Genomic DNA, 56,140 nt, shown 5'->3' with positions numbered 1-56,140 from the left:
AGCAGGCGGGAGGTGCCGGGGGCGGCCGGGGCGGGCGAATCGGCCGGGCCGAGCACCCCGAGCGCGGCGAACGACACGTCGGGGCCCAGGACCGCCACCGACTCTTCCCGCAGCCGGTCGGCCTCCGCCGCCGGCCAGGCGCCGGTCCCGGCGAAGAGGGCCGGCACCGCCGCTGCGACCTTCTCCAGCATCGCCGTCCGCGGCCCCGACAGCTCGGGGTGCGCCGCCCGGTAGCGCTGTACGTGCTCCAGCCACAGGCCGGCCTTCGCACGGTCCGGGACACGGGCGTACACGGCCCTGCGCTGCGGCATCGGCAGCGCGGTCACTTCTCGGTAGCCGGTGGGGAGCCGTTCGAGCCCGGCGGCCCACTCCTCGGCGGCGGCAGCCGTCATCCGGCGTCCGGGCGAGGCCATGGCCGGAGCGGCCAGGCCGCCGGAGACGAGGAACGCGCCCAGCGCCAGGCCCGGCACGGCCTTGAGCAGTCTGCGCCGGTCACCGTGTACGAGCACGTCGGTCCGGTTCAGGGCCCGCACCACCCGCAGGGACCCGGCCGGCCCGAGCAGACGGCACAGCCGTACCGACAGCGCCGGGCCCGTCCACGCCCGTACCCGGTCCCCCTGCACGGCCAGCAGCGTGGGGACGAACGGCGGGTCGTCGCCCAGCGCCTGCCGCCGCAGGGCGCGTACGGGTGCGTCCCCGAGCCCCGCCATCGTCAGCCGGTCGTCCACCAGGCCGCCGATCTCCCCGGCCACCTCGCTGCACGCGCCACAGCCCGCGTCGAACGCCAATAACCACTCCGTCATGGCCACTCCCCTGCTCGCACCGGCACTGCCGCCCCATGCATACCCGGCTTCCCCGCGCACCAGCCCCGTCGGCACGCACCGGGTTCAGGCACGGAGTTCACGTACCGGGTTCAGGCACGCGGTGCGGTGTCACGGGGCGTCAGGAGCATCCGGATGTCGTCGCGCGCCCAGAGCACGAAGCGTTCGACCGGTGTCACCCGGTGCCCCGGCACGGGCCGGAAGCGGAAGCGTTTGAGCAGCACGGCCAGCACCAGTTCGGCCTCGACCACGGCGAGACCGGCGCCCTCGCAACTGCGCGGCCCGATGCCGAACGGGATGTAGGCCAGCCGCGACCGCCCGGCCACCTCCTGCGGGGTGAACCGCTCGGGGACGAACTTCTCGGGCTCGGGCCAGTGGTCGGGGTTCATGTGCACGGCCCAGAACGGGTAGAAGACCGTCGTACCGGCCGGGAGTTCATGGTCGCCCAGGACGAGCGGTCCGGTCGTCTCCCGCGCGCCGTACGGGCCGGGAGGGTACAGCCGCATCGCTTCCTTCAGGACCATGTCCAGGTAGGTGAGGCGCCGCAGGTCGGCGTACTCGGGCACGGCGCGGTCACCGAGTACGCGGTCCAGTTCGGCGGCGACCCGCTCGGCCGCCTCGGGGTGGCTCCCCAGGAGGTGCAGGGTCCAGGAGACGGCGACTCCGGTGGTGTGGTGGGCGGCGAGCAGCGTCACCATGACGGTGTCGCGGATGCGCGCGGGCCGCTCGCCGGCCTCGACGAGCGCCCCGATGAGGTCGCTGCGGTCCGCGCGGCCCCCGGAGTGGTGCGCCGCGACCACCCGGTCGACCGTCGCGCGCAGGTAGGCGAGGGCCCGGTCCGCCCGCTCGGCGCGTTCCTCCCGTGTGCCCGGCACCGGTACCTGGTAGAGCCGTCCCAGGTACTCGGTGAGCACCTCCTCGAAGGCCGCGACGACGCCGTCCGGGTCCGCGGCCTCGCCTTCCAGCGCGTACGCGCAGATCATCCGCAGCGACAGCGCGGTGAGGTCCTTCTGCAGGGCCACGGGCCCGTGGCCTGCCCGCTCGGCCCAGTGGTCCGCGAGTCCGGCCGCGAGCGCGGCGAACCGTGCGAAGTGCCGCTCGTGGGACGGGCGGCCGGCCAACACCGACAGCAGGACGCGCCGCCAGGGAGTGTGTTCCTCGGCCGGCAGCACCTGCAAGTTGCCCGCCTCGCACAGCGGGGCCAGGAACTCGAACAGCCGTTCCGGCCGTTTGTCGAGGTGGGCCGTGGCTTCCAGCAGTACGGGGTCGGCGACCGACACGGCCGTCTCCGCGCCCGGCAGTTGGAACCGCACGACGGGCCCGTACTCGGCGTGCAGCCGCAGTTGGTAGATGTGCAGTCCGCCCGCCGCGGCGACCGCCCCCACCCCGCCGTCCGGCCGGGGCTCGGGTCCAGGGATCCGCATGCCAACGCCTCCTGACTGACAGCCCGGCCCCGCCGTGCGGAGTGGCCCGCGCGGCGGGAGTGAACCTCCATCATCGTCCGTATCGGCGGTGGGAAGGAGGCGGTGGCCGATCGGAGGCGGTGGTGGCGGCCGATCAGGTGGACGTCCGTTCCGCTGACCGTGTAATGCCTCCACCCGAGTCGGCCCCCGCCATCTCCTTGGCGACAGGGCTCGACGAGACCCGCAAGGCCACGACGTCGGCGCCCGAGTCCTTGGACCTGCCGCACGATCTTGTCGACGCCGTCCGGCACTTTCGCGCCACCGTGCCAGGTGTTCAGGCTCATCCCCTTCAGGGCCCCCGCGGCCTTCCCGGGCCGCGGTGAGGCGCCCCGTTCCGTACCGGGCCGCCCCAGGTCTCCCGTGCGGCTCTCCAGCCGAGGGCCCAGGGGCTCGAACCGGCCACCGGGCCCGGCGAGTGGATCTGTCGCAGGACCGTGACGAGTCGTACCGACATGACATGTTTGAGCCGGGGCAGTGCCGGTGTGCTGCACGGCAGGATCGCTGGTGACAGGCTCCCGCGGGCCGTGGGCCCGTACTGCACACATCCCGCGCCCTGTCAGCGGCACCAATCGAGACAACCCCACAGACCTCTCTGTTGCGGTGGCGGGAACACCTCTACGCTGATGTGCGCAGTCGGTTCGCGCCACTCTCCGTGGGGCGTCGTAAGAGGGAACCCGGTGGGAATCCGGGACTGTCCCGCAGCGGTGAGTGGGAGCGAAAGCCGCCGATACAGCACCGCACCCGGTCGAAGGGTGCGGGAAGCGGTGGCCGGTAGTTGTTGCCGGAAGGCCCGGCCGACATGCCCATGAGTCCGGATACCTGCCACTGCGCGCGTGCGAGCGAGAACGGACGCACGCGCTGTCCACAGTGACCGCGAGGGCTGGGTCGGTGGTACAGGCGGAGCCACGCGCGTCCCGGCGCGGCCGCCCTCTCACTCACCGGTCGAAATCCTCGGACCGGGTGCGGCGGGAGAGGGCGTGTTCGTGACCGAGGAATACCGCAGGCGATGTCTCCGGGGCGGCCGACGGCCGGGTCCGGCACGGCCGTTGTACGGTGCCCGATGCTGACCACACCCGACGGCGGCCCGGCACGGTGGGTCTCCGGCGTCTGCCAGGGGACGCTGGGCGAGCTGTTCCAGGGCCCGCTGCGCCCCGGCGGCGAGGCGGACATCGCGATCGTCTCGTTCCCCGTGGACCGTCACTCCTGGGTGTACTTCTCGCCGGGCGCCGGGCCCGACGACGAACCGTCCGACGCATCGCCCGACCGACCGCTTCTCGGCGCGAAGGCGGCGACGGCCGCGCGGCTCTTCCTGGAGCACTTCGGCCTGACGCTGCCGCCGGGACGCTGGAGCACCCACTCGGACCTGCACGTCGGAGTGGGCATGGCCAGTTCGACGGCGGACATCGTGGCGACCCTGCGCTGCCTGTTCCGGGTCTTCTCACTGCCGTACGACACCGGGGCCGTCCGCCGCGTCCTGTCGGCGATAGAGCGGGCCGACAGCGTGTTCCTCGACGAGTTCGCGCTCTACCTGAGCGGACGGCACCGGGTCGTACGGCGGCTGGGCACCGGCATCGGTTTCCACACCGCTTTCGTCATGGAGCCGGGCACGGTGGACACCGCCGCGGTCACGCCGGTGCTGCGGCGGCACTACCGGCGCTGCGCCAGGGAGTACGAGAGGTGCCTGACCGACCTCCTGAAGGGCTTCGCCTCCGGCGACCCGGCAGCCGTGGCCCGGGCCGCGACCTTCAGCAGCGTGCTGTCCCAGGAGGTACTGCCCAAGCACACCTTCGAAACCGTGCTGGCCCACCGCGAGGAGTTCGGGGCGGACGGCGTCTTCGTCGCCCACACCGGATCGCTCGTCGGTTACCTCTTCAGCTCCCGGCCGGCGCCGTCCCTGAAGGGCGAGCTGTCCGCCTTCTTCCGTTCGCTCGGTCACCAGTGCTCTTTCGCCCAAGGAGGCTACGCGTGACGACACATCCCCACATAGCCGACGCCCTCAAGATCCCCGACCTCGTCCGGCTGACGGACGGCATGGTGCTGCTGCGGTTCGAGTCGATGAAGATCTACTCCGCGCTGGCGGCCGTCCGGCAGCTCCTCGACCGGGGCACCGTCCGTACCGGACAGACCCTGATCGACAGTTCCAGCGGCATCTACGCCTACGCCCTCGCGCTGGCCTGCCACCGCTACGGTCTGCGCTGCCACATCGTGGCCTCGACCACCGTGGACGCCACCACCCTCGCCCAGTTGGAGATACTCGGCGCGACGGTCGAGCAGGTCAGACCGTCGAAGAACCTCAAGCTCGATCAGGAACTGCGGGTCCGGCGGGTACGGGAGATCCTCGCCGAACGGCCCGGCGTCCACTGGATGCGCCAGTACCACGACGACATCCACTACCTGGGCTACCAGGAGGTCGCGGACCTGGTGACCGCGGCCCTGCCGGACCGCACCCTGACGGTCGTCGGCGGCGTCGGGTCGGGCGCCTCGACCGGCGGCCTCGTGAAGCATCTGCGCCGCCGGGATCCCGGCGTCCGGCTGGTCGGGGTGCAGCCGTTCGGCAGCGTCACCTTCGGGAGCCAGGACCACCACGACCCGGAAGCCATCATCGCCGGAATCGGTTCCTCGATCCCCTTCGACAACGTCCGCCACCACCTGTACGACGCGGTGCACTGGATGGACTTCACCCACGCCATGTCCGGCGCCGTCGCGCTGCTGCGCGAGCACGCCGTCTTCGCCGGGCTGTCCACCGGCGCCGCGTACCTGACCGCCACCCACGAGTCCCGCCGCCACCCCGACCGGCTCCACCTGGTGATCGGTGCCGACACCGGCCACCGCTACGTGGAACGGGTCTACGCCCGCCACCGGGAGGCCGTGGACCTGGCCGCACTGAAGCCGACGGAGGTCGGCAGCCCCGAGGAGATGTCCATGCCCTGGTCGACGATGGCGTGGAACCGCGCCCCCTGGCCGTCCCGCCGTGAGGAGACCCGCGCATGACCGTGGTCTGCCTGGAATCGCTCACCTTCGGGCTGGGCCACCTGACGCGCGCCGCCGCCCGGCTGGGCGAGCCGCTGCGGCTGCTGACCCGCGACCCCGCGTACTACGCGTACGAGTTGGAGCGGCTGCCCGCGGGCGCCCTCGACGTGGTGGAGACCGACACCTTCGACACGGAACTGGTGGCGGAACAGCTCGCCCGTACTCCGGACCTGCGGGGGCTGATCAGCTCGACCGACACCTGGATGCTGGTCGGCGCCGAACTCACCGCCCGCTTCGGGCTGCCCGGCCTCGGCCCGGAGGTGCTGCGGCTGACCCGGGACAAGGCCGCCGTACGGGACCGGCTGTTCGAGGCCGGGCTGACCCGCGCCCGCGCGGCGGAGGCGGACAGCGGCGACCCGGCAGCGGCCGCGCTGCTGGTGAAGGCGGTGGGCCTGCCCGCGATCCTCAAGGACACCGCGGGCACCGGAAGCCAGAACGTCTGGCTGGTACGGGACGAGCGGGAGCTGGACGCGGCGCTGGCCGAGGCCGCCGGGCGGCAGCTCAAAGGCCGCCTGTTCGCCGAACCGTACTTCTCCGGGCCGGTGTACAGCGCGGAGACCCTCACCTGGGCGGGACGGACCCGGCTGCTGGGCGTCTCCAGCCGTCTGATGTCGCCCGAGCCGCACTTCCGGGAGGAGATCACCGCCTTCCCCGTGGCCTTCCCGCAACCGCGCCGGGACGCTCTGGAGCAGTGGCTGGACGGTGTGCTGGCCGCCGTCGGCTACACCGACCGGTTCGCCCACGTGGAGTTCGCCCTGACCACGGCCGGTCCGGAAGTGGTCGAGATCAACCCGCGGATCGGCGGCGCGCTCGTCGGTGAGGGGCTGTGCCGGGCCCTCGGCGTCAACGTGTACGAGGCGATGGTGGAAGCGGCCCTCGGCAGCCGTCCCGGACTCATGGACGCGGAGCTGCCCGGCGGCCCCGCCTCGGCCTTCGTCCTCGGATACCCCGAGAAGCCAGGGGTGTTCACCGGTGTCGACGGACTCGACCGGCTGCCGGACATGCCGGGTTCCCCCGCCTGGTACCCGGTCAAGCGGACCGGCGACCCCGTCGAGCACCTGGGCGACAGCCGGGGTTACGCGGGCATCGTCTACGCGGAGGGCGAGACGGCCGAACTGGCCACGCACCGCGCCGTCGCGGCGGCCAACGCCGTACGGGTGCGGACGGAGCCGTTCCATGCGGGGGACGCGACGGGACCGGGGAACGCGGCAGACGCGACCGGCACGGCGGACATGGCAGCGAACCAGGCGAGCCAGGTCGGCCAGGTGGGCCAGGACTCCAGTGACTGAACGCACAGGCGACGGTCCGGGGTTCCGCACCGCGCTGTCCACCCTCACCGGGCCGCTGCGCTTCCTGCTGCTCAGCTCCTTCCTCATCCCGCTCGGCAGTTTCATGGTCCTGCCGTTCATGTCGGTCTTCCTGCACGAGCGGCTGGGGATGGGGCTCGGGGCGGTCGGTGTGGTGCTGGCCGCCGCGTCCCTCGTGCAGTTCTCGGGAGGAGTTCTCGGCGGGGCGCTCGCCGACCGGGTGGGGCTGCGGCGCACGATGCTGTGGGCGCTGGTGGTGCGTACGGCGGGCTTCGCGGCGTTCCTGGCGGCGCTGCGGTGGCCGCCGGTGGCGGTGGCGGCGCTGATCCTGACCTGCTGCGGCGCCGCGCTGTACCTGCCCGCCAACAAGGCGTACCTGGTGCACGGTGTGGCCGAGGAGCGCCGGCCCGCGTTCCTGTCCGCGGGCAACGCGGCGCTCAACGCGGGGATGGCCGTGGGCCCGCTCGTCGCGGGGCCGTTCGTGCTGTCGTCCCCCGGCCCGCTGTTCCTCGTCGTGACGGCGCTGTTCGCCGTGGTGGCCGTGGGGCATGCGCGTCTGCCGGCGGTGGGGCCGGAGAAGGACCGGTCCAGCAGCGCACCGGCGTCCGGCCAGGGCCTGCTCACCGGTATCGCCGTCCTCCCCTTCGTCGCCAACGGCCTGGCGTTCTACCTCTACTTCCACTTCCAGCACTACCTCGCCGTGTACGCCGTCGAGCGGGCCTCCAGCGAGTTCTACAGCCTGGTGCTGCTGACCTGCTTCGTCCTGGTCATCGTCGTCCAGCCGCTCGCGTCGGGCGCCATCCGGCGGATGAGGTACCCCGTCGCGCTGGCGATCGGGTTCGCGGGCCTGGCCGCCGGGATGGCGGTCCTGGCAGCCGGTACGCGGACCGCCCTGCTGGCGGGCGGTGTCCTCATCACGCTCGGCGACATCGTGCTCTTCCTCAAGAACGACCTGGAGGCCCTGCGCCGCAGTCCGCGCTCGGACGCCGTGGTCTTCGGACAGCAGCGGCTCGCCGCCGGCCTGGGCGCCTGTGCCAGCGGCGTGCTGGGCGGGCAGCTCTACGGCTTCGGCGAACGCGCCGGGCACGCGGGCTGGTTCTGGCTGTTCGCCGCGGCCCAGTGCGTCCTGCTGCCGCCGCTCCTGCTCGCCCTGCGGCGCGGGCGCGGCACCGCTCCCGCCGACCTCACCCCCACCACCCCCCGCACGGACCTCACCGACCTCACGGAAGGAACACCGGTACCCGATGACGCACACGGGCGGATTCCAGGACGATGACTTCTGGACCGAGTTCTACGACTTCCTGTTCTCCGACGGGCGCCACGCCCAGGCCGAGGAGCTGCTCGACACCTCTCCCCTGCTGGCCTTCCCGGCCGGGGCCCGGGTGCTGGACCTGTGCTGCGGCCCGGGGGTGTTCACCGTTCCGCTCGCGCGCCGGGGATTCGGTGTGACGGGTGTGGACCGCAGCCCGGCGATGCTGGACCGCGCCCGGAAGCGGGCCGCCGACGCCGGAGTCTCCGCCCGGTACGTCCAGTCCGACATGCGGGAGTTCACCGAGCCCGGGGCCTTCGACGTGGTTCTCAACATGTTCACGTCCTTCGGCTATTTCGAGGACCCCGCCGACAACGCCCGTGTGCTGCGCACGATGCACGACTGCCTGGCGCCCGGCGGGACCCTGCTTCTGGACATGGCCGGAAAGGAACTGCTGGCCCGTAAGGTCACCCCGCCGAAGGTGGTGCAGCGCGGTGACGACCTGCTGGTGCAGACCGACACGGTGCTGGACGACTGGGCACGGTTGCGCAGCGACTGGGTGCTCGTGCGGGGCGACCGGGTGACGCGTACGAGCCTGGTCTGGTTCGTCTACAGCGCCGTGGAGTTGCGGCGGATGGCCGGGGAGGCGGGCTTCCAGGAGGTCGAGGTCTTCGGTGGCTTCGACGGCCGCCCGTACGACCAGGACGCCGAACGGCTGGTGCTCCGGGCGGTCCGCGCGGCGTGACCGGGGCGCCGGGCCGCACGGCCGGCCCGTCGCCCGCACACCGTAGACGGCGCGCGGAACCGTACGCGCGCCCTTTGCCCCCGGTCCGACCGACCGTAATATCACCTGGTCATCACCGCGACGGGAGACAGGAAGCCGGTGCGATTCCGGCGCGGTCCCGCCACTGTGACCGGGGAGTGACCCTTCATCAGGCAGATCGGGCCACCGCGCGCGGCGCGGGAAGGCCGGGGGGACGTCGATCCGGGAGTCAGGACACTGGCCTGTCGCGGGCCCGTTCCGAGGAGCGCGGACTCCGCAGGAGGCTCTACGTGTACGACGGCACGACCCGTCCCCCCTTTTCTTCCCCCGCCGCCCGGCGGCGCCGGTTCCGGCGCGTCGCGGCACCTGCGGTGGCCCTGGCCCTGTCCGCCGTCCTGCTGGGCGGCTGCGGCACGGCGCGGGACACCGCGGGTGACGCGGAGCCCGCGGCCACCGCGGCGAAAGGTTTCCCGGTCACCATCGACAACTGCGGCATCCGTACCACCTACCGGAAGCCGCCCTCCCGGGTCCTCACCATCCACCAGCACCCCGCCGAACTGATGCTGGCGCTGGGACTCGAGGACCGCATGATCGGCACCGCCTTCCCCGACTCGGCCGTCCTGCCGGAGCTGCGCAAGGACTACGAGGCGCTGCCGAAACTGGCGAAGAAGGAGCCGTCCTTCGAGACCGTTCTGGAAGCCGATCCGGACCTCGTCTACGGCGGGTACGCCAGCGCCTTCGCCGAGAACGAGGGCCGCTCGCGCAAGGCGTTCGCCGACGCCGGGATCAACACCTACCTCAACCGCGAGTACTGCGGGAAGAAGCAGGTGTCCATGCAGGACGCGTACGACGAGGTCCGCACCGTCGGCAGCATCTTCGGCATCCGGGAACGGGCCGACAAGCTGGCCGCCGACCTCAAGGCGCGGGTGGACCGGGCCACCGGGGCGGTCAAGGGCGCCCCCGCCGTACCGGTCTTCGTGTACGACAGCGGCGACAAGGCGGCCTTCACCGCCGGCGGCAAGAGCCTCGGCACCGAGATCATCCAGCTCGCGGGCGGCCGGAACGTGTTCGCGGACCTGGACAAGGTCTTCGGGGACGCGTCCTGGGAGCAGGTAGTCGACCGGAAGCCCGAGGTCATCGCGATCTACGACTACGCGGGGGCCGGGAGCGTCGAGCAGAAGAAGAAGTTCCTGCTGTCGCAGCCCGCGCTGGCCGACGTGCCCGCGGTCAAGAACAAGCGGTTCGTCGTCCTGCCGCTGACCGCGACCCTGGTGGGGGTGCGGCCGCCGTACGCGGTGGAGGAGCTGGCCCGCGCCCTGCACCCCGAGCGGTTCCGGTGACCGCCGCCGGGACGGCGGTCGTCCGCGAGCACCGGCACGAGACGCCGCCGCGCCGCCGGTCCTTCGCCGTCACCCTCGTCGTTCTCGGGGTGTTGCTGCTGGTCTCCGCCACGGCGGGGATGGCGATCGGGTCGGTGCACGTGCCGCCCGGCGAGGTGTGGGGCATCGTGACCCACGCGCTGGGCGCCGACCTGCCGGACCCGGGGTGGTCCCGGGCGCGCGAGACCATCGTGCTGGACGTACGGGCTCCGCGGGTGGCGCTCGGCGCGGTGACGGGCGCGGGACTCGCGGTGATCGGTACGGCCATGCAGGCACTGGTCCGCAACCCGCTGGCGGAGCCGTATCTGCTGGGTGTCTCCTCGGGGGCGTCCCTGGGCGCCGTCATGGTGATCGTCTTCGGGGTGAGCCTGTTCGGTCCGGTGTCGCTGTCGGCCGCCGCCTTCGCCGGCGCGCTGCTGACCCTGCTGCTCGTCTACACGACGGCGCGTACCGGCGGGCGCATCACCTCGGTACGGCTGGTGCTGTCGGGAGTGGCGATGGCGGCGGTCCTCACGGCGGTGATGGACATCCTGCTGCTGACCTCCGACCGGGGCAACGAGGCCCGGGCGGTCCTCGCCTGGACCCTCGGGGGCCTCGGCGGGGTGCAGTGGGGCACGTTGTGGCTGCCGGGCCTGGCGCTGCTGCTGGGCATCGCCGTCCTGCTCGTCCAGGCACGGTCGCTGAACCTGCTGCTGGCGGGCGAGGAGGCCGCCACCACGATGGGGCTGGACGTGGCCCGGTTCCGGGCCCGGATGTTCGTCCTGCTCTCGCTCGTCACCGGCGTCCTGGTGGCCGCGGCCGGACCGATCGGCTTCGTGGGCCTGATGCTGCCGCACGTGGTGCGCCTGTTCGTGGGCGGTGACCACCGCCGGGTGCTGCCCGCCGCCGCACTGGCCGGCGCGGTGTTCCTGATCTGGGCCGACATCGCGGCGCGTACCGTCGCCGCGCCCATGGAGATCCCCGTCGGTGTGCTGACCGCACTGTGCGGCGGACCGTTCTTCCTGTGGCTGATGCGCCGGGACGCCCGCCGTACCGTGCACCGAGGAGTGGCATGAGCGCGACCGAACTGACCGTCGACGGCCTCACGCTCACCGCCGGGGCACACCGTCTGGTGCGCGACGTGTCCCTGACCGCCCGGCCCGGCGAGGTGGTCGGCCTGGTCGGGCCCAACGGCAGCGGCAAGTCCAGCCTGCTGCGCGCCGTCTACCGGGTGCTGCGGCCCGACGCGGGGCAGGTCCGGGTGGACGGCACGGACGCCTGGTCGCTGCCGGTGCGGCGGCTGGCCCGCACGGTGGCCGCCGTGGTGCAGGAGTCGGCCGCCGACTTCGACCTGACCGTGCGCGAGGTCGTCGCGATGGGCCGCACACCGCACAAGCGGCTGCTGGACGGAGACAGCGCCGAGGACGCCTCACTGGTGGCGTGGGCTCTGGAGTCGGTGGACGCGGCCGGGCTGACGGACCGGTCCTTCGACCGGCTCTCCGGCGGCGAGCGCCAGCGGGTGCTCATCGCCCGTGCCCTGGCCCAGCGGCCCTCCCTGCTGGTCCTCGACGAGCCGACCAACCACCTGGACGTACGGCATCAGTTGACGGTGCTCGGCATCCTGCGCGGGCTGCCCGCCACGGCCCTGGTGGCACTGCACGATCTCAACCTCGCCGCGTACTACTGCGATCGCCTGTACGTCCTGTGCGAGGGGCAGGTCACGGCATCAGGGCCACCCGCCGAGGTGCTGACCGAGGAGCTGCTGGCCGAGGTGTACGGCGTGACGGCCGAGGTCACCGTCAGTCCGCGTACGGGTGCGCCGCAGGTGTCGTTCCTGCCCGGGGAACGCGACCGGCCGGCCGTGGCGGTGCCGGGGCCCTCCGGTTCCTGAGTGGCCGGGGCGGTGCCGGGGCAGTCGGATCGGGCGGTCGCGGGTCACTCGGGTTCCTGAGCGGCCGGGGTGGTCGCGGGTCACTCCGGTTCCTGGCCGGCCGGGGCGGTCGCGGGCGGCTCGTCCGGCCGGGGCCGCCCGCCGTCGTGTCCGGAGAGGACCACGGCCAGCAGCCCGACGATCACGGCGGCGGCAGCGGCCCGGCCCGCGGCCCGGGCCGTCCAGCGCAGCGGCGCGGCCTCCGCCTGCCGACCGGGCGCCCCCAGGCGCTCGGCCCGCCGCGCGGGACGCAGCAGCCGGAGCAGGAGCAGCACCGCGACGGGCAGTTGGAGCAGCCACAGGACGGTACGCGGCCACTCGTCGTACCAGACGTTGGTGCCGTACAGCAGCGTGTGCCAGACGCTCAGCACGTACACGACGATCACGAAGCGGTGCAGTCGGCGCCAGGCGTTCGCGCCGATGCGGTGCCGGACGTAGAAGAGCAGCCCCAGCGGGACGGCGAGATACAGGGCGCCCTGGCCGATGGGGATGGCCAGCTTGCCGGTCCCCGAGTCGTACCAGCCCGGCACGAACGTGTCGGCGAACGCCGACCACAGGCGCGCCACCCAGGCCGTCCCGCCCGCGTCGCGCACCAGTTCTGCACCGAACATCAGGGCGTGCGCGAGCATCAGCGCCATCGTCGTCAGGCTCGTGGTGCGGTGCCAGCGCTCCAGCACGGCCCGGGAAACCGGCAGCCTGCCGGGCCGGGGGCCGGACAGCAGCAACCCTAGGATGACCGTTCCCCACGACCAGAGCAGCCCCGACCAGCCGAACGCCTGGCTGAGCAGATACATCCAGTAGGTGCCGGGGTCGTTCATGAAGGGCATGACCGCGACCGTCGCGGACGCGCCGGACCGCATCCGCAGGTACAGGAAGACGAACACGGCGACGGTGACCACCACCGCGGCACCGGCGTCGGGAAGGGCCGCCTTGAGGTCGGCACGCAGCGGGACGCGGCCGGCGGTGCGTCTGTCCCGCACCGGCGCCGGCGGCGGTGGCGTACTGCCGCGGCCTGTTGTTTCGGGGTGCATGCGGGGCCCTTCGGACAGCTGTCACCAACGCGTTGTACGTGCCGTACAAGTGTGGCTGGAGAGGTGGGCGTTGTTGAGGAACTATCCAGCCAGAGCAGGCGTCATCCGGCCGGAGCAGGCGTCGCCGCCGTCCTCGCCACCCCTGCCGCCGCCGCTGCCGTCCCTGCCGTCCACGGGCCGGGCCACTCCCCCTGTGGAGGTACGGGGAAGCGGCCGGGCCGTCCTCAGGCGCCGCGCGCCGCGCTCACTGCTTGCGGGCCTGGTTGAAGCGCAGCATGTTGCCGGACGGGTCACGGAAGGCGCAGTCGCGGACGCCGTACGGCTGGTCGACCGGCTCCTGGAGCACCTCCCCGCCCGCGGCGCGGATGCGCTCGAAGGTGGCGTCGCAGTCGCCGGTCGTGAAGATGACGGCCCGCAGCAGGCCCTTGGCCAGGAGTTCCGCCATGGCCTCGCGGTCGGCGGGCGAGGCGTTCGGGTCCGCGAGAGGCGGTTCGAGGACGATGTTCACGTCGGGCTGCGACGGTGCGCCGACGGTCACCCAGCGCATCCCCTCGAAGCTGACGTCGTTGCGCACCTCCAGGCCGAGCACATCCCGGTAGAAGGCGAGCGCCTTGTCATGGTCGTCGACGGCGATGAAGCAGGTCGAAAGGCTGATATCCATACGGACAACGCTACGGGCGGGGAGCGGGCCGCGCTTCTCCGTTCCTGACCGGTCGCGTGTAGATCTTGGCGTAACAGGCGGGGATGGCGGCGCCGTCGTCGTGGCGGCGGGCCCGGTACGCGCTCGGGCTCTCGCCCACCAGCTCGGTGAACCGCGAGCTGAACGACCCCAGCGAGGTACAGCCGACCGCGAAGCAGACCTCCGTCACCGACAGGTCGCCCCGCCGCAGCAGCGCCTTGGCCCGCTCGATGCGGCGGGTCATGAGGTAGCTGTACGGCGTCTCACCGAAGGCCGCGCGGAAGCTGCGGGAGAAGTGGCCCGCCGACATGAGCGCGGTGCGCGCCAGTGCCGGGACGTCGAGCGGCTGCGCGTACTCGCGGTCCATCAGGTCACGGGCCCGGCGGAGCCGGACGAGGTCCTCCAAGGTCACGGAGCCATCATCCCACGGTGGGAGGGGGCCCGCCCGGCCGGACGAAGGATGTGCCTCTTGCGCAAAGGTCTCCGCGGCGGCCTCCGGGAGCAGCCCGGAGGGCGCACCTGGTCCCGCCCGGAACAGTGATGCGCACGCCCTCGAAGCGCGGAAGGACACAGACCGCAGAGGCACCGTGACGCGGAGTCCACAAGCCCTACAGAAGAGACATAACACCTGAACACATGTACACTTGTCGAACGAAGCCCCGCGGTTCCCCCGTCCGCGGGGCTTCGTCATGTCCGCGTGCCGTCAGGCGGTGGAAGCCGGGACGGCGTGATGCCAGAGTCCCGTCATGACTCCCGCTGATGACTCCTTCCGTTCGCCCGGTGTCACTTCCGAGACATCCGCCGAACACAACTCCCCCGCATGCGACCGCCATTCCGCCGCACGCGTCCGCGACGCCGCCGCCTTCCCCGGGCAATTCGCCCGGACCCGGCGCTTCTCCCTCGGCGTGCCGCGTCAGTTCGGCGTCTCCCCCGACGGCCGCCGTGTGCTCTTCGTCCGTACGGGCGGGGGCAGCGACTCCGTGGGCCGGCTGTGGGTGTACGAGGGCGGTGCGGAGCGGGTGCTGATCGATCCGGTGGCGCTGGGAGCCGCCCCGGCCACAGAGTCCGAAAAGACCGCAGAGACGGAAGAGGCGCAGCTACCCGAGGCCGAGCGGGCCCGGCGCGAGCGGGCACGGGAGCATTCCACCGGTGTCGTGGGGTATGCGACCGACGCGGCGGCGCGCGTGGTGGCCTGCGCGCTCTCGGGCGCACTGTGGGTGGTGTGTACGGACGAAGGCGCCCCCGTCCGCGTACGGACCGCCGGGCCGGTCGTCGACCCCCGGCCCTCTCCGGACGGGCGGCTGGTGGCGTACGTGACCGATGGATCGCTGCACGTCGTCACCCTGGAGCACGGAAAGGACCGGCAACTGGCGGCCACCGAAGGGCCGGACGTCACCTACGGCCTGCCCGAGTACGTGGCCGCCGAATCGATGGGCCGCTCGCGCGGCTACTGGTGGGCCCCGGACAGCCGTCACCTCCTGGTGGCCAGGGTGGACACGTCCGGCGTGGAACGGCGCTACATCAGCGATCCGGCGCACCCCGAACGGCCGCCGCGCGCGATGGCCTACCCCTCGGCCGGGACGGCCAACGCGGAGGTGTCGCTCCACATCGTGCCGGTGGCCGCCACCGGGGAACGGCGTGTCGAGGTGGCGTGGGACCGGGCCGCGTACGTCTACCTCGTCAGCGCCCGGTGGGACGGCCACGGGCCGCTCATCGGCGTACAGACCCGCGATCAGCGGACGCTGCGCACTCTGGCGGTCGACCCCGGCACCGGCGCGACCCGGACGCTGTACGAACGCACCGACCCCGCCTGGACCGAGATCGTGCCCGGCACCCCGGCCCGTACGGCATCGGGGGCCCTGGTCCTGCCCGAGGACACGCCCGGCACCCGCCACCTGAACGTCGGCCGCACCACCGTGACGCCACCCGGACTACAGGTGCGGGAGGTCGTCGCCGTGGAAGGCGAGCAGGTGTGGTTCACCGCCGACGAGGAGCCGACGGAGGTGCATGTGTGGCGGTGGGCCCCGGCGGACGGCCTGACCCGGTTGAGCAATGGGCCTGGGCTCTTCACGGCCGCCGCCGGGGGCGGCACGGTGGTCCTCAGCGGGCTCACACCGGAGGGACCGGTCGTCGAGGTGCGGGGCTCCGGGCCGGAGGCAGCGGTCGGGGCCGCCCGGGCTGCCGGGACCGCCGGAACCACCAGGGCCGTCAGGACCAGCGGGGCCGTCGGGGCCGTCGGGGCCGTCGGGGCCGTCGGGGCCGTCGGGACCATCGCCTCGCTCGGTGAGGAGCCGGTCGTCACCCCGCGCCCGGAGCACCTCCTCCTGGGGCGGCGGGAGGTGCGCGGTGCGCTGTATCTGCCCTCCTGGCACGAGCCCGGTACGGGCACACTGCCGGTGCTCCTCTCCCCGTACGGAGGCCCGGGCATCCAGCTCGCCGTACGGGCCCGCACCTGGTCCGCCTGTGTGGCGCAGTGGTTCGCCGAGGAGGGCTTCGCCGTACTGGTCGCGGACGGCCGCGGCACCCCCGGCCGGGGCCCGGCCTGGGAGAAGGCCGTCCACGGCGATCAGCTCACCCCCGCCCTGGAGGACCAGACCGACGCGCTGCACGCTGCCGCCGCGCGCTTCGCGGACCTGGATCTGTCACGAGTGGCGATCCGCGGCTGGTCGTTCGGCGGCTTCCTGGCCGCCGCTGCCGTCCTGCACCGTCCCGACGTGTTCCACGCGGCGGTCGCCGGTGCCCCGCCCACGGACCAGCGGCTGTACGACACCCACTGGAAGGAACGTTACCTCGGCCACCCCCAGGAGACACCGGACCACTACACCCGTTCCTCCCTGGTGGGCCACGGCCACCTGCTGCGCCGTCCGCTGCTGCTCGTCCAAGGGCTGGCGGACGACAACGTGGCCCCTGCCCACACCTTGCGCTTCTCCGCCGAACTGCTGTCCGCCGGCCGGCAGCACAGCGTGCTGCCGCTGCCCGGAGCGGGACACGCGCCCGCCGACGCGGCGGTCAACGAGAACCTGCTGCGCTTCGAACGTGATTTCCTCCGCTCGGCACTCGACAGAAGCTGAACGCGCGCGCCCGCCCGCCCGTATGGAACTTCCACAACGCCCAGGGGACGCACGCGCCACGTGACACGCACCGATCACGGCACCCGGCGGCCCCTGGGCCACCGACAGTTGGAGGCACCCCATGACTCGGCAGACATCGACAGGGCGGCGCACGGACGCGCGGACGACACGCCGTACGGTCGTCGCGGCGGCCGGCGCGGCAGGACTGGCCGCCGCGCTCGCGGCCTGTGGGAACGGCTCGGACGGGTACGGCGACAGCGCCTCGTCCGCACCGCCCGACACCTCGGGGAGCGCCGGGGGTGACGGGTCGAAGAACGGCGACACGGAGCCCGGCGGCAAGGATCCGGGGAGCGCGGGCACCGGCGCCGCCGGGGGCGTGCTGGCCAGGACCGCGGACATCCCCGAGGGCGGCGGCAAGGTCTTCAAGGACCGCAAGGTCGTGGTGACCCAGCCCGCCAAGGGCGAGTTCAAGGCGTTCTCGGCGGTCTGCCGGCATCAGGGGTGCCTGGTGAACGAGGTGGCGGACGGCACGATCAACTGTCCCTGCCACGGCAGCACCTACGCCATCGACGACGGCAGCGTACGCAAGGGGCCCGCCACTCAGGGGCTCGTCGCGGCGAAGGTGAGTGTGGAAGGCGACTCGATCAAGCTGGGGTGACCGGGTGGTCCGGGGGCGGTGGTCGGGCTTGGCGGCGGGCCCGGTGGCGGGTCCGGCGGTACGTCCGCAGTGGGTCCGCCGGTCGGCTCGGTGGCGGGCCCGGTGGCCGCGCCCGTCAGGCGGTCACTCGGCCACGGTCCGGGGGCCGGGCGTCCGAGAGCCGGGGGTTCGGGGGCCGGGCGTTCGGGGGCCGGGCGTCCGGCTCCGTGTCCCGCTCCAGCAGGCGAGCAGGTCACCGGTGGTGGTGACGGTGGCGACGAGAGCGAGGGTGTGCCGGACCATCGCCGCGGTGTAGTCGGCCGGCACGCCGGCGATGGCGTCGGCGGGCACCACCGCCGTGTACCCGAGGTTGACCGCGTCGAAGACGGCGTTCGGGATCGCCACGTTCGCCGACACCCCGACGATGACGAGGGTGCGGCACCCGAGATTGCGCAGCAGCGGGTCCACGTCCGTACCGGCGAGTGGCGACAGCCCGTGCAGCCTGCGGACGATCAGGTCGTCCTCGGAGACGGGCACCGGCTCGGCGACCCGTACCGCGGTCGTCCCGACGACCTGCTGTACGGGCAGCCGCTCGGCTGCGGCGAACAGGCGCGCGTTGCGGTTGGCGCCCCGGCCGTCCGGGCGGCGCTCGGCGACGGCGTGCAGCACCTGTACGCCGACGTCGTGCGCGGCCCCGACCAGCCGCGCCACCCGGACGAGGGCCCCGGACGCGCGGGCCGCCTCGGCCAGTTCCGGCAGCGCGCCGTCCGGCCCGACGACGCCGCGCTGGCACTCGACGGTGAGCAGGGCCGTCGTCGCCGGATCGGTCTCTGCCAGGAGGCGGGCACCCGATGCCATCGTCTCGTCCCTTCCCGGGGGGCGGTCTTCGCAAGGCGGTCGTAAGGCGGTCGTCGCAAGCCGAAGCCGTGCCGTCGTACCGCGGCGGCGCGGGGCCGGCACGGCGCCTCGCCGAGCCGCGCGAGCGTAGCCGCCATTGCGCCGGCACGGAAGAGGCCGGATGATTCCTGGCACCTGATTCTGACACCCAGTCAGCCGTACGGCGGAGGTGGACGACGGATGACCGGCACACAGCGGCGTGGACGCCGCATCATGATGACGCCGCACGAACGGGACACCTTCCTGACGGAGCAGCGCACGTGCCGGGTGGCCACCGTGGGCGCGGACGGCACGCCGCACGTCGGTGCCCTCTGGTTCGCCTGGGACGGCACGGCCCTCTGGCTGTACTCGATCACCCGCAGCAAGCGCTGGGCCCAGCTGCGCGAAAATCCGCGGATCGCGGTGGTCGTCGACGACGGGCACGACTACGGGGAGCTGCGCGGGGTGGAGCTGACCGGTAGCGCGGCTTTCGTCGGCGAAGTACCGCGAACGGGTGATGCCTGCGCGGAACTGGACGTGCCGGAGCGGTTGTTCTCCGCCAAGTACTTCGGCGGACTCGGCCTGGAACGGATGCCGCACGACGGCCGGCACGCCTGGCTGCGGCTGGTCCCGGAAGCCGTCGTGTCCTGGGACTTCCGCAAGATGCCGGGGTGAGCGGACCGCGCCGGACGCCCGCCGCGCCCCGGTGCACCCTGGTACGGCGGCCCGGTCGCACTCCCACGCGGCGCCGCCCGATCGCGTTGTCGGTGGTCTCTGACACAGTGGTGTGGTCGGCCCGTTCCAGCAGGTCCGGGGCGGCACCGACGTGCGACGAACAGAACGAGGGAGACCTGGTGAACGTGCTCTTTCCGGCGCTGAGCGACGCGTCGCCGCAGCCCGCGCTGCGCTTCGGCGAGCGGGCGCTCAGTTACCGCCAGTTGGCCGCGGTCGCGGGCCGGCTCGCCGAGCGCCTCGACGGCGAGATCCGGGTGGCCGTCTGGGCCACGCCCACCCTGGAGACCGCGGTCGCGGTGGTGGCCGCGCTGCTCGCCGGGGTGCCCGCGGTGCCCGTCAACCCGAAGATCGGGGAGAGCGAGCTGGCGCACATCGTGTCGGACAGCGGGCCGACGCTCGTCCTGGCCGAGCCGGACGCCGAGCTCCCCGGTGCGCTGGCCGCCCTGCCCCGCCTCGACGTCGTCCCCACCACCGACGACGAGGAGGTTCCGCCCCTCCCGTACGAGCCGGGCGCCGAGTCCGCCGCTCTCGTCGTCTACACCTCCGGCACGACGGGCCCGCCCAAGGGCGTCGTGCTCCCCCGCCGGGCGCTCGCGCACACGCTGGACGCGCTGGCGGAGGTGTGGCAGTGGACCGCCGACGACGTCCTCGTGCACGGTCTGCCGCTGTTCCACGTGCACGGCCTCGTGCTGGGCGTCCTCGGGCCGCTGCGGCGCGGCGGCAGCGTGCACCACCTGGGCCGGTTCAGCACCGAGGGCGTCGTCCGGGAGCTGACCGCTGACGGCACGATGCTGTTCGGCGTACCGACGATGTACCACCGCCTGGCCGTCGAAGCGGGCGAGAACCCCGCGCTCGCCAAGGCCCTGGGCCGGGCCCGCCTCCTGGTGTCCGGCTCGGCGGCACTGCCGCGCGCCGACCACGAGCGGCTCGCCGCGGCCGCCGGGTGCCGGGTCATCGAGCGGTACGGCATGACCGAGACGCTGATGAACACGAGCGTGCGGGCCGACGGCGAGCCCGCGCCCGGCAGCGTCGGCGTACCGCTGCCCGGTGTGTACGTCCGGCTCGTCGACGAGTCCGGCCGGGCCGTCGAGGCGAGCGACGGCGAGACGGTCGGCGAGATCCAGGTCCGCGGCCCCAACCTGTTCGTCGAGTACCTCAACCGCCCGGACGCCACGGCCGCGGCCTTCGACGGCGGCTGGTTCCGTACCGGCGACATGGCCACCCGCGACGCGGCGGGGAACTACCGCATCGTGGGCCGCAAGGCCACCGACCTCATCAAGAGCGGCGGCTACAAGATCGGCGCGGGCGAGATCGAGAACGCCCTGCTGGAGCACCCGGGCGTCGGCGAGGCCGCCGTGACGGGCGAGCCGGACGAGGACCTGGGCGAGCGCATCGTCGCCTGGATCGTGCCGGCGCCGGCGGCCGAGGGCGCCGCCGTACCGTCCGACACCGAGCTGATCGACCACGTGGCCCGGCAGCTTGCACCCCACAAGCGCCCGCGCGTGGTCCGTTTCCTCGAAGCCCTGCCCCGCAACGACATGGGCAAGGTACTGAAACGGGACCTCCGTGCGTAGCGAGGAGCCGGGGAGCGGTTCCGGCGACGCGGGTGGCGCTTCGGTCGGCAGCGGGGACACGCGCGGGCGGCCCGTACCCGCCGGTCCGTCGCCGCGCTGGTCCGCACGCGAGGCGATCGCCGTGGTGACGGCCGACTTCGCGGAGTTTCCCGCACCGGAGGCGGAGCCGCAGCCGGGCTCGGGTTCGGACTCGGGTTCGGGCGCCGGTGGCGCCGCCGGGACGTCGGACGGTCCGGCGGCAGTCGTGCCCTACGACGACGGGCCGCTCGACTGGGACGGTTACGGCTCCGCGCGGCAGCGGGCGCGGGAACGGACCGGTGAGAGCGAGTCCGTGGTCTGCGGCACCGCCCGAGTCGCCGGTGTGGAGACCGTCCTGGTCTCCTTCGAGTTCGGCTTCCTCGGCGGGTCCCTCGGGGAGCGTACGGGTGATCGGCTGGTGGCCGCCTGGGACCGCGCCCGCGAGCTGCGCCTGCCGGTCGTGACGCTGATCGCCACGGGCGGCAGCCGGATGCAGGAGGGTATGCGGGCCCTGACTCAGCTCCAGCGGGTGGCCGGCCGGTCCGCGCTGAACCGGGCGGCGGGCCTCCCCCAGATCGCCGTCCTCCGCGATCCGACGACCGGCGGCGGCTGGGCGACGCTCGGCGCGGGCGCGGACGTCGTGCTCGCGCTGCCGGGCGCGCAGGTCGGCTTCGCGGGCTCACGCGTGCGCCCGGCGGACGCCGACCCGTATGCGTACAGCGCCGAGGGCGAGGTGGCGGCCGGACAGGCCGACGCGGTCGTCCCGCCGGACGAAGTGCGCGCGGCCCTCGGCCGCTGGCTGCGGCTGCTGTCGCCAGGATGCGACGGGGCATCGGCGGCGGGTGCGGCGCCGGACGCGGCGCCGCACCTGACGGCGAACGTGACGCCGGGCGCCACGCCGGACACGACAGCGGACGTGACGGCGGGCACCGCGCCGGACGTGACGGCGGGCACGTCAGCGGACCAGGACGTGGCCGCCGGAGCAGCCCCGGCCGGAGCGGCCCCTACCGGACCAACCCCGACCGAGTCGGTTCCCGCCGGACCGGCCCCCGCCGCCACGGCCCCGGCCCAAGCGGCCCCCGCCGAAACGGCCCCCGCCACCGCAGACCCAGCCGGAGTCGCCCCCTCCGTAGCTTCCCCCACCACAGCGGCCGCCCCGCCCCCGTACGCACTCGGCACCGCCGGGCTCCCCGGGTCCGGATGGGAGGCGGTGCGTTCGGCCCGCGATGTGCGGCGCCCGCGTGCCGTGGCGTATCTGGAGGCGTACTTCGACTGGCGCGAGGAGATCAGCGGCGACCGCTGCGGCGGCACCGACCCGGGCATACGCTGCGGATTCGGCCGACGCGACGGGCGCACGATCGCGTTCGCCGCCCAGTGCGGCACGGCCGTGCGCCCTGCGGGATTCCGTACGGCCGCCCGGCTGATCCGGCTGGCGGACCGGCTCGGCATACCGGTGCTCACCCTCATCGACACCCCGGGCGCGGCCAACGACGCGGCTGCGGAGCGGGCCGGCGCGGGCGCCGCCATCGCGGACGTCTTCACCGCGCTGGCCTCGGTCCGTACGCCCGTCACCTCGCTGCTGATCGGGGAAGGCGGATCCGGCGGGGCGCTGGCGCTGGCCGCACCGGGCCGGCTGTGGGCGACGCCGGACAGCTACTTCTCCGTCATCGCCCCGGAAGCCGCCGCCGCCATCCTCAAGCGCGACGCGGACGCGGTACGCGGCACGGCCGACCAACTCCGGATACGTCCCCAGGACTTGCTTGACCTGGGATTGATCCAGGGTATCGTCCCGCCTCCCCCATCCCGGTGACGCGACGGCGGCCCTTGCATCGCCCTGCCCGCATGGAGGCCCCGGGGCGTCCGACCGCCGGATGCGGACTCGGCGGACGCGGGGGATGTCGTCGGCGTCCTGGAGGTCGGCGACCTCGGCGTGCGCGGCCTCGATCGCCTCGGGGTACGCCTCTTTCTTCTCGTGTTCGGCGAGCGCGCGGTAGATGCTGGCGACGCCGGGTGTCTGGCCCTCGCGCTTGCCGGTGGGGATGATCAGGTCGGGCTGGATCTGCTCGACGGACTCGCCGTTCGCCCGGCGCCGCAGCACGGCGTGCGGCATGTCCTCGGTGATGACGGGTGGCCGACCGCCGTGCGTGCCCTTGCGGGCCGCCGCGTCGAGCCCTTCGAGGGTCGACGCCGCTACCCCGCCTCTACCGGGCCGCTCCCGAACCTTCAGCGCCCTTCGATCTCCTCGCCCGCCGCGCGCAACGCGGCGACCGCGGCACGGATGGACGGCCTCCGGTCGGCGTCGGCACGCCAGATCGCGTAGACGTGCCGCCGCATCGTGTGGCGTACGGGCACCACGCGCACACCATCCGGCACCGGCCCCCGCCCCAGCCGGGGCGCCACCGCGACCCCCAGCCCGGCTCCGATCAGCGCCAGTTGGGTGTGGTGCTCCTCCACCATGTGCGCGATGCGCGGCTCGATCCCCTGGCCGCGCAGGGTGAACATCAGCCAGTCGTGGCAGAACTCGCCCTGCGGCCAGGAGACCCACTCGTCATCGGCCAGCTCCGCCAGTTCGACCGAGTCGCGGTGCGCCAGCGGGTGGTCGGCCGGCATGGCGACATCGGCCGGGTCGTTCAGGATCGGCACCTTCGCCAGGCCTTCGGGCAGCGAGAGCGGCCGATTGTGCCAGTCCAGCACGACACCCAGGTCGATGTCGCCGCGCACCACGCACCGCACCGAGGCTTCCGGCTCCATCTCCCGCAGCAACGGGCGGAGTTGGGGGTGCGCGGTACGGAGCCCGGCCAGCGCGGCGGGAAACAGTCCACGTGCCGCGGTAGGGAAGGCGCCGAGCCGCAGCTCACCGACGGCCTGACCGCGGTGCGCCTCCAGCTCCGCCTGGGCCAGCTCGACCTGCGAGAGGATCCGTACGGCATGGTCGGCCAGCAGCCGGCCGGCGTCGGTCAGCCGCACGCCGCGGCCGTTCTTGGCCAGGAGCTGCTGGCCCGTCTCCCGCTCCAGCTTGGCGAGCTGCTGGGAGACGGCGGAGGTGGTCACATGCAGCCCGTCCGCCGCCGCACTCACCGAGCCGTGCCGGGCCACCGCACTCAGCGTCCGCAAGCGATCAAGGTTCAACATCTAAGCAATGCTAAGCGATACACCCCACGAAAACTCGCTTGTGCTACAAGATCACCGAGCCGCATCGTAGCCCCATGAGCACCGCCGCCGCCCGTTCCGGAGCCCACCCAGCCGAGACGAACCCCACCGCTCCCGGACCCACCGAAACGCCCCCACCCTCACTCCCGCCCCGCTCCACCACCTCAGGTCACTCCGCCGCGCCCCGGGGTGGGGCACGCCGCACCCTCGACTGGCGCCTGCGGTTCGGCATCCTGAGCCTGGTCTGGGGATTCAGCTTCCTGTTCATCAAGGTCGGCACACAGGGGTACGCACCTCTGCACGTCACCTTCGGCCGACTGGCGTTCGGTTCGGCGGTGCTCGTCGCCGTACTGGTCGCCAAGCGGGAGCGGCTGCCCGGCTCCGCGCGGACGTGGGGTCATCTGACGGTCGCCGCCTTCTTCCTCAACGCCCTCCCCTTCTCCCTCTTCGCCTACGCCGAGTTGACCATCCCCTCCACCCTGGCGGGCATCTGCAACGCCAGCTCCCCGCTGTGGGGTATGGCTCTCTCCCTGGTCGCCCTCTCCGAGGACCGGCCCACCCGCCGTCGCGTCGCGGGGCTCGGCCTCGGTTTCCTGGGCGTACTGACCGTGCTCGGTGCCTGGCAGGGGTTCTCCGGAACGGATCCGACGGGCACCGCGATGGCTCTGGGAGCATCGCTGAGCTACCCCATCGGCTGGATCTACGTCCGGCGCACCCTGGCCGGCACCAAGGTCTCCAACGTCGCGCTCTCCGGCACCCAGATGCTCCTCGCCACGGCCCAGGCCGGCCTGGTGGCCGCGCTCTTCACCTCGGCCCCGGCCGCCTACCCTGTCGTCCCCCTCCTCGCCGTCGTCGCGCTCGGCGCCCTGGGCACCGGGGTCGCCTTCCTGCTGCAGTACGGGCTGGTGGCGGAGGTGGGACCCACCACCGCTCAGATGGTCACCTACTTCGTCCCCGTAATCGCCACCGCGGCCGGCGTCGCCCTGCTCGGCGAGCAGCTCAGCTGGAACACTCCCGTCGGCGCGCTGATCATTCTGGCAGGTGCCGCGCTGACCCGGAGCCGCACCCGCCGCACCACTTAGCGAGGGCCCGACCCGGCGGCGTGTTCGGTCATCTCGGCCGTCAGCGCCCACCGTTCGTGGTCGCGCCACGCGCCGTCCACGTACTGGAAGCGCGGGGAGCAGCCCTCCAGCCGGAAGCCCAGCCGCTCGACGAGCCGGGCGGAGGGGGCGTTGCCGGGCTGGATGTTGGCTTCCAGCCGGTGCAGGCCCAGCTCGGTGAAGGCGTACCGGATGACGAGGCGGACCCCCTCGGTCATATAGCCGTGCCCGGTGGTGGACGCGTAGGCGACGTAACCGAGGGCTCCGCTCTGGATGCCGCCCCGCACGATGTTGTTGATGTTGACGCCGCCGACGATCGCACCGCTCTCCCGGAGGCACACCACGAAGCCCTCATGGGCCGGCTGGTCGAACTTGGCGACGTACGCGCGGAACGCCTCCTCCGTGGTGTCCCGCGCGGGGACCCACGGGTGGTGCAGCGCGGCGCTCTCGCGGTCGAGGACCGCGATCTCCGCACGGTCCTGGACGGAGATCCGCCGGACAGCCACCCGCGGACCACAAACAAGGAAGCTCTGATCAGGCATCGTGCGATCGTAACCAGCACCGTTCCCCCTCATACAGCCAGTCGGCCAGTCAGCCGATCGGCGCAGCAACCAGTCGCCCAGTCAGTCAGCCGGCAAGTCAGTCAGCCGGCAAGTCAGTCAGCCGGCCCGCGGGCACCTGCCAGGATGCGGTGTCCCGCCGGCCGGCCCTCGTGGCTCCCCTCGGCCGCGGCACCCACGCTCCCGCGCCCGCTTCAGTCGTAACGGCGCGCCTCCTTCCGTTCGACGGCGGAAGCGACGACGTCCGCCAGGCTCAGCAGTTCCTCCTCCGTGAGGCCCGCGATGGTGACGCGTATGCCGGGCGGTGAGTCCATACGGAAGCGCGCCCCGGGCGCGACGGCCCAGCCCGCGTGCAACAGCCGGGCGACCACGCCGGTTTCGTCGGGCACCGGGATCCATACGTTCATCCCACTGCGCCCCCGCGCCCGGATGCCGCGGGCCGCCAAGGCGTCGATCAACGTGGTCCGGCGTCGGCCGTACGCGTCCGCGACGGCCTTCGGGTCGACCGCTCCCGTACGCCACAGGTGCACCACCGCGTCCTGCAAGAGGTGGCTCACCCAGCCGGGCCCGATCCGCTGGCGCCCGCGCACCCGGTCCACCGTCACGGCATCCCCGGTCAGCACGGCGAGCCGCAGGTCGGGGCCGTACGCCTTGGCCGTGGAGCGGACCAGCGCCCAGTGGTCCGTGGCGCCTGCGAGCGGATGCAGCGGGAGGTCGACGATGTCGTGGCCGTGATCGTCCTCCACCAGCAGCACGTCCCGATGGTCCGCCAGCACCTCGCGCAACTCCCGGGACCGGGCGGCACTGAGCACGGCACCCGTCGGATTCTGCGCCCGGTCCGTGACGACCAGGGCCCTGGCGCCGTCGCGCACCGCCCGGCCGACCTGCTCGGGCAGCGGCCCTTCGTCGTCCACCGCGACCGGAACGGCCCGCAGCCCGAGGCCGGGGATCAGGTCCAGCAGGCTCCCCCAGCCCGGGTCCTCGACCGCGACCGTGTCACCAGGACGCAGATGCACACCGAGCACCCGCTCCATCGCGTCCAGCGCCCCGGAGGTGACGGCGATCGACCCGCCCGGCACCCCGTCCGCCTCGAAGGCGGCGCGGGCCATCCGCTCCAGCTCCGTGCCGACGGCGGGGGCCCCGTACAGCGTGGGGCGCTCCGCACTGCGGGCGGCGGCCGCGGCCAGTGCCTGCCCGAGAGCGGGCAGCAGCGCGGGGTCGGGATTCCCGGCGGCCGCGTCGCGCACACCGGGCGGCACGGGCCCCAGCGCCGCCTCGCGGACCGTACTGACCGGCCGCGGGCGCACCCGGCTGCCGCGGCGGCCCGCGGTCTCGATCACTCCGCGGTCCCGCAGTGTCCGGTACGCGGACGCCACCGTGTTGGGATTGACCTCCAGATAGACAGCCAACTCCCGCATGGGGGGCAGGACTTCACCCGGTTGGAGCTCGCCCGCACCGACGGCTCGCTCGACACTGGCGGCAATTTCCGATGCGCGCCGCCCTTCGATCCGATACTCTCCTAGCACAAAACACATTATGCACTAGTGCAATGGAGTCCGCAATGCCCCAGGCGCCCAAGGAGCTGTCCTTCACCCGGACGGAGCGCACCGTGCCGACCCGTGCCCGCGAGCGCGCCACCTACGACCACGAGACCGTGCACGCCATCCTCGACGCCGGCTACCTGTGCCACCTCGGTTTCGTCCGCGACGGCGCCCCCGTCGTCCTGCCCACGCTCTACGGCCGGGTCGGCCAGCGCCTCTACCTGCACGGCTCGACCGGTTCCCGTCCGCTCCGCATGGCCGGCGAGACAGACGGCCCCGGCCTGCCCGTGTGCGTCACCGTCACCCACGTCGACGGCCTGGTGCTGGCCAAGTCCGCCTTCCACCACTCGATCAACTACCGCAGCGTCGTCGTGCACGGCATCGCCCACCAGGTCACCGAGCACGACGAGAAGACCGCCGCGCTCGACGCACTGGTCGACCAGGTCGTGCCCGGCCGGGCCGCCGACTCCCGGCCGGCCAACGCCAAGGAGCTGGCCGCCACCGCCGTCATCCGCCTCGACCTGGACGAGGTCTCCGCCAAGATCCGCACCGGCGGCCCCAACGACGAGCCCGCCGACCTGCCACTCCCCCACTGGAGCGGCGTTCTGCCGGTCGCCCCCCGGTACGGGGCCCCCGTCCCGGCCGACGACCTCGACCCGGGCATCCCCGAGCCCGCCTACCTCTCGGCCCGCTGAAGGAGGAGCGCATGCTGATCCACCCCTGGGACGCGCCCACCGACGACGCCGAGTGGCAGGACTGGCTGGCCGGCCACGACTTCGGCCAGCTCGCCGTCAACGGACCGCCCGGCTCCCCGCCCCTCGTCCAGCCCCTGCACTTCGCCTACGACCCGGCCCGCCGCGAGGCCGTCACCCACCTGGCCCGCCCCAACCCGATATGGCGGGCGCTGGAGACCGCCCCGGCCGTCCTGCTCAGTGTCGTGGACGACTACGTGTTCATACCGGGGCCGTGGCAGGCCGCCGAGGAGGACCCGCCGGAGCACGGCGTCCCCACCAGCTTCTACGCCGCCGTCCAGCTCACCTGCACGGCGCACGTCGTCGACGACCCGCAGGAGAAGGCCGCGCTGCTGGCTCGGCAGCTGGGGCACTTCCAGCCCGAGGGCGGCTCGGCGCCGGTCACCGCGGACGGCCCGCCGTACGGACGCCAGTTGCCCGGCATCCGGGGGCTACGGCTGGAAGTCACGGACGTACGGGCCAAGTTCAAGTACGCGGGCAAACGGAGCGAGACCGTGCAGCGGCGCATCACGGAGCGCCTGGCCGAACGGGCCGCGCCCCGTGACGCCCAGGCCCGCACCCACCAGCTACGGCGGCTGGCGGCCGACCGCAACTGACAGTCCGGCGGCCCACCACGGCTGACGTCCTGTGCCCGACACCTGGCCGGGTGTCCGGGGGCGGGCGGCGGCGGGCGACCGATGGCGGAGGCCGTGGGCCGGGCCGCCCCGAGCCGGCCCGGCCCATCTGAGCCGATCAGCGCACCATCGCCGTCCCCGCCCTGCCCGTACGGGCCGCCACCGCTCCCCGCGCCTCGGCCGCGGCCAGTCCCGCGACGGCCGCGAGCAGCACGCACGTACCGACGGCCGTGCCCGCCGTCAGTTCCTCACCCAGGAAGAGCACCGCGATCCCCGCCGCGGACACCGGTTCGACCAGCGAGATCACCGACGCCGTGGCCGCCCGCACGGCCGCCAGGCCCGCGAAGTACAGGCCGTAGCCGAGGGCCGTCGGTACGGCGGCGATGTAGCCCATGAGCCAGAGGCTGCGGCCCAGTTCGTGCGCCTGCGGCCACAGTCCTTCGGCCGCGGCGAACGGCAGCAGGCATCCTGCTCCGACGGCGAAGGCGCTGATCGTGGAACCGTACGGATCGGCGGCGTCACCGGCCTGCCCCAGACGGCGGGCCGTCAGCGTCAGCACGGCGCAGCCCGCGGCGGACAGCAGCGCCAGGGCAACCCCGGAGGGCCGTACCGTACCGGAAGCGCCTCCTGCGAGAACCAGTACGGCCAGTCCGGACAGCGCGCCCAGGACCGCCAGGACCCCTCCGGCACCGAGCCGTTCGCCCATGGTCAGCCGCGCGCCGAGCGCGATGAGGACGGGCCCTGCTCCCATGGTCACCACGGTGCCGACGGCCAGTCCCGTGCTCTCCACCGCCGCGAAGTACGCGGCCTGGAAGACCGCCAGCGCGATCCCGGTGGCGGCCGTCCGTACGAGGCGGCGCCGCAGCGGCTCCTTCGGACGCACGACGGAATCGGGCACGCGCACCACCCGGCGGCGCAGGACCGCCCGTACGGCCGACAGCAGGAGAAGGCCACCGACGGTGCGCCAGAAAGTGAGGGCGAGAGGGCCGAGGCCGCTACTGCCGTAGAGGAGGGAGGCGGCCGCGCCCGCTGTGCCCCAGGCGGTCGCGGCGACGGTCACGTACAACAGGCCCCGGCCCACGGGCAGGGCAGGGGAAGAGACACCATGCATGGCTGTGCTTCTCCGGGAGGTCCGGGACGGCGCCGAGCGCCGTGGAATGGTCGCGTGGTCCCGTGTACGGGCAGCGGCGACCGGCCCGGGGCGGGGCACGTCCTTCGGGTCGCGCCGGGCCCGGGGCGGGTTCTCGCTCGGAGACCGCCGCCCGCGCTACGCGGCGGGAGGGGGCAGCACAGTCCTTCGCATGATCGGCACCTTAGGAGGTGCGCCGGCCGGCCGACAAGCCCCGGCCGCCTCCGAAGCCCGAGGTGCCGCCCTCGACGGCCGCATCCGCGTCGGCCCCACCCGGTGCTTCCCCGCCGGATGGGGTCTCGCCCGACGCGATCCGGCATGGTGCGTCCCCACTCGTCGGGGCTCCGCCCGCCCGTACAGGCGCCGCGCCTCCCCCGCCCCTCGCGTCCGTCCGACCCGCCTTCGGGGTCGCCGACTGCGCGACGAACGCACCGGCCAGGACGACCAGTCCACCCACCACCTGCGGCGCGGTGAGGTGCTCGCCGAGCAGCACCCACGCCAGTACGGTCGCGATCACCGCCTCCAGACACGCCACCACCCCCGCCACCTGCGGGGACAGCCTGCGCACCGACAGGACACCGGTGACGTACGCCAGCACGGTGGCCACCAGCACGATCCACACGAGCAGCAGTGCGGCGGGCACCCGGGCCCCGTCCAGATAGGCGCTGCCGCCGAGCACCGGCCAGTCCATCTCCCAGGGGCGCGCGACCACGGTCAGCACGGCCGCGCCGATCAGCAGCCCGTACGCGATCACGCCCAGCGGGTCCGCCGCGTCCGCGCCGTCGCTCCCGTGATCGGAGAGTACGAAGTAACCGACCTGGCAGCAGGCGGCGCCGAGCGCCAGCGCGAGTCCGACCGGGTCGAGACGGAGACCGGACCACACCTCCACCACACAGGCCAGCCCGCCGACCGCCAGGACGACACCGACCGCCGCGGCCCGCGTGACCGGCTTCCGCTGGACGAAGCGCACCCAGCCGAGCACCAGCGCGGGTGCGAGGTACTCGATGAGCAGCGCGACCCCCACCGGGATGCGCGAGAGCGCCGCGAAGTAGCACGCCTGGACACCGGCGACGGCGAGCAGACCGAAGCCCAGGAGGAGGGCGGGGCGGCGCAGCGCCAGCCGCCGGTGGCGCCAGGCGACGGGCAGCATGACGAGGGCGGCGCCCGCGACCCGCAGCCAGGTGACGTGCAGGGGGTCGAGGCCGGCCGTGATCAGGGGTTTGGCGGCCACACCCGAACCGCCGAAGGCGAACGCGGAGATCAGCGCCAGAGTGAGCCCGGCGCCCCGGCTCCGGCCGGTCGGGCCGCCGCGGTCCGGACGTTCCGCGCCCCGGGCCCCCCTCGGCCCTCCCGGAGTCCGCGAAGCCCCCGGCTCCCCTGCCTTCCCCGGCTTTCCCGGGTTCCCGCCGGCCCCCAGGGCCGCTCCACTCCCCGTAGACGCGCGCATCGGCACATCATGACAGGAGCCGTCAGCAGCGTCACCCCCGTTACGCCTGTCATTCCTGGCCGGAGCGCTCCCCGTCCAGCCGGGCAGCCAGCCGTTCCGTGTCGACCGAGGCCCGGCGCAGCACCTCGACCGCACGCGACTCCGGGTCGTCCACGAGGGCCGCGAGCAGGTCGAGGCAGGCGGCATGGGTCGCGTACCGGGCGTGCGCGCGGTCGAGTGCGCCGTCCAGGGCGGCGGCCGCGGCGGGCGACCAGCCCGGTACGGCTCCGTCGGTCACCATCGGCACCGCGCCGGAATCCTCGACGGTGCCGTGCCACTGGAGGCCGTACCCGATGCTGCGCTGGACGAGATAGCCGAGCAGCCGGGCGACCTGCGCCCCGCCGTCGAACGTCGCCCGCACCGACGGGTCCGACTCCAGAAGTCCGTGCAGCAGGTGGGCCGTGTCCACCTGCCGGTCACCGTCCCGCGTGGCACGCCTGCGGGCAGCGGAGACCACCGACGCGAGCTCCACGGTGAGCCGCGTTTCGAGGTCCTCGCGGGGCGAGCTCCCTCCACTGTTGTACGCAGTACGGTTTTGCACAGTCCCCACCCCACCAGCCGCTGGCGCCCGGAACATCCCCGGCGGGAAGCATTTGCGCATCCGCCCACGGTTGGGCACGCCTTTCCGGAATCTCATCCTTGCGAAGGAGAGACGACGCGCTATCCCCGAGACCGAGTGGGACGCACACCACCACCGCAAACCGCCGGGCGAACACCGGTCCTACCCCACTCCGGCCCCCGCACCCGCCCCCCGTAACCCCGCCCGGACGCAAAAGGGGCCGTGCCCCGGTCCCCCGGTCACGGCCCCTGCCGAACTCACCCGTCATCGTCGCGCCTCAACTCCACGCGTGCGACGGCGAGCGCCTCACTCGTCCTCGGCGAGGATCAGGTACAGCTCCTTGCGGGCCTTGTTGACCACCGAGATGGCCTTCTCCCGCTGCTCGGGTGTGCCGGTGGCCCACACCTGCCGGAACGCCTCGACCAGGCCGCCACCCGCCTTGCGGATCTCGTTCATGGCTTCCCAGTCGACGCCTCGGCCGGCCTCCTCCCAGGGAGCGTCGGCGACGTTCTCCACCTCCGCGCGTCCGGCCTCGGTCAGCGAGAAGAGCTTCTTGCCGCCCTCGCTCGCGCTGCTGATCAGCCCCTCGTCCTCCAGGAGCTGGAGGGTGGGGTACACCGAGCCGGGGCTCGGCTTCCAGGCTCCGCCACTGCGCTCGGCGATCTCCTGGATCATCTCGTAACCGTGCATCGGCCGGTCCTTCAGCAGGGCCAGGATCGAGGCGCGTACGTCACCGCGCCGCGCCCGGCCACGCGGCCCGCCGCGGCCCCGACCACCGAACGACGGCCCACCGAAAGGCGGCCCGAACGGCCCGAACGCAGCTCGCCGCTCCTCGAACCGCCCCTCGTAGTCTCCGCGGCCACCGCGTCGACCGTGTCCGTGGTGCTCGTGTCCATGGGAACGCATAAGGCGCTCCTTCCTTCTCGTGGTTGCATCTTTGACCAATCGCGACATCACTTTGATCGTTCGCGATGCTTCAACGATATATCGGAACTGTTCGGATGGCAACGCCCGAGCTCAGCGAGTCTCTGACCTGCGTCAGTGGGTGTTGATCGATTGTCGGCGAAGGGCGATCAATTGACCTCTGTGCCAATTAGGGATGACTGCCTGCGGGGTTTGTGACAGTGGAGGACGACCGCAGACGGCGACGATCATTCTGCTCGACGGGTCTGTAGTGTGCGGCGATGACACGAAGCGAACGGCTCGCGGAGCAGTTGGACTGGTACTGGCGCAAGAACCTGCGGCCACGGCTGGACGGTCTTACCGACGAGGAGTACTTCTGGGAGCCGGTGCGCGGCTGCTGGAGCATCCGCCCACGTGGCACGTCGGCCGTGCCGATGTCGGAAGGCTCGGGGGAATGGACGACGGACTCCGCGTCCCCTGCCCCGGTGCCAGCGCCGGTGACCACGATTGCCTGGCGGCTGGCGCACATCATCGTCTCGTGCCTGGGCTATCGGGTCGGCTGGTACTTCGGCGGTCAGGACGTCGTCTCCCAGACATTCACCTACGCGGGGACCGCCGACGAGGCGCTGAAACAGCTCGATGAGATGTATGGGAGATGGAACACGGGGGTCCGCAAGCTCTCGGACGCCGACCTGGACGATCCGCCCACGGTGGGTCCCGAGCGGTTTCCCATGGAGAACAGGGTCCTGCACGTCAACAGGGAGCTGATCCATCACGGCGCCGGGATTTCCCTGTTGCGCGACCTCTACCGCCGGCAGGACAAAGCCGTACCGCACCGGACCACACCGACAGGTGCCCCCACCACGTCCCCCGCGTGCCTGTATACCGAATGATCAACCTGTGGTGGCACCAACTAGCGTTGATCATCCTTCGGTGGCAATCGATCAGCGATCACTGGCACAGGTCAGTCTCGTACAAGCCGTCACCCGACCGAAAGGTTCGACGGCGACCCGAGGCGTTCAGACTTGCTTGTCAGCGAACCTGGTCGCTCTTCGGCCCGGTGCCGTTGTTCCTGGTCGGAGTTCCGTCCGGGGCGAAGGAGTGGTGGAAGGTGAAGGCGTGCGGCGCGGGGTCGTGGTCGTGGAGGTACTCCAGCCTGGAAACCCCGTCCTGCCAGGTGGGTACCGCGCCTTCGGAGACCCACCAGAACACGTGATTCGGGTGTCCTGTCCTCTCGAACCAGTCGTAGCGCCTGTTCAGCGCCGCACGGTGCAGACCGGTGTAGATGGCGTCGAAGGCGGAGCGCAGGTCGGTCCAGAGCGAGAGGGTCGCGGACAGGGCGGTGGTTTCCACCGTACGGCCCTTGCCGTACCAGGTCGGTACGGCGAACTCTCCCCACGCGCCCCAGTCCGCCCCGAAGAGCATGCCCCGGTCACTGCCCGCCGGCTCGGCACGCGCGAGGTATCCGGGGTGCTGACTGATCTTCTGGTAGACGGCCGCACCCAGGTCGTAGAACTCGTGCGTGAGAGGTGCGGGATCGGCGAGAGGGGACTTCAGGACGCCGAAGGTGTACAGAGCAAGATGGGGCATGCTTCTCTCCCTGGTGGAGGGCGGCCGGCGTGGACCCGGATCGGTGGCTTACGCATCGGGCGGGGATGCGTACAGGCGTGCCGACTCGTCCCGTCACGGGTGGCTCAGCCTGGAGGAACTCTGGTGCGACCGTGGGCGATCGCCGAGGACCAGGTGAAGGTAGCTGCCTCCGCGGGCTCTGTCGAAGTTGCGTTTTCCCTGCTCAAGTGGCCTTCGCGCGGGGCCTTGCGGGGGGAATTGCTCGACCACGGCCCTCGGGCCGGCGTCAGCCCTCCCGTGACGCTCGTGACCTGCTGTCCTTACGCAGGAGCCGGTGAACCAGAAGGAACATGAGAGAGAAGTAGGCCGTGCCGGCGCCTGTCCATGTCAGGGTCCAGGCGTTCGGCTGCTCTTCTGTCAGGGCCAGTGCAAAAGCGGTCAGTTCCAGCAGGAAGAAGGCGACGAAGGCCCAACGTGACCGGCGGAGATGCCTGGCCGTCCGCTCGGAAAGGGGACAGCGCGTACGCCACTGCATCCGTCTCCGCGTCCGCATCCGTACGACCTCCCGGATTGCCGCAGGTGTCACAGCACCGTGACCGGCCCCGCGCGTCCCCGGTCCCCGTCAGGCACCGGGAAGCGCCGCTCCGCCGGCGACCCACGGGTCAGGGCTTCGCCGCCAAGTAACCCGCGAGAGCGCTACGGCTGCGCTGGAGGTCGCCGATGCGTTCGTCGGTGTCCGCGAGTACCCGGTTCAGGATGGCCCGAACGTCCACGCACATCTCGATCTCCGGCTGCTCGCCCCGGGCGCACGGCAGCACAGCGCGGATCACCTCGGTGGTCAGTCCCGCGTCCAGAAGAGCGCGGACCTGACGCACGGTGAGCTCCGTGCCGTCGCCGTAGCAGCGGTAGCCGTTCGGGCCGCGCTCTGTGGTCAGCAGGCCCTGCGCCTCGTAATACCGCAGCAGCCGCGTGCTGACCCCGGTCCGCCGGGACAATTCCCCGATCAGCATGTGCCCCGCCCCACTGCCCCGCCCCTTCGCGATTGACCTTCTCACTGGTGTGAAGCCTTAACCTCCCCCACGGAACGAACATTCCGCGCCCGCCGTCCATGATCCGGACTACGGGCCGCTGCCGCCGTCCCTGTTCCCGTACGAGGTGGAGTGAAGCCATGCCCTCTTTTGTTGTTCAACGTGGCGGCCGGGCGGCGACGGCCGGGGACTTGACGCCGCTCGCCTTCGCGGGCTACGCCCACTTCACCGCCATGCAGGTGCGCGGGGGCCGGGTCCGGGGCCTCAACCTCCACCTGGAGCGGCTGCGGACCGCCTCGGAGAAGATGTTCGGCCGGGCGATTGCCGACGACCGGATACGGGGTTTTCTGAGGGCGGCGCTGGAGGCGGGGCCGGCCGACCTGTCGCTGACGGCCACCGTGTACTCGCCGGCGGGCGAATTCACCGTGGCGGGGGCCGAGGTGGAGCCCGAGGTGCTGGTCCGTACGGGCCCGGCCGCGACCGGGCCGCAAGGGCCGTTGTCGCTGGCCGTGGTCGAGCACGAGAGGACCCTCCCGGCCGTGAAGCACGTGGGCGAGGTGGGCAAGACGTACTTCCTCCGGGAGGCCGTGGGGCAGGGTTTCGACGACGCCGCCTTCGTCGATCGCCGCGGCCGGCTCAGCGAGGCGTCCATCTGGAACCTCGCCTTCTGGGACGGCTCTGCGGTGGTGTGGCCCGAGGCCGGGATGCTGGGCGGCACCACGATGGGCATCGTCCGGCGGCAGTTGGACGGGCTCGGTGTCCCCCAGCGGGTCCAGGAGGTCACTGTCGCCGACCTGCCCGCGCTGGCCGGCGGGGTGGTCATGAACTCGTGGACGCCGGGCGTGGCCGTACACCGGATCGGCCCGGTTCCCTTGCCGGACGCCCCCGGCTTCCTGGCGCTTCTGCGCCGCGCGTACGAGGCCGAGCCGCTCGTCGCGCCTTGAACCGGGGAGAAGACACGCAAGGGAGGGGGACGGGGGCGAGTGATCGCGTTCCGGTCACCAGGGCCCTGGGCTCCTCCCTACTGGCTCCCTCCACCTCACCTACGTATGCGTCCACTTGTACCGCTGGGGTGGCAGCGCGGGCGAAAATCGGTCCACTTACATCCGATTGGCCTTGGTCGCGCGAGAGGTGGACTTCTAAGCTCCAGGCCATGAGGATTCGTATCGTTGACGCCTTCACCGACCGCCCCTTCGGCGGCAACCCCGCCGGCGTCGTCCTGTTCGACGCCGGCGGCTTTCCCGACGACGCCTGGCTCCAGCGGGTCGCCGCCGAGGTCAACCTCTCCGAGACCGCCTTCGCCCACCCGCTGCCCGCGGGCGGTGCCGCCGACTGGGCGCTGCGCTGGCTCACCCCGGCCGCCGAGGTGAACATGTGCGGTCACGCCACCTTGGCCACCGCACACGTCCTGCACACCACCGGGACCGCCACCGGCACGGTCCGCTTCACCACCCGCAGCGGGGTGCTGACCACGACGGCCGACGACAGCGGCGCGGTCACCATGGACTTCCCGACGGCCCCGCTGAGGGCGGTCGAGGTGCCGCCGGCCGTCGCCGCGTCGCTGGGTGTGGAGATCCGCGGTGCGTACGACACCGGCGAGAATCTCGGCGACCTCCTCGTCGAACTGGCCGACGAGAAGGCCGTACGGGCCCTGGAGCCGGACCTGCGGACCCTCGCCTCGCCCGGCGGCCGCGGAGTGATCGCCACCGCGGCGGCCGAAGCTTCCGACAGCGGTTACGACTTCGTCAGCCGCTGCTTCTTCCCGGCCGTGGGCATCGACGAGGACCCGGTGACGGGCAGCGCGCACACCGCGCTGGCGCCGTTCTGGTCGGCCAGGCTGGGCCGCGACGAACTCACCGGCCTCCAGGGCCCCGCCCGCCGCACCGGTCTCGTACGGACCGCACTGCGCGACGACCGTACGCTGCTCACCGGCTCGGCCGTCACCGTCATCGACGGCGAACTGCTCACCGCGCCCTGAACCGGGTCACGGGCGGGCCCGGCCGTACATCCGGACATCCGGGCGGGTCCCGCCCCCACCATCCCTCCCACCTCGCCCGTCACACCGTAGGCAGCCACCCCACCTTGCCCGCCAGCAGCGCGTATCCGAGGAACGCCACGATGTCGATCAACGCGTGCGCGGCGACCAGCGGGCCGACGCGCCCCCAGCGCCGGTACAGCAGGACGAAGATCACGCCCATGACCATGTTCCCGACGAACCCGCCGATGCCCTGGTAGAGGTGGTACGAGCCGCGCAGCAGCGCACTCGCCACCAACGCGGCCACCGGGGTCCACCGCAGCTGCCCCAGCCGCCGCAGCAGATAGCCGACGACGATGACCTCCTCGACGACGGCGTTCTGCACCGCCGACGCGATCAGCACCGGGAACTTCCACCACACGTCGGGCAGCCCCTCCGGCACCACCGTCAGGTTGAAGCCGGCCGCCCGCGCACCGAGGTACAGCAGCAGACCGCTGCCTCCGATGACCGCCGCCACGCCGACGCCGCGGCTCATGTCGAATCCGGGCCTGCGCCCGTCGAGGCCCACCGCCCGGAGGCCGCCGACCCGCTCCCTGATCAGCAGATGCGCCACCAGCGCGACGGGGACGAGCGCGGTGGCGATACCGAACAGCTGCCAGGCGAGGTCGAGCCACGGGCGTCCCGGCGCGTGCGAGGAGTTCAGCATCGCGGCCTGGTCCTTGAGGCCGCCGGGTCTGGTCAGCGCCCCGATGAAGCTGATGAGCGCGGAGACGCCGCTGGCGCCGAGCGAGAGCGCCAGGACCAGCACCGTCTCGCCGCGCAGGATCCGTAGCGAGAGCCCGCCGCCCAGTCCCCTGTCCGGACGCCCGCTCAGTTCCCCGTCTTGTCCCCCGCCCGGCCCGCCGTCCCCGCCGTCGTCCCGCCCATCGCCCGGGCCCGGCCGCTTCCGGCCAGGGGATTCCGCACCGGTCACGGGACTCGCGTCCGACTGCACAGCTGCCTCCAGATCCGTACCGCGTAAGACGTCACGACGAAGACGTCACACCCAGAACGTCATAGCTTGCCCGACGCCGGCCCCGGCAAGCCGCCCGGCCCGCCCGGAGCACGTCGGCAGCGGCCCCCTGCCTCCACAGCACGAGTAGGGCGTCGGGCCCGCCGGAAAGGCACACGGCCCTCGCGGACCGCAGCACGATTCCGGGCAGGTCCGACGCCATGATGGTCGCCGCGGGTCACCGCCCTGGCAACGTCGAGGCCGAATGCCCCCGCCCGCTCACCCCCGCCCCGCCGCCACCGGCGCGGCGGTCCACTCGACGGGCCAGGCGTGCACCGGCTCCCCCGAATGCATCAGTTCGCTGTAGCGCTGGGTCATCGCCGCCAGCGCCGCGCCCCGGTCGAGGCCGCGGCCCAGCGCGTGGTGGTACGCGGCGGCCTGCCAGGACGCTCCGTTGACGCGGCGCCGGCAGCGCGCTTCGATCACGCCGAGGTAGTGGTCGCGGTCGACGGGCTCGACGCCCCAGGCGTCCAGGCCGGCCGCGGCCATGGGCAGCAGTTCCTGGCGTACCAGGCGGACGGCGGAGACTTCGCCGAGGCCGCCGGAACGGCCGGGGCGGGGCCACTTCAGTACGGCGTCGATGCCGCGGCGGCACGCGGTGTCGAAGTTCTCGGCGGCCGCGGCGAACGGCATACGGCCCCACACCGGCCGCGGCTCCTCGGCCAGCGTCCGCACCAGTCCGTAATAGAAGGCCGTGTTGGCGATGACGTCGGTGACGGTGGGGCCCGCGGGCAGGACGCGGTTCTCGACCCTGAGGTGCGGGACGCCGTCCGCGACGCCGTACACCGGGCGGTTCCAGCGGTAGACGGTGCCGTTGTGCAGCACCAGTTCCGCCAGGCTCGGGATGCCGCCTTCGTCCAGGACGGCGAGGGGGTCCTCGTCCGCGTGGATGGGCAGCAGGGGCGGGAAGAACCGCAGGTTCTCCTCGAACAGGTCGTACGGGGCGTCGATCCAGCGTTCCCCGAACCAGGTACGCGGACGCACACCCTGGGCCCGCAACTCGGGTGGCCGGACGTCGGTGGCCTGCTGGAAGACCGGCGGGCGCGATTCGCGCCACAGTTCGCGGCCGAAGACGAACGGCGAGTTGGCGCCGACCGCGACCTGGACGGCAGCGATGGCCTGAGCCGCGTTCCAGACGGCGGGGAAGCGGTTCGGGGTGACCTGGAGGTGCAGTTGCACCGAGGTGCACGCGGCCTCGGGCGCGATGGAGGCCGAGGAGGAGACCAGCCGCTCGACGCCCTCCAGGTCGATCTCGAAGTCCTCGCCGCGCGCGGCCCGCATCTGGTCGTTGAGCAGGACGTAACGGTCGATCTCCGAGAGGTTGGAGGCGACCAGGTCCTCGGCGGCCAGGGTCGGCAGAATGCCGATCATCACGATACGGGCGGCCACCTCGGCGGCCTTGCGGTCGGCATAGGCCAGGCCCGTACGCAGTTCCTCGGCGAGCTGGTCGAGGACGCGTCCGGAGAGCCGGTGCGGAAGGATATTTACTTCAAGGTTGCACTGGGCCAGTTCGGTCTGGAAATCGCGGCTCGCGATGCGCTCCAGGACCTGTGAGTTCATCATGCGCGGCATACCGTCGGGACCGGCGAGATTCAATTCGATCTCCAGCCCCATCAGGTTCTTTGGACGGTCGAACCGCTTGTCGTTCAGCAGCCTCTGCAATCCCGTCAGGCACTCGTGCAGCTTTCTCCGATAGCGTTGCCGGTCGGTGAGACCGGTGCCGCCCGCCGCAACCTTCTCCCCCATCGGAGCGTCCCTCCTCATGTCGACGGGCCCGGCCCGGCAGGCCGTCCGGGGCTTTCCGGCAAGCGCCCGGCGGGCCGGGCTCCCCGGCGGGCCGGGCGATCGCGCTACGGTCGATGATGCCCGGCAATCCGATCGATAACGCCTCGGACGTGCGCCGGAACCGGTAGGCTCCGGGAGACGGACGGGCTGGCACATTCCGAGGGCATACCGTCGGGCCCGGAGGCCGTCTCAGGGTGTCGCGGTAAATGCCGTCGACATCCGTTGAATGACCGTCCGGATCCGGCCTACCGTGTTCACGACGGAATAGCAGGCCGCGGCGCCAGGCACCGCACAAAGGCACCGAAAAGGCCGTTCGGAGGGGTCTGGATTCCGCCTTGTCGGCAATCCGCGGAACGGCTAGCCGAAACACTTGGTGAACACACGTCGTATAAACTTCGCTGACGAGGCAGAGAGTTGGCGCCCAGCGTTGCGGTGTTCCACCGGGGCTGCGGCAAAGCGGCTGACCCCGCCGGGCCGACATCCCCGGTCGGCCAAGTACTGGCGCTCTGACCCCGCACGCTGACGACGCCGTCCGCACCATGCCCAGCACCACCGTGTCTCCCAAGTGAGAGGCGACCCACCATGCCGCTGCATGTCCCCCCTGCCCCCGCGCCTGCCCTCCGCAGCGTCCTCGCCGCCCTCGGTTCCCCCACCGCCGTGCGCGAGGCCCGTACCCCCGCCCTCCGTGCCCACCAGGGCCCGCTGAGCCCCGAACTCCCCCTTCCCGTATACGTGTTGGACGATGTCAGCCACCCTGCCGGGCCGCCCCGTACCCGGCTCACCGGCTGGCGTTTCCTGATCCGCAGCGGCGAACGGTCGGTGGCGACCGCGGAAGCCATGCTCACGGCCGACGGCTGGACCTTCTCGCATTTCTGTGAGGGCCCCTACGTCACGTCGACCGAACGGGCACTGCGTCAGGCGGAGTCCGTACCGACCCCGTACCAGCCGCGGCTGCTGTCCGTGCCGGAGCTGTACATGCTCACTTTGTGGCTGCATCACGACGTCTCGGCGGACGGCTCCGAGGGGGTGCCCGCCCCGGGCGACGTCCTCGTCCCCTTGGCGCCGGCCCCGCCGGGCATCGCCGCCCACCGGCCGCACCGGGTGGCGGACCTGCTGCCCCGGCTGACCCTGCGCCTCGCACCGGTGCCCCTGCTGGGGTCGCCGGCCTGAGACCCGGCAGGGGGTCCGCCACGGCGACCGGCCGAGGTCGTACGACACAACCGCGCACCGGAGCACACCGCCTCACAGGAACGCGCCCCGCGCCCTTCACGGACGCGGGGCGCTCCGCTGCGCTCACCCGCGCGGAGTACGCTGCCGCCGAGCTCCCAACGCCCCGTGACGGGGACGCACTTGAAATGAACCGACCGCACGGGTGATGCGTCATTATCTAGTGAGTGCCGCTGCAGCCAAATCCCTGCGGAATCCGGCCCGTGGGGCAACACTGGTATCGACCTACTGAAACGGGGGAGCGGCCATGAGCATCTCGTCGAGCCGCAGGACGAATCAGACCACATCGCAGCGAAAGACATCATCCATGTGCCAGCACCAACCGCCGTGCCCGACCGCAGACTCCGCCGACCGGGAGGCCGCCCATCTCGTGGCGCACCACCCGGAGCAGGGCTGGAGCCTGCTGTGCAACGGTGTCCTCCTGTTCGAGGACACCGGTGAACTGCTGCCGGACGGCCAGGTCATCGCGCCGCACCGGGTTCTGGGCACGCCGCACGTGGCCACCGCCGCCTGATCACCTCAGCGCACGGAACCACGCGAAACCGCACAGCACGGCACAGCACGGACCGACTGCCGGCTGACAAGAGAGCACAACGGACAACAGGGCCCCCGGCGTCGACGCCGAGGGCCCTTCGCATGCCGCGCGCTCACGAACGGTGCGCGCCGACGGCGGATCAGCCGTCGTACTCCTCCATGGGCGGGCAGGAGCACACAAGATTGCGGTCACCGAACGCACCGTCGATGCGGCGCACCGGCGGCCAGTACTTCTCCGCCGCCTCGACGCCGGCCGGGAAGACCGCCTCCTCACGGGTGTACGGATGCGGCCACTCGCCGCCGAGCGCGGCCGCGGTGTGCGGGGCGTTGCGCAGCGGGTTGTCGTCCTTGTCCCACTCCCCCGAGCCGACCTTGTCGATCTCCGCGCGGATCGCGATCATCGCTTCGCAGAAGCGGTCCAGCTCGTGCAGGTCCTCGCTCTCGGTCGGCTCGATCATCAGCGTGCCGGCCACCGGGAAGGACATCGTCGGCGCGTGGAAGCCGTAGTCGATCAGCCGCTTGGCGACGTCGTCGATGCTCACCCCGGTCGCCTTGGTCAGCGGCCGTACGTCGATGATGCACTCGTGCGCGACCAGGCCGCCGGGGCCGGTGTAGAGCACGGGGTAGTGCGGCTCCAGGCGCTTGGCGATGTAGTTGGCGCCGAGCACCGCGACCTGGGTGGCGCGCGTGAGGCCCGCGCCGCCCATCAGACGGACGTACGCCCAGGAAATGGGCAGGATGCCCGCGGAACCCCACGGCGCCGCGGAGATGGGACCCACACCCGTCTCCGGGCCCGCGGTGGGCTGCAGCGGGTGGTTGGGCAGGTACGGCGCCAGGTGGGCGCGCACGCCGACCGGGCCGACGCCGGGGCCGCCGCCGCCGTGCGGGATGCAGAAGGTCTTGTGCAGGTTCAGATGCGAGACGTCGCCGCCGAACTTCCCGGGCTCGGCGAGGCCGACCAGCGCGTTGAGGTTGGCGCCGTCCACGTACACCTGACCGCCCGCGTCGTGCACGGCCGCGCAGATCTGCGTGATGTGCTCCTCGAACACGCCGTGCGTGGACGGGTAGGTCACCATCAGCACCGCGAGCTGGTCCCGGTACTGCTCGATCTTGGCGTGCAGGTCGTCGGTGTCCACCTCGCCGTCCTCGCCGGTCTTGACGACGACGACCTTCATGCCGGCCATCACGGCGCTGGCGGCGTTGGTGCCGTGCGCCGAGGACGGGATCAGGCAGACGGTGCGCTGCTCGTCACCGTTGGCGCGGTTGTACGCCCGTACGGCCAGCAGGCCGGCCAGTTCACCCTGCGAACCGGCGTTCGGCTGGATGGAGACCTTGTCGTACCCGGTGACCGTGGCCAGCCGCTCCTCCAGCTCCGCGATGAGCGTGAGGTAGCCCTGCGCCTGCTCGACCGGCGCGAAGGGGTGCAGCTGCCCGAACTCGGGCCAGGTGACCGGCTCCATCTCGGTCGTCGCGTTCAGCTTCATGGTGCACGAGCCGAGCGGGATCATGCCGCGGTCCAGCGCGTAGTCCTTGTCCGCCAGGCGGCGCAGGTAGCGCAGCATCGCGGTCTCGGAACGGTGCTGGTGGAAGACCGGGTGCGTCAGGTACGCGTCGCCGCGCAGCAGCCCCTGCGGCAGCGCGTCGGCCACGGTCGCGTCGAGCTGCTCGATGTCGGCCTGGACGCCGAAGGCGCTCCACACCGCGTGCACCTGCGCGCGTCCGGTGGTCTCGTCACAGGCGACGCCCACCAGGTCGGCGTCGACCAGCCGCAGGTTGACGCCGGCTTCGCGGGCCGCCGCGACGGCCGCGGCGGCCCGGCCCGGCACCCGTACGGTCAGCGTGTCGAAGTAGCCGTCGTGCACGACCTCCACCCCGCCCGCCCGCAGGCCCTCCGCGAGTATGGACGCGTAGCGGTGGGTACGGCGCGCGATGGCCGCGAGGCCGTCCGGGCCGTGGTAGACGGCGTACATGCCCGCCATCACCGCGAGCAGCACCTGCGCGGTGCAGATGTTGCTGGTGGCCTTCTCCCGGCGGATGTGCTGCTCACGCGTCTGGAGGGCGAGCCGGTACGCCTTGTTGCCGTCGGCGTCCACCGAGACGCCCACCAGCCGGCCCGGCAGGCTGCGGGCGAACTTCTCCCGTACGGCCATGAATCCGGCGTGCGGGCCGCCGAAGCCCATCGGGACGCCGAAACGCTGCGTGGTGCCGACGGCGATGTCGGCGCCCAGCTCGCCCGGCGAGGTCAGCAGCGTCAGCGCCAGCAGGTCGGCGGCGACGGTCACGATCGCGCCCAGCTCGTGCGCCTGCTCGATGACGGCACGCGGATCCCGTACGGCACCGGAGGCGCCCGGGTACTGGAGCAGCACGCCGAAGACGCCACGCTCGGCGGCCTCCGCCGGGATGCCCTCGGACAGGTCGGCCACCACGACCTCGACGCCGGTCGGCTCGGCGCGGGTCTCGATCACGGCGACGGTCTGCGGCAGGCAGTCGGCGTCGACCAGGAAGACGCCCTGCTTGACCTTGCCCACACGACGCGAGAGGGCCATCGCCTCGGCCGCGGCCGTGCCCTCGTCCAGCAGCGAGGCGCCGGAGGTCGGCAGTCCGGTCAGGTCGGCGACCATGGTCTGGAAATTGAGCAGCGCTTCGAGCCGGCCCTGGGAGATCTCCGGCTGGTACGGGGTGTAGGCCGTGTACCAGGCGGGATTCTCCATCACGTTGCGCAGGATCACCGGCGGGGTGAACGTGCCGTGGTAACCGAGGCCGATCATCGGGGCGAGCACCTGGTTGCGGTCCGCGAGCGCCCGCAGCTCGGCGAGGACCTCGGCCTCCGTGCGGCCCTGGGGCAGGCCCAGCGCCTCCGCGCTCTTGATCACGTCCGGTACGGCGGCCGCGGTCAGTTCGTCCAGCGATCCGAACCCGACCTGCGCCAGCATCTTGGCCTGGGCCTCCGGGCCGGGGCCGATGTGCCGCTGCTCGAACGGGGTGCCTCGTTCCAGCTCGGTCAGGGAGCTGCGGGTGGTGGTCATCTGCGGGGGCCTCCTGGTCGTTTCGACCTGCGCGGGGCACCACGGCGCTGGTGCCCGGACGGCCTCCCCCTCTGTCATCTCAACCTGAGAGCTTCACCGGTCCCGCACGCGGAACCGGCTTTCACCGTCGGTGAGGAAGGGTTCCGGCGCTGTGCCCGCCCGTGGCCCGCCCTGCTTTCCAGAGTGACCTCGTCCATGCGGTACGTGAGCCTGAGAGATTCCGGGGAGGAGTTGCTCCTTCGGCGCCTACGCCAAGATCGACGAAGGACTCTCCCGCATGGGGTCGACAGCCGCTCGCCAGCCTACCAGCGCGGCGAACGGACGTTCCTTCGAGTGGCCGGGGCATGAATTGTGCCGTTTGGTAGTTGTCACAAGGCAGTTGCGACCACTTGGAGGGACCGTGCAGACCGATATCGATCCCCGCAGCTTGATCGGCCGCAAGGCGTTCGACAAGAACGGAACCAAGATCGGCACCGTCGACGAGGTGTACCTGGACGATGCGACCGGTGAACCGGAATGGGCGGCCGTACGCACCGGGATCTTCAGCCGGGACGCGTTCGTGCCCCTGGAGCCCAGCGATCTGGTCGACGAGGCGCTGCACGTCCCCTACGACCGCAAGCTGATCAGGGACGCGCCGGACTTCGGAGTGGGCCGCCACCTCTCGCCGGAACAGGAACTACAGCTCTACCACCACTACCGTCTGGACATTCCGGCCCCCGATCCCAAGCCCGGGTCGGACGCCGCGCCGGCCGACACGGAGTTCGGGCGGGTGGCCGGCGCCGAGGACTGAGCACCGGGCGGAGGAGTTCCGTGGGCGCCGGGCTCCTCCGTCATGCCGTCGCCGGGCCCGCCGGGCTCCTCCGTCACGCCCTCGCCGGACCCGCCGCCCTCGCCGGACCCGCCGGCCTCGCCCGATCCGCCGGGCCCGTTCGCGTTCCCGGCCTCGCCCTCGCCACGGCCGCCGGGGCCGCCCGCCCCGCCGGGCAGGCCGTCGCGCCACCCGTCCGGCGGACCGCCCACCAGCGGCAGCGGCTCCCCGGGCCGCAGCGCGGGGTCCTCGACCGGAAACGTGCGCACCCGCCCGGGCCCGGACCACGGCTGTTCGAACCGTACGGTCACCCGGCCCACGCCGCTGCCCTGCACCCAGCCCGCCCCGTGCTCGTCATGGATCACGTCGAGCCCCGGGAGCCAGCGCCGGGGCCGCTCGGGCTCGTCGGCGGCCATCCGCGCGGCCTCGTCGGCCGCCCGGCGCGCCCGCTCGGCCTCCTCCTCGGCCGCCTTCTCCGTCGCCACCTGGGCGAACAGGTCCTCCTGTGTGAAGTCCGCGAGGCCGGTCACCCCCACGCCCAGCAGCCGTACGCCGCCCGTCGTGTCCACCAGGTCCAGCAGCCGGGCCGCGGCCTCCCGCACCACGCCCTGGTCGTCCGTGGGCCCGCGCAGCGTCTCCGACCTGGTCAGCGTCGAGAAGTCGTAGTTACGCACCTTGATCACGACGGTCCGGCCGGACCGCCCGGCCGCCCGCAGCCGCTGCACACACCGGTCAGCCAGCCGCGTCACCTCGGCGCGCACCCGCGTCCGGTCCGTCAGGTCCACCTCGAAGGTGTCCTCGACCGATATCGACTTCGCGTCCCGCTCGGCCACCACGGGCCGCTCGTCGCGGCCCAGCGCCATCGCGTACAGCCCGGCGCCGTGCGCCCTGCCCAGCAGCCGTACGAGCTCCGCCTCGCCCGCCTCCGCCGTCTCGGCGACCGTGTGGATGCCCGCCCGGCGCAGCGTCTCCGCCGTGGCCGGGCCGACGCCGGGCAGCGTACGCACCGTCATCGGGCCGAGCAGCTCCCGCTCCGTGCCGGGCTCGATGACCACGAGGCCGTCCGGCTTGGCCTGCTCCGAGGCGATCTTGGCCAGCATCTTGGCCCCGGCCAGCCCCACCGACCCGGTCAGCCCCGTCCGGCGCCGGATGTCCCGCCGCAGCCGCTCCCCCACCGCCCGCACCGCCGCGGTGTCCGCCGCGACGCCGCCCGCTTCCAGGTCCACGAACGCCTCGTCCAGGCTGAGCGGCTCCACCAGCGGCGACAGCTCGTGCAGCAGCTCCATCACCACGTCGCTGACCTGGCGGTACAGGGTGAAGCGCGGCGTCAGGTACGCCGCGTTCGGACAGCGGCGGCGGGCCTGCGCGGTGGGCATGGCGGAGCGCACCCCGAAAACCCGGGCCTCGTACGAGGCCGTGGAAACCACGCCGCGCGGGCCGATCCCGCCGACCACCACGGGCTTTCCGCGCAGGCTCGGCTTGGCCGCCTGCTCGGCGGCCGCGAAGAACGCATCCATGTCGAGATGCAGGATCGTCGGCGCACGTCTCACACGACTGATGCTCCCCCACACCACTGACAATCGCGCCGACCGGCCTCGCCGGGCGACACGGGAAGGGCTCGGGGACGCACTGGAGGCACTGGAGAAGCCTTCTGGGGTTCGAGTGCGTCGGAGGTGCTCCTGGTGCGGCAGAGACGCGACAGACGGCCGTGACGGACGTACGCGGCGATCCGGCGCCCGGAGCCGATACACCAGGCACCGCGCCGCGCCACGTCATACGGTCCCGGCCCCCACGGGCCGTCCAATCTCCACGGCCAGCCAGGCCACCACGGGGCGTACGACCGTCAAGGGCCAGCCATGGACGGACCGGCCGCCACGTACTGTGCGGCCGGTCCCCTTCGGCTCAGCCCGCCCGGTTGCGCCGCCGCGCCAGTTCGTCGTGCGGGTTGTGCCGGACCAGCGTCTCGCCGGTGTCCACCCGCTCGCCGTGCAGCTGCGACAACGCGCCCTCCACATCGCGCCACACCACGCCCACCGCGATGCCGAAGACGCCCTGCCCGCCCTGGAGCAGGTCGACGACCTCGTCGGGCGAGGTGCATTCGTAGACCGTCGCGCCGTCGCTCATCAGGGTCATCCTCGCCAAGTCGGACAGCCCGCGGGAGCGCAGGTGCCGGACGGCGGTGCGGATGTTCTGCAGGGACACCCCGGTGTCCAGCAGCCGCTTGACGATCTTCAGGACGACGACGTCCCGGAAGTTGTAGAGCCGCTGGGTGCCCGACCCGTAGGCGGGCCGTACGCTCGGCTCGACGAGCCCCGTACGGGCCCAGTAGTCGAGCTGGCGGTAGGTGATCCCCGCGGCCGCGCACGCCGTAGGGCCGCGGTAGCCGATGGTTTCCGCCCCGCGGTCCGCCGGTACCTCGGCAGCCTGTGCCGGGGTGCGGTCAACAGCCCCGGGGTGGAGCGGCAACGCCCCTTCCGCCGCCGTACCGTCGCCGGTGATTGCCACGCCGACCTCCGTCCTCCACGTCCCGGACGGGACCTGCCATATCGACGGTATGCAGTCACTCGGGGTGCGTCAACGATCGCCGCGCTCGCCACGCCGAGTGATAATCACCCTGCGAGTGGTTTCTCGTGCCTCGAGACGGGGAAAGGCTACTCGAATGCGCGGAAGACGGCCCTCCGCGCACCCGGCTCACTGACTGTTGGTGCCGAAGTCCTCGGGCGAGATCTGGTCGAGGAACTCGCGGAACTTCTCCACCTCGTCCTCCTGCTCGTCCGGGATGGCGATGCCCGCGTCGTCGAGGACCCCGTCGGTCCCGTAGATCGGCGTACCGGTGCGCAGCGCCAGCGCTATGGCGTCGGACGGACGGGCGCTGACCTCGACACCACTGGCGAAGACCAGTTCGGCATAGAAGACCCCCTCGCGCAGGTCCGTGATGCGGACCTGGGTCAGTTCCTGGCCCACCGCTTCCAGCACGTCTTTGAAGAGGTCGTGCGTCAGCGGCCTGGCAGGGGCCATCCCCTGCTGGGCGAAGGCGATGGCGGTGGCCTCCCCCGGCCCGATCCAAATGGGCAGGTAACGGTCGCCTCCTACCTCCCGTAGGAGCACGATCGGTTGGTTGGAAGGCATTTCCACCCGGACACCCACGACATCGAGCTCGTTCACACAGCAACCCTAGGACGTGCCCGGGCGGTTTGGGTAGTCGGGCCACCCATTGCTCACGTCGGCCGGACCCGCAGGGCGGACTGGACCAGGGCCGCGTGCAGCCGTACGGACAGCGTGGCCAGCTCTCTGGCGGTGGCCTCGGCGTGCTGCCTGGTCTGCGGATTGCGGTGCCGGCGCAGCGGCGCGACGACCTGCTCGACGAGGTTGGCCTCCCGTTCGGCGGCCGCCTTGACCGCCCGCAGATGGCGGGGTTCCAGACCGAATCGCCCCAGTTCGGCGACGAGCCTGGCGACCGTCACGGCCTCGATGTCGTACCCGCCGTCGGCGTCCGGGACGATGAGTCCGTACGCCTCCCAGTCGGCGAGCTCGGCCTCCTCGACCTCCGCGGTGGCCAGCAGCTCCGCCCGGCCGATGCGGGCGGCCGTGGGCAGGTCACCGGCCGACTCGCCGAGCCCCTCGAACAGCTCCCCCGCGGGCGCGGCGGGAGCCGACAGCGGCACCTGTTCGCCCCGCGCGAGGGCGTCCAGGTGCTCGCGGATCACTTTCAGCGGAAGATAGTGGTCACGCTGCATCCGCAGGACGGCCGCCAGCCGGGCGACGTCGTCCGCGCTGAACTTGCGGTATCCGGACGGGGTGCGCCGCGGCTCGACGAGCCCCTCGGCCTCCAAGAAACGGATCTTGGAAATCGTGACCTCGGGGAACTCGTCGCGCAGCGCGTTGAGCACCGTACCGATGCTCATCAGCTTGCCGTCCGAGGTGGTGCCGGCGGACCCGGCACCACCCGGCGCAGTGCGGTGCATATGCCTTCCCTGGCCGGTCAGAAGCCGACGCCCCGCTGGCTCGCGTAGAAGACCAGCCGGAACTTGCCGATCTGGACCTCGTCGCCGTTGGCGAGCGGCACCGAGTCGATCCGCTCACGGTTGACGTACGTGCCGTTGAGGCTGCCGACGTCGGCGACGGTGAAACCGTCCTGGCCGCGGCGGAACTCCACATGGCGGCGCGAGACCGTCACGTCGTCCAGGAAGATGTCGCTCTGCGGGTGCCGCCCGGCCGTCGTCAGATCGCCGTCCAGCAGGAAGCGGCTGCCCGAGTTCGGGCCGCGGCGCACGACCAGCAGGGCCGAGCCCATGGGCAGCGCCTCGACAGCCGCCTGCGCCTCCGGGGACAGCGACGGCACCGCCGTCTGCCCCGTCGTCTCCGCGTCGTACGCCTCCAGCCCCGAGATGGAGATGGTGGAGGTCGTCTCGGAGGCACGCTCGGCCTGCGCCCCGGGACGCAGCGGCGCTCCGCAGTTGGAGCAGAACCGGCTCGCCTCGGCGTTGCGGTGACCGCACCTCGTACAGACCGGCAAGGCAACCCCTCCACCCGTGTTCGCGGCCGACGGTCCCTGGGAACCTATGCGGCCGGGCACGGAGGGGTCAACAGAATGAGCACCCGGCGCTCCGGGGCCACCGACCTGGTCACGGAAGAGCGGACGCTCTCCGCCGGCGCCGCCCTCCTCGGGCTGGCGCGGGGCACGGTGCTTGGCCGAGCCGCTGCCGCCCTCCTGGCGTGCGCTCTTGCCGAACAGCTTTGCAAACAACTTCACGGGCGATTCCCCTTGAACGAAACAGACCCGCCCGTGGGGCAGGACGAACCCTCGATGCACACACCGGCCGATCCGGACATCTTGTTAACGTCCGTGGCCTTCACACAGTTTCCACCACGCACCACCCGTACGGTGCGCCGACCCCCCGCTACCTCATGCGCGACCCGAAGCGTCCGCATTCGTCGCCGGCTCACCGCGATGACGACCGAGCGTAGTCAGGCCGCTTCGCCTCCCGCAAGGCGTCCACGATGATCTTCTCGTCACGGCTCACCGACACAGTGGCCTGCTCCTTCTCCAAAGTCTGCACCACACCGCCAGGGATGTTCAGCGCCGGTTCGAGGTCCTCGGGCTTGCCGATCACCTTGAAACGGTACGGCTGGGTGACGCGCTTGCCGTCGACCTCCACGCCGCCGCGGACGTCCGACAGGTACGAATCGGCCACGAGCCGTACGTCGTTGATCTGAATGGCCTCGGCGCCGGCCGCCCGCAACTCCTGGACGGTGTCCAGGAGTTTGTCCGCCTCGACGGAGTGCGTCGGATCGTTGATGGTGAGGCTGATGCCCGGCCCCTGGGCCGCCACCGTCCCCGCCAGCACGCCGAGCTGCTGCTCCTTCTCCACGGTCTGCTTCCGGGCCTCCTCGGCCTGGTCCGAGCTGTTCTCCAGCTCGGTCTTCTGGCCCTCCAGCCTGCGCTGTTCATCCGTCAGGCGTTGCGAACGGTTGTCCAATTCATCCAGGATGCGCACCAGGTCCTCCTGCCGCGCGCCCCGTAGTGCGCTGTTGTCACTCGTGGAACGTACCTGAATTGCCAGGCCGAGACCGAGAATGAACAGCAGCAGGGCCACGATCAGTTGGGCGCGGGTCAGCCGCGGCGGCCACAGACCGGCCGCCAGACGCTGCCGTCCGGTCACCTCCGGCCCCGCCGCACCGGCCCCGGCCGTCTGGTCCGTACCAGTCGCCGGCGCCTCGTCAGCAGCGCTCCCAGCGCCGTCCTGCCGGTTCCGGGACGGGCTCTCCGGAGGCATCGGCCGCCGGTCGGCCGGCCGGTCCGCTCCACCGGAGCCCGCTGGCGGCTCCTTCCGCGGCTCCCCGCCCGGCTCCGGCGGCGTGCCGTCCCGCTCGGGGGTGTCGTCCGTAGCCATCGGCATCAGGCCCTGAAGACGTGCCGGCGGATGGCCGCGGCGTTGGAGAAGATGCGGATGCCCAGTACGACGACCACACCGGTGGACAGCTGGGCGCCGACGCCGAGCTTGTCGCCGAGGAAGACGATGAGCGCGGCGACCACCACGTTGGACAGGAACGAGACGACGAAGACCTTGTCGTCGAAGATGCCGTCCAGCATCGCGCGCAGACCGCCGAAGACGGCGTCCAGCGCCGCGACGACAGCGATCGGCAGATAGGGCTCGACCACCGTCGGCACCACGGGTCGGACCACAAGCCCGACCACGACTCCCACGATGAGGCCCAGTACGGCGATCACGATGTGCCCTTCCCTGTGTCGGCGCCACCCGTGGCACCGGCCTTCGGCTGTGCTGTACGTACGATCAAACTGGGTGCGGGCGGCAGCCTGACCTCGTTCTCGGCGGAAATCTTCGTACGAATCCCGTAGTTCTTGCGCAGCACGTCCAAGTACTGGCCGTCCGCACTGTCCTGGAACGCGGTCGCGAGCTTGTGCCCGTCCCCCACCGCCAGCACCGTGTATGGCGGCACCAACGGTTTGTTGTCGACCAGTATGGCGTCTCCCGCGGCCCGGATCGCCGAGAGGGACGTGAGCCGCTGCTCGTTGACGGCGACCGCCTCGGCCCCCGACGCCCAGAGGCCGTTGACGACCCGCTGCAGATCGCGGTCGCGCAGCCGCCCGGTGTCCGAGAAGCCGGTGCTCTCCCGCGGCCCCCCGCCGCTCGACTTGGCCGACTTGGCGTCGTCGACGACGAGTTTCACCCCGGGACCGGTCACCTGCGTCGAGCCGGCCAGCAGCGCCAGCAGCTCGGCGCGGTCACCGCCGTGCTTCTTCAGCGCCTCGCGCTGCATCGCCCCCACGTCGTCGCGGAGCGCGTCGACCCGCTTCTGCACCGCGTCGGCGTCGGCCGTGCCGTGCTCGATACGGTTGATCAGCTCTTCGCGTTCCTTCGCCAGGGTGGGAGCCGATATCCGCGCCTGGGCGGCGCCGACCGTCACCACCACCGCGGCCAGCACCAGGCCCGCCGCCAGCCCCAACTTGGCCCGCAAGGTGCGGGGCAGGCCCCGCACCCCCGCCGCCGCCTTGCGCTCCGCCGCTTCCGCGTACCCGTCGTCCAGGGCGTGGTCCATGACGTTGGTCAGCAGCGACATCGAGGCGTCGGGGCGCGATGCCTGGTGGGGGGTGCTCCGATCGGGGCGCTGCTGCGACATGCCGCACATCGTCGCACGTCGGCGCCGCAGTCACCCAATGGCCCCACCGGCGTGCCGAATCGCGGCACGCCGGTGGGGCCACGGAGCGGTACGGACGTCCGCGCACCCGCCGGGGATCAGCGGCCCGCGCTGTCCACCACCGCCGACCACTCGTCCAGCAGCTGCTGGGCCGAGGCGTCGTCAGGGCCTTCCGCCCACAGATGGGTGACGGCCTCCGCCGGGTCCGGCAGCACCAGCACCCAGCGCCCGTCGGCCTCCACCACCCGAACGCCGTCGGTCGTGTCCACCGACCGGTCGCCGGCCGCCTCCACCACATGGCGCATGACCAGGCCCTTGACCGCCCACGGCGTCGCCAGGTCCCGCTTGAGCACATGCGCCCGCGGAATCCGCGCGTCGATCTGGCTGAGCGTGAGCTGTGTACGGGCGACCAGCCCGATCAGCCGTACGAACGCCGCCGCGCCGTCGAAGACGCTGCTGAACTCCGGAACGATGAAGCCGCCGCGGCCGTCACCGCCGAAGATGGTGTCGTCCGCGCGGCCCACCCGGGTCAGGTCGTCGGGCGAGGTGGTCGTCCACTCCACCTGCGTGCCGTGGTACGCGGCCACCTGCTCGGCGATACGGGTGGTGGTCACCGGCAGGGCCACCCGGCCGCTGCGCCGCTCGGCGGCCACCAGGTCGAGCATGACCAGCAGCGCCCGGTCGTCCTCGATGATCCGGCCGCGCTCGTCCACCAGCGACAGCCGCTCACCGACGGGGTCGAACCGCACGCCGAAGGCCGCCCGCGCGGAGGCCACGATCTCCCCGAGCCGGACCAGCCCGGCGCGTCGGGCGTCGGCGGTCTCCGTCGGCCGGGACTCGTCCAGGCCGGGGTTGATGGTCAGCGAGTCGACGCCGAGCCGCCCCAGGAGGCTGGGCAGCACCAGGCCGGCGCTGCCGTTCGAGGCGTCGACGACCACCTTCAGGCCCGCCTCGCCGATGCCTTCGGTGTCCAGCGACCTGAGCAGCGACCCGGTGTACGAGTCGTAGACGCTGGACGGGAAGTGCAGGTCGCCGATCTCGCCGGGGAAGGCCCTGCGGTACTCCTGGCGCGCGTAGACCCGGTCCAGCTTGCGCTGGCCCGCCAGCGAGAGGTCGGCGCCGCGCTCGTCGAGGAACATGATGTCGACGGAGTCCGGCACGCCCGGTGTCGTACGGACCATGATGCCGCCGGCGCTGCCCCGGGCCGTCTGCTGCCGGGCCACCGGCAGCGGCACGTTCTCCACGTCCCGTACGTCGATGGCGCTGGCCTGGAGCGCGGAGATCATCGCGCGCTTCAGCGCACGCGCGCCACGGGAGTGGTCCCGGGCGATGGTGACCGTGGACCCCTTCTTCAGGGTCGTGGCGTACGCGCCGGCGAGCCGTACCGCCACCTCGGGGGTGATCTCGACGTTCAGGATGCCGGAGACGCCGCGGGCGCCGAACAGGTGCGCCTGGCCGCGGGACTCCCAGATCACCGAGGTGTTGACGAAGGCGCCGGCCTCGATGGTCTTGAACGGATAGACCCGGACATTGCCCTGAACAATCGATTCCTCACCGACGAGGCACTCGTCGCCGATGACGGCTCCGTCCTCGATGCGGGCCGCCCGCATGATGTCGGTGTTCTTGCCGATCACACAGCCGCGCAGGTTGCTCTGCTGGCCGATGTACACGTTGTCGTGCACCACGGCCTTGTGCAGGAAGGCGCCGCTCTTGACGACGACGTTCGACCCGACGATGGTGTGCTCGCGCAGCTCCGCGCCGGCTTCGACCTTGGCGTAGTCGCCGATGTACAGCGGGCCGCGCAGTACGGCATCCGGGTGCACCTCGGCGCCCTCGGCGACCCAGACGCCCGGCGAGATCTCGAAGCCGTCGATGTCCACGTCGACCTTGCCCTCAAGGACGTCGGCCTGGGCCTTCACATAGCTCTCGTGGGTGCCCACGTCCTCCCAGTAGCCCTCGGCGACATAGCCGTAGACCGGCTTGCCCTCCTTCATGAGCTGCGGGAAGACATCGCCCGACCAGTCCACCGGGACGTCGGGATCCACATAGTCGAATACTTCGGGCTCCATGACGTAGATGCCCGTGTTCACCGTGTCGGAGAAGACCTGGCCCCAGGTCGGCTTCTCCAGGAACCGTTCGACCTTGCCTTCCTCGTCGACGATCGTGATACCGAATTCCAGAGGATTGGGGACCCTCGTGAGGCAGACGGTGACGAGCGCGCCCTTCTCCTTGTGGAAGCGGATCAGGTCGGTGAGATCGAAGTCGGTGAGCGCGTCTCCGGAGATCACGAGGAAAGCGTCGTCGCGGAGCGCCTCCTCTGCGTTCTTCACGCTGCCGGCCGTCCCGAGCGGTTTTTCCTCGTTGGCGTAGGTGAGCTCCATACCGAGCTCTTCGCCGTCACCGAAGTAGTTCCGGACGAGCGACGCCAGGAATTGCACGGTCACTACGGTCTCGCTGAGCCCATGCCGCTTCAACAGCCGCAGCACATGCTCCATGATCGGCCTGTTGGCCACGGGCAGCAGCGGCTTGGGCATACTCGACGTCATGGGGCGAAGGCGAGTGCCTTCACCACCGGCCATCACAACGGCCTTCATGTCGGAAGCGTCCTCCTCGAAACTGACGACGGTCCTGCCGACTTCGCCCGTCCGGGAGAGTTACCGTTCTCCGCCTTCGGCACCCGGTCGGGCCGGGTGCGAAAACCTACGGCGAGTTCAGTCGGCCTTGGTGTCCGCCTTGATGAGACGGCGGACCTGGACCACATAGAGGATCCCTGCCCACCAGTACAGTGCTGTACCCCATCCGGCGAACGCCCATCCGAAAATTTCAGCGAGCGTGTGGAGCCAGCCTTCTCCGTCGCTGAGCAGCAGCAACGGGAAGGCATACATCAAGTTGAATGTAGCCGCCTTCCCCAGGAAGTTCACCTGGGGCGGTCCGTACTTGTGGCGGGCGAGGGCCGCGACCGCGATCAGCAGCATCAGTTCGCGTGCCAGCAGGGCCGCGGTGACCCACAGCGGAAGGATTCCGCGCCAGGTCAGGCCCACCAGGGTGGAGAGGATGTACAGCCGGTCGGCGGCCGGGTCGAGGATCCGGCCCAGGCTGCTGATCTGGTTCCAGCGGCGGGCCAGCTTGCCGTCGAGGTAGTCACTGACGCCGCTCAGCGCCAGGACCAGCAGCGCCCAGTACTTGGTGTCCGGGCCGCCGAACTCCTTCCACAGGATCAACCACAGGAACACCGGCACGCCGACGAGGCGAGCCATGCTCAGAATGTTCGGGATGGTGAGGACACGATCCGTCTGGACGCGCGTCTCCTGGACCTCCACCCGGGGGCCTCCTGTGGGAACGTACCGACGATGCCCCCTGACCTTACCTGGCCGCTCCGGCCCGGCACACCGCGGGTCCCCTGTCCGGATACCGCACGACAACACCCCACATAACCGGTGGGCGGTGCGCCACAGCCGGCCGGGTACCTTCGGGCCTGCGCCGGCCTGGGCCCGGACGCACAACGCAGAAAGCCCCGCACCATACGGTGCGGGGCTTCCCACTTTCAAAAGGAGTTCGGCGGCGTCCTACTCTCCCACAGGGTCCCCCCTGCAGTACCATCGGCGCTGAAAGGCTTAGCTTCCGGGTTCGAAATGTAACC

General features: G+C 72.1%; 50 protein-coding genes, 1 rRNA gene and 3 riboswitches (1 of these 54 cut by a window edge). Of the genes, 22 read left to right on the top strand and 29 right to left on the bottom strand.

Annotated features, from left to right (window positions below; translation table 11 throughout):
- Both ACZ4QV_RS37430 and ACZ4QV_RS37425 read right to left on the bottom strand, forming a co-directional pair.
- Positions 1 to 803, bottom strand: partial view of a bacteriocin fulvocin C-related protein gene (locus ACZ4QV_RS37430; RefSeq protein WP_361590695.1) — the 5' portion only. 130 nt of this gene lie to the left of the window's left edge; 803 of the gene's 933 nt are visible here — the first part of the coding sequence; the start codon lies at positions 801 to 803; its stop codon lies off the left edge, out of view.
- Positions 804 to 913: 110 nt separating this feature from the next.
- Positions 914 to 2,245: a cytochrome P450 gene (locus tag ACZ4QV_RS37425; RefSeq protein WP_361159311.1), complete on the bottom strand. Its 1,332-nt coding sequence runs from the start codon at positions 2,243 to 2,245 to the stop codon at positions 914 to 916.
- A gap of 655 nt (positions 2,246 to 2,900) precedes the next feature.
- Positions 2,901 to 3,125, top strand: a riboswitch (cobalamin riboswitch).
- A gap of 219 nt (positions 3,126 to 3,344) precedes the next feature.
- Between ACZ4QV_RS37425 and ACZ4QV_RS37420 the strand changes: the two genes are divergently transcribed.
- The 8 genes from ACZ4QV_RS37420 to ACZ4QV_RS37385 all read left to right on the top strand — a co-directional run bounded on the left by ACZ4QV_RS37420 (position 3,345) and on the right by ACZ4QV_RS37385 (position 11,882).
- Positions 3,345 to 4,253: a GHMP family kinase ATP-binding protein gene (locus ACZ4QV_RS37420; protein WP_361159314.1), complete on the top strand. Its 909-nt coding sequence runs from the start codon at positions 3,345 to 3,347 to the stop codon at positions 4,251 to 4,253.
- Complete coding sequence (locus tag ACZ4QV_RS37415; protein ID WP_361159316.1) at positions 4,250 to 5,275, top strand: cysteine synthase family protein; 1,026 nt, start codon at positions 4,250 to 4,252, stop codon at positions 5,273 to 5,275. Before ACZ4QV_RS37420 ends, ACZ4QV_RS37415 begins: the two co-directional genes overlap by 4 nt.
- Entirely contained in the window at positions 5,272 to 6,603 is a 1,332-nt protein-coding gene (locus ACZ4QV_RS37410; protein WP_361619509.1) for an ATP-grasp domain-containing protein, read from the top strand. The genes ACZ4QV_RS37415 and ACZ4QV_RS37410 overlap by 4 nt, the downstream gene beginning before the upstream one ends.
- The gene (locus ACZ4QV_RS37405; RefSeq protein WP_361590687.1) at positions 6,596 to 7,897 is read left to right on the top strand and encodes an MFS transporter; all 1,302 of its coding nucleotides are present in this window, start codon (positions 6,596 to 6,598) and stop codon (positions 7,895 to 7,897) included. Before ACZ4QV_RS37410 ends, ACZ4QV_RS37405 begins: the two co-directional genes overlap by 8 nt.
- Positions 7,866 to 8,615, top strand: a complete 750-nt coding sequence (locus tag ACZ4QV_RS37400; protein ID WP_361159324.1) for a class I SAM-dependent methyltransferase — start codon at positions 7,866 to 7,868, stop codon at positions 8,613 to 8,615. The genes ACZ4QV_RS37405 and ACZ4QV_RS37400 overlap by 32 nt, the downstream gene beginning before the upstream one ends.
- Positions 8,616 to 8,709: 94 nt before the next feature.
- Positions 8,710 to 8,893, top strand: a riboswitch (cobalamin riboswitch).
- Positions 8,894 to 8,923: 30 nt separating this feature from the next.
- Positions 8,924 to 9,973 carry an ABC transporter substrate-binding protein gene (locus ACZ4QV_RS37395; protein ID WP_361159327.1) on the top strand — a complete coding sequence of 350 codons (1,050 nt, stop codon included), beginning with the start codon at positions 8,924 to 8,926 and terminating at the stop codon, positions 9,971 to 9,973.
- Positions 9,970 to 11,067, top strand: coding sequence for a FecCD family ABC transporter permease (locus ACZ4QV_RS37390; RefSeq protein WP_361617775.1), 1,098 nt, complete (start codon positions 9,970 to 9,972; stop codon positions 11,065 to 11,067). Before ACZ4QV_RS37395 ends, ACZ4QV_RS37390 begins: the two co-directional genes overlap by 4 nt.
- Positions 11,064 to 11,882, top strand: coding sequence for an ABC transporter ATP-binding protein (locus ACZ4QV_RS37385; RefSeq protein WP_361617777.1), 819 nt, complete (start codon positions 11,064 to 11,066; stop codon positions 11,880 to 11,882). Before ACZ4QV_RS37390 ends, ACZ4QV_RS37385 begins: the two co-directional genes overlap by 4 nt.
- A gap of 80 nt (positions 11,883 to 11,962) precedes the next feature.
- Here ACZ4QV_RS37385 and ACZ4QV_RS37380 read toward each other — a convergent pair whose 3' ends face one another.
- From ACZ4QV_RS37380 to ACZ4QV_RS37370, 3 genes are all read right to left on the bottom strand, one after another.
- Complete coding sequence (locus ACZ4QV_RS37380) at positions 11,963 to 12,952, bottom strand: ferric reductase-like transmembrane domain-containing protein (protein WP_361617779.1); 990 nt, start codon at positions 12,950 to 12,952, stop codon at positions 11,963 to 11,965.
- 244 nt (positions 12,953 to 13,196) lie between these two features.
- Entirely contained in the window at positions 13,197 to 13,613 is a 417-nt protein-coding gene (locus ACZ4QV_RS37375) for a VOC family protein (RefSeq protein ID WP_361159339.1), read from the bottom strand.
- Positions 13,614 to 13,623: 10 nt separating this feature from the next.
- Positions 13,624 to 14,043, bottom strand: coding sequence for a helix-turn-helix transcriptional regulator (locus tag ACZ4QV_RS37370; protein WP_361617782.1), 420 nt, complete (start codon positions 14,041 to 14,043; stop codon positions 13,624 to 13,626).
- A 334-nt stretch (positions 14,044 to 14,377) separates the two neighbouring features.
- Here ACZ4QV_RS37370 and ACZ4QV_RS37365 point away from each other — a divergent pair, with 334 nt between their 5' ends.
- Together ACZ4QV_RS37365 and ACZ4QV_RS37360 are read left to right on the top strand one after the other, a co-directional pair.
- A complete protein-coding gene (locus ACZ4QV_RS37365; RefSeq protein WP_361617785.1) occupies positions 14,378 to 16,702 on the top strand; it encodes a S9 family peptidase in 2,325 nt (774 codons plus the stop codon).
- Between the two features lie 121 nt (positions 16,703 to 16,823).
- Positions 16,824 to 17,360 (top strand): Rieske (2Fe-2S) protein, encoded by a 537-nt coding sequence (locus ACZ4QV_RS37360; RefSeq protein ID WP_361159346.1) that lies wholly within the window; start codon positions 16,824 to 16,826, stop codon positions 17,358 to 17,360.
- Between the two features lie 123 nt (positions 17,361 to 17,483).
- Here ACZ4QV_RS37360 and ACZ4QV_RS37355 read toward each other — a convergent pair whose 3' ends face one another.
- A complete protein-coding gene (locus tag ACZ4QV_RS37355; protein ID WP_361617788.1) occupies positions 17,484 to 18,197 on the bottom strand; it encodes a cysteine hydrolase family protein in 714 nt (237 codons plus the stop codon).
- Positions 18,198 to 18,416: 219 nt separating this feature from the next.
- Between ACZ4QV_RS37355 and ACZ4QV_RS37350 the strand changes: the two genes are divergently transcribed.
- The 3 genes from ACZ4QV_RS37350 to ACZ4QV_RS37340 all read left to right on the top strand — a co-directional run bounded on the left by ACZ4QV_RS37350 (position 18,417) and on the right by ACZ4QV_RS37340 (position 22,352).
- Positions 18,417 to 18,890, top strand: a complete 474-nt coding sequence (locus ACZ4QV_RS37350; protein WP_361159352.1) for a pyridoxamine 5'-phosphate oxidase family protein — start codon at positions 18,417 to 18,419, stop codon at positions 18,888 to 18,890.
- A 179-nt stretch (positions 18,891 to 19,069) separates the two neighbouring features.
- Complete coding sequence (locus ACZ4QV_RS37345) at positions 19,070 to 20,524, top strand: acyl-CoA synthetase (RefSeq protein ID WP_361159355.1); 1,455 nt, start codon at positions 19,070 to 19,072, stop codon at positions 20,522 to 20,524.
- Between the two features lie 115 nt (positions 20,525 to 20,639).
- Positions 20,640 to 22,352, top strand: coding sequence for a carboxyl transferase domain-containing protein (locus ACZ4QV_RS37340; protein ID WP_467764066.1), 1,713 nt, complete (start codon positions 20,640 to 20,642; stop codon positions 22,350 to 22,352).
- Between the two features lie 413 nt (positions 22,353 to 22,765).
- On the opposite strand, the gene ACZ4QV_RS37335 is transcribed toward ACZ4QV_RS37340, so the two are convergent.
- Positions 22,766 to 23,674, bottom strand: a complete 909-nt coding sequence (locus ACZ4QV_RS37335; protein ID WP_361159358.1) for a LysR family transcriptional regulator — start codon at positions 23,672 to 23,674, stop codon at positions 22,766 to 22,768.
- 74 nt (positions 23,675 to 23,748) lie between these two features.
- On the opposite strand from ACZ4QV_RS37335, the gene ACZ4QV_RS37330 reads away from it, so the two are divergent.
- Positions 23,749 to 24,774, top strand: a complete 1,026-nt coding sequence (locus ACZ4QV_RS37330) for a DMT family transporter (protein WP_361590651.1) — start codon at positions 23,749 to 23,751, stop codon at positions 24,772 to 24,774.
- On the opposite strand, the gene ACZ4QV_RS37325 is transcribed toward ACZ4QV_RS37330, so the two are convergent.
- Entirely contained in the window at positions 24,771 to 25,334 is a 564-nt protein-coding gene (locus tag ACZ4QV_RS37325; RefSeq protein WP_361159364.1) for a GNAT family N-acetyltransferase, read from the bottom strand. The genes ACZ4QV_RS37330 and ACZ4QV_RS37325 overlap by 4 nt on opposite strands.
- A 212-nt stretch (positions 25,335 to 25,546) precedes the next feature.
- On the bottom strand, positions 25,547 to 26,878 hold the full coding sequence (locus ACZ4QV_RS37320) for an aminotransferase class I/II-fold pyridoxal phosphate-dependent enzyme (RefSeq protein WP_361159367.1): 1,332 nt from the start codon (positions 26,876 to 26,878) through the stop codon (positions 25,547 to 25,549).
- A 35-nt stretch (positions 26,879 to 26,913) separates the two neighbouring features.
- Here ACZ4QV_RS37320 and ACZ4QV_RS37315 point away from each other — a divergent pair, with 35 nt between their 5' ends.
- Complete coding sequence (locus ACZ4QV_RS37315; protein WP_467764062.1) at positions 26,914 to 27,588, top strand: pyridoxamine 5'-phosphate oxidase family protein; 675 nt, start codon at positions 26,914 to 26,916, stop codon at positions 27,586 to 27,588.
- 11 nt (positions 27,589 to 27,599) lie between these two features.
- Positions 27,600 to 28,241: an FMN-binding negative transcriptional regulator gene (locus ACZ4QV_RS37310; RefSeq protein ID WP_467764061.1), complete on the top strand. Its 642-nt coding sequence runs from the start codon at positions 27,600 to 27,602 to the stop codon at positions 28,239 to 28,241.
- A gap of 136 nt (positions 28,242 to 28,377) precedes the next feature.
- Here the strand turns inward: ACZ4QV_RS37310 and ACZ4QV_RS37305 are convergent, their stop codons facing one another.
- From ACZ4QV_RS37305 to ACZ4QV_RS37290, 4 genes are all read right to left on the bottom strand, one after another.
- The gene (locus ACZ4QV_RS37305) at positions 28,378 to 29,370 is read right to left on the bottom strand and encodes a DMT family transporter (protein ID WP_361159376.1); all 993 of its coding nucleotides are present in this window, start codon (positions 29,368 to 29,370) and stop codon (positions 28,378 to 28,380) included.
- A gap of 202 nt (positions 29,371 to 29,572) precedes the next feature.
- Positions 29,573 to 30,835: an EamA family transporter gene (locus ACZ4QV_RS37300; RefSeq protein WP_467764060.1), complete on the bottom strand. Its 1,263-nt coding sequence runs from the start codon at positions 30,833 to 30,835 to the stop codon at positions 29,573 to 29,575.
- A 49-nt stretch (positions 30,836 to 30,884) separates the two neighbouring features.
- Positions 30,885 to 31,415: a Clp protease N-terminal domain-containing protein gene (locus tag ACZ4QV_RS37295; protein ID WP_361617811.1), complete on the bottom strand. Its 531-nt coding sequence runs from the start codon at positions 31,413 to 31,415 to the stop codon at positions 30,885 to 30,887.
- Between the two features lie 324 nt (positions 31,416 to 31,739).
- Positions 31,740 to 32,339, bottom strand: coding sequence for a PadR family transcriptional regulator (locus ACZ4QV_RS37290; RefSeq protein ID WP_361159382.1), 600 nt, complete (start codon positions 32,337 to 32,339; stop codon positions 31,740 to 31,742).
- 278 nt (positions 32,340 to 32,617) lie between these two features.
- On the opposite strand from ACZ4QV_RS37290, the gene ACZ4QV_RS37285 reads away from it, so the two are divergent.
- Positions 32,618 to 33,229, top strand: coding sequence for a DinB family protein (locus tag ACZ4QV_RS37285; protein WP_361617814.1), 612 nt, complete (start codon positions 32,618 to 32,620; stop codon positions 33,227 to 33,229).
- 139 nt (positions 33,230 to 33,368) lie between these two features.
- On the opposite strand, the gene ACZ4QV_RS37280 is transcribed toward ACZ4QV_RS37285, so the two are convergent.
- Both ACZ4QV_RS37280 and ACZ4QV_RS37275 read right to left on the bottom strand, forming a co-directional pair.
- Positions 33,369 to 33,926 carry a DUF3291 domain-containing protein gene (locus ACZ4QV_RS37280; RefSeq protein WP_361590625.1) on the bottom strand — a complete coding sequence of 186 codons (558 nt, stop codon included), beginning with the start codon at positions 33,924 to 33,926 and terminating at the stop codon, positions 33,369 to 33,371.
- Positions 33,927 to 34,567: 641 nt separating this feature from the next.
- On the bottom strand, positions 34,568 to 34,915 hold the full coding sequence (locus ACZ4QV_RS37275) for a MerR family transcriptional regulator (RefSeq protein WP_361617816.1): 348 nt from the start codon (positions 34,913 to 34,915) through the stop codon (positions 34,568 to 34,570).
- A 158-nt stretch (positions 34,916 to 35,073) separates the two neighbouring features.
- On the opposite strand from ACZ4QV_RS37275, the gene ACZ4QV_RS37270 reads away from it, so the two are divergent.
- On the top strand, positions 35,074 to 35,877 hold the full coding sequence (locus ACZ4QV_RS37270; protein WP_361617818.1) for an aminotransferase class IV family protein: 804 nt from the start codon (positions 35,074 to 35,076) through the stop codon (positions 35,875 to 35,877).
- A gap of 209 nt (positions 35,878 to 36,086) precedes the next feature.
- Entirely contained in the window at positions 36,087 to 36,911 is an 825-nt protein-coding gene (locus ACZ4QV_RS37265; RefSeq protein WP_361159395.1) for a PhzF family phenazine biosynthesis protein, read from the top strand.
- Positions 36,912 to 36,990: 79 nt separating this feature from the next.
- On the opposite strand, the gene ACZ4QV_RS37260 is transcribed toward ACZ4QV_RS37265, so the two are convergent.
- Together ACZ4QV_RS37260 and ACZ4QV_RS37255 are read right to left on the bottom strand one after the other, a co-directional pair.
- Positions 36,991 to 37,782, bottom strand: coding sequence for a CPBP family intramembrane glutamic endopeptidase (locus ACZ4QV_RS37260; RefSeq protein WP_361159429.1), 792 nt, complete (start codon positions 37,780 to 37,782; stop codon positions 36,991 to 36,993).
- A gap of 396 nt (positions 37,783 to 38,178) precedes the next feature.
- Positions 38,179 to 39,705, bottom strand: coding sequence for a glutamate-cysteine ligase family protein (locus tag ACZ4QV_RS37255; RefSeq protein ID WP_361159397.1), 1,527 nt, complete (start codon positions 39,703 to 39,705; stop codon positions 38,179 to 38,181).
- Positions 39,706 to 40,326: 621 nt separating this feature from the next.
- On the opposite strand from ACZ4QV_RS37255, the gene ACZ4QV_RS37250 reads away from it, so the two are divergent.
- Together ACZ4QV_RS37250 and ACZ4QV_RS37245 are read left to right on the top strand one after the other, a co-directional pair.
- Positions 40,327 to 40,914 (top strand): hypothetical protein, encoded by a 588-nt coding sequence (locus ACZ4QV_RS37250; protein WP_361159400.1) that lies wholly within the window; start codon positions 40,327 to 40,329, stop codon positions 40,912 to 40,914.
- Between the two features lie 364 nt (positions 40,915 to 41,278).
- A complete protein-coding gene (locus tag ACZ4QV_RS37245) occupies positions 41,279 to 41,485 on the top strand; it encodes a DUF5999 family protein (protein ID WP_030019934.1) in 207 nt (68 codons plus the stop codon).
- Between the two features lie 160 nt (positions 41,486 to 41,645).
- Here ACZ4QV_RS37245 and gcvP read toward each other — a convergent pair whose 3' ends face one another.
- Positions 41,646 to 44,531 (bottom strand): aminomethyl-transferring glycine dehydrogenase, encoded by a 2,886-nt coding sequence (gene gcvP / locus ACZ4QV_RS37240; RefSeq protein WP_361617822.1) that lies wholly within the window; start codon positions 44,529 to 44,531, stop codon positions 41,646 to 41,648.
- 188 nt (positions 44,532 to 44,719) lie between these two features.
- Positions 44,720 to 44,817, bottom strand: a riboswitch (glycine riboswitch).
- Positions 44,818 to 44,931: 114 nt separating this feature from the next.
- Between gcvP and ACZ4QV_RS37235 the strand changes: the two genes are divergently transcribed.
- The gene (locus tag ACZ4QV_RS37235; RefSeq protein WP_361159405.1) at positions 44,932 to 45,321 is read left to right on the top strand and encodes a PRC-barrel domain-containing protein; all 390 of its coding nucleotides are present in this window, start codon (positions 44,932 to 44,934) and stop codon (positions 45,319 to 45,321) included.
- Here the strand turns inward: ACZ4QV_RS37235 and ACZ4QV_RS37230 are convergent.
- The 11 genes from ACZ4QV_RS37230 to rrf all read right to left on the bottom strand — a co-directional run.
- Positions 45,225 to 46,889, bottom strand: coding sequence for a DNA polymerase IV (locus ACZ4QV_RS37230; protein WP_361617824.1), 1,665 nt, complete (start codon positions 46,887 to 46,889; stop codon positions 45,225 to 45,227). The two genes, ACZ4QV_RS37235 and ACZ4QV_RS37230, sit on opposite strands and share 97 nt — an antisense overlap.
- Before the next feature lie 352 nt (positions 46,890 to 47,241).
- A complete protein-coding gene (locus ACZ4QV_RS37225; RefSeq protein WP_030019930.1) occupies positions 47,242 to 47,844 on the bottom strand; it encodes a MerR family transcriptional regulator in 603 nt (200 codons plus the stop codon).
- A 186-nt stretch (positions 47,845 to 48,030) separates the two neighbouring features.
- Positions 48,031 to 48,504, bottom strand: a complete 474-nt coding sequence (locus ACZ4QV_RS37220; protein ID WP_003984965.1) for a bifunctional nuclease family protein — start codon at positions 48,502 to 48,504, stop codon at positions 48,031 to 48,033.
- A gap of 53 nt (positions 48,505 to 48,557) precedes the next feature.
- The gene (ftsR, locus tag ACZ4QV_RS37215; protein ID WP_361637456.1) at positions 48,558 to 49,304 is read right to left on the bottom strand and encodes a transcriptional regulator FtsR; all 747 of its coding nucleotides are present in this window, start codon (positions 49,302 to 49,304) and stop codon (positions 48,558 to 48,560) included.
- A 17-nt stretch (positions 49,305 to 49,321) separates the two neighbouring features.
- A complete protein-coding gene (locus tag ACZ4QV_RS37210; protein ID WP_206505925.1) occupies positions 49,322 to 50,134 on the bottom strand; it encodes an FHA domain-containing protein in 813 nt (270 codons plus the stop codon).
- A 148-nt stretch (positions 50,135 to 50,282) separates the two neighbouring features.
- Entirely contained in the window at positions 50,283 to 51,239 is a 957-nt protein-coding gene (locus tag ACZ4QV_RS37205) for a DUF881 domain-containing protein (RefSeq protein WP_361159411.1), read from the bottom strand.
- Positions 51,239 to 51,571 (bottom strand): small basic family protein, encoded by a 333-nt coding sequence (locus ACZ4QV_RS37200; protein WP_003984969.1) that lies wholly within the window; start codon positions 51,569 to 51,571, stop codon positions 51,239 to 51,241. Before ACZ4QV_RS37200 ends, ACZ4QV_RS37205 begins: the two co-directional genes overlap by 1 nt.
- On the bottom strand, positions 51,568 to 52,482 hold the full coding sequence (locus ACZ4QV_RS37195; protein WP_361159415.1) for a DUF881 domain-containing protein: 915 nt from the start codon (positions 52,480 to 52,482) through the stop codon (positions 51,568 to 51,570). Before ACZ4QV_RS37195 ends, ACZ4QV_RS37200 begins: the two co-directional genes overlap by 4 nt.
- Positions 52,483 to 52,598: 116 nt before the next feature.
- Positions 52,599 to 55,094 carry a mannose-1-phosphate guanyltransferase gene (locus ACZ4QV_RS37190; protein ID WP_361159417.1) on the bottom strand — a complete coding sequence of 832 codons (2,496 nt, stop codon included), beginning with the start codon at positions 55,092 to 55,094 and terminating at the stop codon, positions 52,599 to 52,601.
- A 117-nt stretch (positions 55,095 to 55,211) separates the two neighbouring features.
- Positions 55,212 to 55,820 (bottom strand): CDP-alcohol phosphatidyltransferase family protein, encoded by a 609-nt coding sequence (locus ACZ4QV_RS37185; protein ID WP_030019924.1) that lies wholly within the window; start codon positions 55,818 to 55,820, stop codon positions 55,212 to 55,214.
- Positions 55,821 to 56,053: 233 nt separating this feature from the next.
- Positions 56,054 to 56,140, bottom strand: a 5S ribosomal RNA gene (gene rrf / locus ACZ4QV_RS37180); the annotation flags it as partial.

Source organism: Streptomyces sp. NPDC026394 (assembly GCF_055567735.1).
This window is presented reverse-complemented; position numbering and strand designations above follow the sequence as displayed.

Bases quoted from the DNA above. Each gene is read 5' to 3' on its own strand.
- gcvP (WP_361617822.1), bottom strand. From the start codon at position 44,531: ATGACCACCACCCGCAGCTCCCTGACCGAGCTGGAACGAGGCACCCCG.
- ftsR (WP_361637456.1), bottom strand. From the start codon at position 49,304: ATGCACCGCACTGCGCCGGGTGGTGCCGGGTCCGCCGGCACCACCTCG.
- ACZ4QV_RS37425 (WP_361159311.1), bottom strand. From the start codon at position 2,245: ATGCGGATCCCTGGACCCGAGCCCCGGCCGGACGGCGGGGTGGGGGCG.
- ACZ4QV_RS37380 (WP_361617779.1), bottom strand. From the start codon at position 12,952: ATGCACCCCGAAACAACAGGCCGCGGCAGTACGCCACCGCCGCCGGCG.
- ACZ4QV_RS37280 (WP_361590625.1), bottom strand. From the start codon at position 33,926: ATGCCCCATCTTGCTCTGTACACCTTCGGCGTCCTGAAGTCCCCTCTC.
- ACZ4QV_RS37330 (WP_361590651.1), top strand. From the start codon at position 23,749: ATGAGCACCGCCGCCGCCCGTTCCGGAGCCCACCCAGCCGAGACGAAC.
- ACZ4QV_RS37310 (WP_467764061.1), top strand. From the start codon at position 27,600: ATGCTGATCCACCCCTGGGACGCGCCCACCGACGACGCCGAGTGGCAG.
- ACZ4QV_RS37245 (WP_030019934.1), top strand. From the start codon at position 41,279: ATGTGCCAGCACCAACCGCCGTGCCCGACCGCAGACTCCGCCGACCGG.
- ACZ4QV_RS37205 (WP_361159411.1), bottom strand. From the start codon at position 51,239: ATGCCGATGGCTACGGACGACACCCCCGAGCGGGACGGCACGCCGCCG.
- ACZ4QV_RS37250 (WP_361159400.1), top strand. From the start codon at position 40,327: ATGCCGCTGCATGTCCCCCCTGCCCCCGCGCCTGCCCTCCGCAGCGTC.
- ACZ4QV_RS37365 (WP_361617785.1), top strand. From the start codon at position 14,378: ATGACTCCCGCTGATGACTCCTTCCGTTCGCCCGGTGTCACTTCCGAG.
- ACZ4QV_RS37300 (WP_467764060.1), bottom strand. From the start codon at position 30,835: ATGCGCGCGTCTACGGGGAGTGGAGCGGCCCTGGGGGCCGGCGGGAAC.
- ACZ4QV_RS37195 (WP_361159415.1), bottom strand. From the start codon at position 52,482: ATGTCGCAGCAGCGCCCCGATCGGAGCACCCCCCACCAGGCATCGCGC.
- ACZ4QV_RS37325 (WP_361159364.1), bottom strand. From the start codon at position 25,334: ATGCCTGATCAGAGCTTCCTTGTTTGTGGTCCGCGGGTGGCTGTCCGG.
- ACZ4QV_RS37315 (WP_467764062.1), top strand. From the start codon at position 26,914: ATGCCCCAGGCGCCCAAGGAGCTGTCCTTCACCCGGACGGAGCGCACC.
- ACZ4QV_RS37255 (WP_361159397.1), bottom strand. From the start codon at position 39,705: ATGGGGGAGAAGGTTGCGGCGGGCGGCACCGGTCTCACCGACCGGCAA.
- ACZ4QV_RS37305 (WP_361159376.1), bottom strand. From the start codon at position 29,370: ATGCATGGTGTCTCTTCCCCTGCCCTGCCCGTGGGCCGGGGCCTGTTG.
- ACZ4QV_RS37360 (WP_361159346.1), top strand. From the start codon at position 16,824: ATGACTCGGCAGACATCGACAGGGCGGCGCACGGACGCGCGGACGACA.
- ACZ4QV_RS37190 (WP_361159417.1), bottom strand. From the start codon at position 55,094: ATGAAGGCCGTTGTGATGGCCGGTGGTGAAGGCACTCGCCTTCGCCCC.
- ACZ4QV_RS37420 (WP_361159314.1), top strand. From the start codon at position 3,345: ATGCTGACCACACCCGACGGCGGCCCGGCACGGTGGGTCTCCGGCGTC.
- ACZ4QV_RS37265 (WP_361159395.1), top strand. From the start codon at position 36,087: ATGAGGATTCGTATCGTTGACGCCTTCACCGACCGCCCCTTCGGCGGC.
- ACZ4QV_RS37335 (WP_361159358.1), bottom strand. From the start codon at position 23,674: ATGTTGAACCTTGATCGCTTGCGGACGCTGAGTGCGGTGGCCCGGCAC.
- ACZ4QV_RS37290 (WP_361159382.1), bottom strand. From the start codon at position 32,339: ATGCGTTCCCATGGACACGAGCACCACGGACACGGTCGACGCGGTGGC.
- ACZ4QV_RS37400 (WP_361159324.1), top strand. From the start codon at position 7,866: ATGACGCACACGGGCGGATTCCAGGACGATGACTTCTGGACCGAGTTC.
- ACZ4QV_RS37410 (WP_361619509.1), top strand. From the start codon at position 5,272: ATGACCGTGGTCTGCCTGGAATCGCTCACCTTCGGGCTGGGCCACCTG.
- ACZ4QV_RS37285 (WP_361617814.1), top strand. From the start codon at position 32,618: ATGACACGAAGCGAACGGCTCGCGGAGCAGTTGGACTGGTACTGGCGC.
- ACZ4QV_RS37355 (WP_361617788.1), bottom strand. From the start codon at position 18,197: ATGGCATCGGGTGCCCGCCTCCTGGCAGAGACCGATCCGGCGACGACG.
- ACZ4QV_RS37270 (WP_361617818.1), top strand. From the start codon at position 35,074: ATGCCCTCTTTTGTTGTTCAACGTGGCGGCCGGGCGGCGACGGCCGGG.
- ACZ4QV_RS37375 (WP_361159339.1), bottom strand. From the start codon at position 13,613: ATGGATATCAGCCTTTCGACCTGCTTCATCGCCGTCGACGACCATGAC.
- ACZ4QV_RS37350 (WP_361159352.1), top strand. From the start codon at position 18,417: ATGACCGGCACACAGCGGCGTGGACGCCGCATCATGATGACGCCGCAC.
- ACZ4QV_RS37275 (WP_361617816.1), bottom strand. From the start codon at position 34,915: ATGCTGATCGGGGAATTGTCCCGGCGGACCGGGGTCAGCACGCGGCTG.
- ACZ4QV_RS37385 (WP_361617777.1), top strand. From the start codon at position 11,064: ATGAGCGCGACCGAACTGACCGTCGACGGCCTCACGCTCACCGCCGGG.